Genomic DNA, 57,671 nt, shown 5'->3' with positions numbered 1-57,671 from the left:
CTTGATGTTTAGTTTCGACAACCATTACGCTGCTGAAATTTCGTTAGATCAAAAAATATACAAATAATTTACATTGAGTCTGTTTTATGGTTTTTGAAGGGTGTTTTTTGGCATTCTAACGCATGTACTTAATTGACAAGTCGGCAGCCGCATACCGTATTGCTGGGTTGAAACAGCACCACTGCAAAGTCTTTATTTTCATCGCGCTCTAAGACTTGAACGCTTAGATTATGCATGCCCTTCTTATTCAGGTTTAGGCTGCTGACATAAGACAGGTATTTAAAATGCTCTGGAGCCTGTTCCTGGTTCGAGTGTGTAAACTCTTGTTTGGTTTTGACTGAAATATCATAAAACATGTTATCAATATCAACCTGATTGACGTGCCCTTGCATGGACACTGAGCCCGCTGAATTGCCGTCTAGGTCGAAATAGCGATAGTTGATTTGTGCTTGTCCGTCTTTAGAAAACAGGTCGACTAATAGGTAATGCTGGCTGTCTTGATTCATTTTCTGTCGATTGAATAGCTCTGAGCTACAGCTAAGCATAAAGCTAGGCTGCTTTGCTGTTAGTTGATAGATCACCGCGACGCAGCTCAGTAAAGCTAGCAAAATGATGATATTTATCGCCCAGCGCCATGTTCGCGTCATACTCAATTCCTCGTTCTTATTCTTGATATTATTGATTAAGCGGCTAGTCACAAATCTCAACGTCTTGCAGCCATTGCTGATTGATAAACTGCTGGGGTTGGCGCAGATCACTAATCTTTAAATTGCGAATGATGGATTGGCCAAATTGATCACCCCGTAAGGTGATATTAAGGACTTGCTTGTCGTGGGATAGCGACAAGTACACGTTCTTCCAACTTGTGAGCGGGCATTGGCGCAGACTGCTTTTCATGATTTGGCCCAACTCGAGCAATAAACCATTGTTGGTTTTTGAATGGGAATACAAAATGACGTAGACAGCTTGTCCTGCGATGTTACTGACTTTGCTGGCTTGCAGTGGTGTGGGTTTACTTTTAGATAAACCGGGCGCAGCGTAAAAAATCCAGCCACAACTTAAGGCGAGGACTAAACAAAAAGTCAATATTGCTGTGAGTTTAAAAGGGAGCCTTTTGCGCGGTGATCCAGGTTGAGTTGCCTTTCTACTTCGATGGTGGCGTAACAGATACCCCTGGCCTTTGACCGTTTCTATTAGTGACTCATATTGCGGGCCCAAGAATGAGCGAAGTGTGAATACCGCTCGGGTCACCGAGGAGTCACTAAGAGGAGGCTGCTTGCCATCACCGGCTTTTAATAGTGGTTTAGCCACCACTTTGCCTTGATAGTCTATCAATAGGGTTAAAACTTGCAGTTCGGCTCTTGGTAGGTGCCAAGTATTGCCATTGTCTAAGTTCGTTAACTCTTCTTTTTCAATATCAAATCTGCAATGTCCCAATTGCATCTTCGCCGCCTCACTAGAACTATCAATGTATACAAGTCTATGAAGTAAAACTAATGAAGTCTGTGATCCTGGTACTTATGTTGTTTAAAGGTGGCAAAATTGAGTCCTGTGTATAGGTCAGTATGGCTAATTGGGAGCTTGGTCACATTGATTCATACAATTCATTAACCTAATCATGTGTATAAAATGCCGCAAATCAGCACAAATTAAGTGATTGCCATCACAAATTCGCAGTATTTGATATGTGCCGCGGTGCGTTGATTCGTTGATGCGGCGTCTAATTGTTGAGTTGTGTTGCTGCTAGCTTCATCAGTCATAAATCACATTTTTATTTTCCTCATTTCTTACAGTTACTCCATCGAGTCGTTATCCAAAATTTGAACTCGTTGACTAATCGACATAGGCCCAGAGGCTTATAGACAAAATAAAATAATGATGGATATAGGGTGATTATTATGAGTATTGATAGACGTCAGGCATTAACCAAAATTATCGGATTAAGCACTGCCGCTGCTGGTGCAGCATTAGTGGGGACTTCAGCTTTTGCCGCCACAGATGCAGACGGTAACTATCGATTAGAGATCGGTGAGCAGCTTAAGTATGTGCCGCTGGATGCAATGGCGACGGCAAAGCTAGCCTATGAAACAGGTGGCGGCTGTATGCACCAAGTATTCCACTCGATTATTACCATGTTGGCGCAATCAACTAGTGTTGATGCTGATAAGTTTGCCTCGATCCCAACCGCGCTTGCGGGCTACGGCTGGGCAGGGATTGTGGGTCAAGGCACCATCTGCGGTAACTTAAACGCGGCGGGTATGTTAATCAACATTCTAGATGACATTAACGGTCAAAATAGCGCGATTATCGGCGCATCATTCCGCTATTACGAAACTGAAGATTTACCTCTTTCATCTGATGCATTTATTACTGGTATTGGCTCTACAGCAGAAAAGAGTCTAGAGGTGGGGAAAACATCTATTGCTAATAGCCCACTTTGCCACTCTTCAATCAGTAATTGGTCAGCGGCTTCAGGCAAGGTGTTTAAAGAGAAAGGAGAGCGTTGTAAGCGCCTTTCAGCCAGCATGGCTTATCACATTGTAGAGCTACTTAACCGTGCTCATGGTGGTGAAGATATCTCGTTGCTGCCTGAGGCGAAACCTTCAGCGGAGGCGCAAGCTTGTCAGTCATGCCATGGCGTAACAGAGACGATGGGCTCAGCTGCCAGCGTGAAGACAGATATGGAATGCACGACTTGTCATACGGGTCATTTTAATTAAGGAGTCAATTATGAAGGTCAAATTATTGAGCGCCTTATTGGCAAGCTCTGTGCTCCTTATGGGGTGTGGCAGCGATGATGACAATAATGATGTTACCGAGCCACCAGTGGTTGTGCCACCGCCTGTTGCAGATGTTATTGATATTAGTGAAGCCACGAGTATCGAGATGAGTCTTAAGAGCTTTGATGGGGCAACTGGCGCAATCACGTTTAGCTTGAATGATGGAGATAATAGAGCCATTACTCAGGCCACAAATTACGACATTTATTATTTTGGTTACCCAGATCCTGCGTCACCATCGACTAAGCCAAAGGCTTGGAAACGCTGGCATGTGACTCAAGGCTATAAGTGTGACACTAGCACCAATGACGAATGTGGCGGAGTTTTGACTGAAACGGCGACCAAGGGGCAATACACCTTTGATGCCACTGACTTAGATTTAGATTCTAAAGCTGCAGCTGGGGCGGTTGAACTTTATAAGGTCGCGATTCAGATCCATGGCGCACAGGCAAGCAATGAGATCGAGCTGATTGCTGCTGAAGAATAATAGAGTTCAGTAAAGCACTCTTTTAATTTCAGGTACTGACTTAGATTAGTACGAGCACCCTGCCTAATGTCAATCTATGCAGAGGGGGAGTCTTCCCCTAGATTGAGTTAAGCCTTCAAAGCCGCAATGATTATATTGCGGCTCTTTTTCTTTTTACTATTCGCTAATGCGTCATTCTGGCTCATTGAGCGCGTGCTGTTTAAGCAGCTTGCGTTCGATAATGCTTGAGGCGATAAACATGGTTAAATAGCCACAACCTAGGGCTAAAATTACCGCGACAACGTTGTCGGTAAACAGCCTAAGTAGATAGAACATGATGAGTAGCGTTGCAACACCTAACAGACGGATCATTAAGCTCTGTAAAAACAAGCCATGTGCTTTGATATAGGCGACCTGAAAAGCGTTGAGCATCATAAAACCAAAAAACAGCGCAAAATGCAGCAAGATAGGTGCGGCGTTAGCGTAAGTATCGGGGAAGACAAAGCCGACGATTTCATCGCTAAACATCAATAATACAATTAATAAACCGACGCTAATTGTTAGGCTAAGTTTAAAGAACCAGCGGCGTATTTGTTGGATCTGTTGATGCTGTCCACTGCGAAGACATTGGGCTAGTTCAGGCAAAATATAGCGATAAACAGGGAAAACAAACAGCATAGTTAAATAAGCAATCAGAGGGCGGACAACGACCTGGAAGTCACCGAGTTCGTCAATAGTAAAGTAGCCAATGGTTAGCAATACCGTGATGTACACCATCAAGATACTGGCGCCAACTTCAAGTGAAGACATCATGCTTTTTTTGACGAAATTACGCATCTCTGAATCGAGTTGCACAGGGGCTAGTGGCGTAGTGGCAATCTGCTTTCTACGCTGAATAAACATATAGGCCGCAACGGCTAAGTTAGATAGCATTAAGCTGAAAAATAGCGAGGACACAGGAGATAAGGCCAATAGATAATAGCAAACTAAAAACAGCAATATCTGCACCAGCGGCTCTATCCAGATAGTCTTATTAGCAATGTCATAGAGGCGGTACATGCCGATTTGATTGGTAAAATACACCTTAAACCCCATACCCAGAATAATCCCCACCAATTGGATGTATTCAACATCGATATTCAGTTGATGCTTGATGTAAGGCAGCACTAGCCCCCAGGTAAATAGCACCATAAAAATAAGTGAATAACGGAAAATATTAGTGATATCTCTATCGTTCTTGGTTTGAGAGAAACTGACTACCATAGAGGTACGAAAGCCACTCAATAAGATAAGTGACATAGAGATGATATCAACGACCGTGTGATACAGAGCCAAGTCATCCTTCTCGACCCATTGAGCTAACCAAATCTTAAATGCTAAGCCGAGCGACATACTGGCAAGTGTCGCCCAGATAGCGCTAATGAAGACTTGCTTAACTCGAACGAATGAAGACTCTGTCATGCTGTTGTGTTACTCAGTGGATGCTTGTTAACGGGTGTCAAATATTAACCATTACCACTTGATGTGCTAGGACTGTTGCTAAAAGCTGTGAAGTGGCGATTGTAAATGATGCTAGCCAACGGTAGTGCAAAAGAAAAGTGCGGACTCAACCGCACCAATACCAATCAATATTATATTATTGAGAACGGAACCAGCCCGTTATAGATAAGCGCTTCGATGGGCAAAAAGGAGCCAAATAGGTGACTGCATGGACATGTTTAACATCAAATAAAGTCATGGAGTTAAATTGTGGTGCCCAAGCATCTCTCGGGGTGCCATCGTCTTGATAAAATTGCAGTAAACCTCCCCAGTCAGGGTGCCACTCTGGACTAAAACTTAATACAAAGGCGAGTATTCGACCCTCATGTTCAACCACATCTCTATGGCGAGTTAAAAAGTTGCCCGGGGTATATTGTGTTCCTTGAGCACTTGCGAGCTTGATATCAGCTCTACCAGATATGAACCTGATCTTTTCAAGCAGCTCCTCGGAATTTAAATAGCGTTTAACGGCATTTAAAGTAGTCGGACTAGATGGGGATATCATATGGCGACCATACCAAAATCCCACACCTTGAGCGGCATCTTGGTATAGATTGTGGAAGAGTGTCTTTTGACTATTGCTAGGCATAGCTCTTAATGCACTATTGCTCGATTCTATTGCTTTGCCAGCTTGAGTATAAGCATGAGAAAACTCCGTGTCATTCGCTAAACATTGCCTAATATCTTGCGCATCTTCAGTAAGCCATATGTTGTTTATTTTTATTCGGTTATCTTTGGAATATTCGTTTTTAATCAGATCCCAATTGAGATCTGGAGAGAATGATTTACTCAAAAAAGCCTCCGACGTTTAAACATCATTTACAGGTTCTGCTAGATTAAAAATACCTGTAGGTTCGGTTCCACAGCAACAATAATCAGAATATATCAGATGTTATGCTTTTGCTTCTATGCTGTTTTGGTATTGTTTCGACATTGTTTGGCTGTTTTTGTTATGATTTTTATTTTGTGGACCTAGGCAAAGATATTGGTTTTCAGTGGCTTTATGACTCAGGGACAAGTCATAGATGTTATCTTTTCAGATAGCGACAGGGTTCTTTATGGCGGTAAGAGTTAAGCGGGTTTTGCAAAGGAGTGATTATGCTTAAACAGAATGTGGAGCTGAGGCTTAAGCGGGTGAGTTACGCGTTAGCTTGGGTCTATTTGTTGCTGCCTCAGCTTAGCTATTCGGCCCCTGCTGCCAATGTAAAAACAACGATCGATAGGGTGGAAACCCCTGACAATGTCAAAGAAAAGTTGATTCTACCCTACCTATTTAGCACCGACTCTATGGGGTTGAACATCGGTGTGGGTGGAATGCTTAGTGGTTACTTTCAAGATCAAATGACTGTCGGTGGCACCGTGTTTGGCGGCGATGTGAGTCAAGGCGCTGGACTTGGAGTATGGAATGTAAAACTGCCTAAAACCGAGCGCTTCTTTTTAAGCGCCTATGGTTTTTTGGGCTATTACCCAGATCAAAGAGCCTATACGGGAGGATCGCGCGAGTTCATCCCGTCGGGTACGCCACTGCCTGGAAGCAATGGTTCCAGTAATCAGCAGTTTTTAGAGGCTGATGGCTCCTCTAATTGGTTCGACATTAAGCTTGAATATGCTCTACCTATAGGGGCGACCAAAGATAAGGGGCGAGTTGAATATAAGTTAGAAAACGGTTTACTCATTTCAGAGCCTAGTGGTGGTAAAGAGTGGAACCCTCTTGAAAGTGGTGCGACGGTAATAGTGCTGCGTCAGTTCAATCGTTATCAAAGTTTTGAGTTTGAAGATGAACCGCTTGACGGCAGTATTCATGCTGTTGAGCTTGGGATCTTATATGACAACACCGATTTCTCGGTCAATCCAAGTTATGGCAGTAGTCAGTACCTTTCTATATCACGAGATGTCTCTTGGCTAGATTCTGATAGTGAGTGGACCTTCATTAATCTCGATATGAGTAAATATTTCTCTTTTGGTGAGTCTGATTGGGCAAGCCAACGAATATTAGCGTTAAACTTTTGGAGCGGCTACTCCCCGTCTTGGGAGCTTGAATATGACGAGCAAGGTGGCCGTAGAATAACCAATGCTGCGCCTTATAATGAAGGGGCTACCTTAGGTGGCTTTTATCGTATGCGGGGTTTCGAGCAAAATCGATTTCATGACAAAGCTGCCATTTATACCAGTGCTGAATACCGGTACACCTTGAGGGCTAATCCAATAGAAGATGTGAATTGGTTAAGGTTCTTACGCTTAGATTGGTTTCAGCTGGTGGGTTTTGCTGAAGCGGGTCGAGTCGCGCCACAGTATAGTGCCAGCGAATTGTTGTCTGATGTAAAGTTTGATTATGGCGTGTCGCTGCGAGCCTTAACTGCTGGGATCGTTATTCGGTTTGATATTGCACACTCCGATGAAGCGACAAATGCTTGGGTGATGGTTGATCATCCCTTTTAACCAATGAAAACCACTAGACGGCTGTAAGTTACCTTCTATTTTTTCGAACGTTTGGTGTACCTTTTAGCGTTATTTATTCTGATTTGTGCTTGTTATGCTACAGTCATTAGAGATTAATGAGGCAAGAATGATGAAGCTGCTAGCACAATATCAAGCGCATAAAGCAATGGATGGTGATGGGGTTAATATCCGCCGAGTCGCTGATTTTAATCAGTTAGGTTTCGATCCTTTTTTGATGATAGATGAAATAAAATCTGATGATAAAAATGATTTTATCGGTGGATTCCCCGCGCATCCGCACCGCGGCATTGAAACCTTCACCTATATTTTAAAAGGTGGTTTTGAGCACAAAGACCAATTAGGTAACGTTAAAGCTATCCGTAGCGGTGATGTACAGTGGATGAGCACAGGCAGTGGCGTGATCCATTCAGAGATGCCATTAAAGGATGCTAATGATGGGCTGCATGGTTTTCAGATCTGGTTGAATATGCCTGCAAAGGACAAAATGCGCCCGGCACGCTATCAAGATACGGCCGATATTGAGTTACCTCAAGCGACTATAGAGGGGGTGTCTTTTAAAGCATTGGCTGGCCGTTGGCATGTTGGCGAGCATAGGTTAAGTTCGCCTTTACAGGGGCTTGCTGGCAGTGCTCAGATAGCGGATCTTATATTTGCACCTGAGGCAAAGAGCGAGCTTGATTTTAGTGTACTTGAGTTAAATGAAAATCGATTTGTGGGGATTTATATCTATGCGGGGTCGCTACAACAAGGTTTACCTGTAAACGGGGACGCTATTACTGAACAGCCAAAGCAGGCATACCAGGCGGGACACATGTTGGTATTAGACAGCCACACTATAGCGCAGTTACAAGCAGGTGATGATGGCGCTGGGATCCTATTACTGATAGGCCAGCCGATAAATGAGACCATTGTTCACATGGGCCCGTTTGTGATGAACACTCAAGCAGAGATCCGCCAAGCGGTTGAGGATTACCAAATGGGACGTTTTGGCCATATAGAATAGTGCTAGACGAACGTTAATCGAAATAAAAATGCGAGCGAGTAAGCTCGCATTTTTATTGTCTAAGCCTTACTATCCGCTTGATAAAAATTGCAAAATTTAGCGAGTTTTTTACAGCTAATTTAACTATGACACGACTTACTCATGACGCGGCTTAATTATGAGACGATTTAATTATGAGACAAGTAGTATGCAAGTCGTTTGATATGGCTTTAGGGAGAGTAAATGGCGCTATGTTTAAATATATTTTCATTACCGAATGAGCATATTCGATTTTTGAAGGCTCACCCGCAAACGTTGGACGCTTATTTACAGGGGCAAAAGCCTCAGGCTGATGTGTTTCAGGAGCGCGGCTCTTTGCTGAGCAAAATCGCCAAGTTGATGGCAGGCTCTGGTGCGCAGTCTTTGCCTAATGATTGGCCTGAACACGAGGCGATGATGATAGGGCCTGATGCAAATCATCGTAATGTGGACCTTTATCATTACATTCTCAATAATACTGAAGAGCGAGTAAAAGGCGCGGGCAGTTTGTTTCAAACCTGGCTGGATATAACGCACCACGATGCGATAAAGATGGATGCTGATAATGAATCATTTGCATTTGAAAGCCATCGCTTACCCGCCTTGGTGTCACTGCTATCAGTACTTGATGAGTGCAGGGTTAGAGACCGATTCGATGCTTGGCTTGCGATACATAATCCCGATTACATTGTGCAGGAGCCTGAGTATCAAGAGATGACTCAGGGGATGGAGCGCTTTAGACGCAAGGTGACTGAGGCTAATACGCAGGACTTTGGCTTAATGTGGGTGACTCAGTAATACTTGATTGGGAACCGTTGCGAGTTTAACGATATTGACAGCTTTGCATGGTGCCAACTATTTGCTTATGCACGCTGTAAGGCTCGATATGGTTACGAGCCGTAATTTTACAATGTAGAGTAATCTAATGAGTCTATTTAAGTTTGGTTTAGCGGCAGATAAATCCGCGACAATTCGCCGAGAGCTAGGTAAAGATGCAGCGGCTTATTTTAACGTCATGCAGGCCGCTGAAGCGTCATTTTTTCGCGAGATAACCACAAAAGAGAACAGATTAAAGCTTGATTGGTTGCAGGTGCGTACTCGTTTAATTACTCGAATTGATGACAGTGACTTATCTAGACTAACTGAATTCAATGTCGAACTTATTCAGAATGTGTCTGCAGAGCAAGATGGCCAATCACGACAGGTCTGTGTGGTTACGCTTGAGTCGCTGCAAGCGGCGATAGCCGATATTGAAGCGCAATCTTGGCTAGGTTTTGATACCGAAACGGCGGCCACCTTTGAAAAGGGGCGACGTAATACTAATCCTATCTCATTGATTCAAATCGCAACTGCCACTCATTGCTATCTGTTTCGCATGCAGTCTGAGAATATAGAACCCTTTAAGGCGGCACTGGCACTGGTATTAAGCAATGAACATCTGCTTAAAATTGGTATCGGCTTGAGACATGATATCAATGCAATGAAGCGAGATTTTGATATTAGTATCACCGCGATACTGGATCTAAATTGGCTGATGAATCAACTTGGTGCACCTAAACAGCTAGGCACACAGCAAGCAGCCGCAACGGTTTTGGCACTTAAGCTGCCTAAAAGCAAAAAGGTGACATTATCAAATTGGGGCAAGCCACTTGCAGAGCCGCTGAGTGAGCTACAACTGCAATATGCGGCGGCAGATACTTTTGTGGCATTGGACATTTTACATTCAATAACAGTGCAAATTGCCCCTTATCAAACACTATGGCCTAAATCGCTGATACAACGTTTAGCCGACTTAACAGGATCTTAAAAGAGAGAGACTTGATGATATATAAAGGTCAATTGGTACGATGGAATGATACGAAAGGATTTGGTTTTATTCGTATTGAGCAGGCTGATGACGTTAATGACTCCAATAATGAAGTGTTTATTCATGTGTCTGCGTTAGGCTTGATACCACGTAGACCCTTGGTGGGAGATAGCATCTCTTTTCAAATACTGACGCAAAAAGATGGTAAGCGCAGGGCGGTAGAAGCGCAGATCGAAGGGCTGACTCTAGCACCGACTAGAGAACGGCAGAAGCTTAATCTGGAGCATCTAAATCTGCAGAAGCTTCATCTGCAAAAGGGGACTTCGCAATCGCAGCACCGAAAGTCGATTAACGGCGTTTTATACCGTATTGGCATTATGCTGGTGGTACTGGCTATTGCGAGCTTTGCCTATAATCGCGTATTTACAAGCACTGGGAATTTACATGGTGCGACAACATCAGGCTTAGCTGCACCATTTTCTGGTGAGCAACAGAGTAGCGCAGGAGAATTGCAGCGCGCTTTTGAGCAGGGGCTGAGTAACCTTCAAGTGCAAAGCTCTGGCGTGGTCAGTAAGGTTCTAGCAGATGATGATAAAGGTAGTCGTCATCAACGATTTATTGTGACATTGCCACACGGGCAAACTGTTTTAGTCGCTCACAATATTGATTTAGCGCCGCGAATAGCGGATTTAAATGTTGGTGATTCAGTTGAGTTTTACGGTGAATATGAGTGGAATGATCGCGGTGGGGTAGTGCATTGGACTCATCATGATCCTAGGGGGCGCCATATTGGTGGTTGGCTTAAGCATAATGGCCAAACTTATCAATAGTTTATTATCTATACGCTCAGTGTCATAGCGGTATGGGAAACACTGGAGCTTGCCGTTAATGTAGTGCCAGATAGTCAAAAGGGGCAAAGCCCTTCAGCTTTTGCCCCTTTTGTTGTTTGCGGTTGTAAGACCCTTTACCTTTCTTTGGTTTTTCAGTGCGCGTTCTAAATAGCGAGCTAGTAACGATTGCCTTTAAAGCGTTATCTTTTATTACGCCGCGACCACTTTCGTGTTCGGTATGCGTTTGCTGGTGATGTTTTGCCATCATATTCTCCAATGGGTTAATTGAATCGATAAAAAAGCACCGTGCGGACAAATTTAAGCTATTGCTAAACTTGTCGTTACGGTGCGATTATACGCTGTTTTTTAATGACGGCGAACATTTATTGTTCACTTTTTAAACCGCACAGTCACTATGGCTCTGAGCTAATGAGCATTAAGCATTAAGCATTAAGCATTAAGCATTAAAAGATCAGCGTGTATAGGTAACCTGCCGCTATCGCCATACCCAAGATAACCGCTAAAAATGCTGCAATCATTTGGTTCTTGAAGATAGATTTAAGCAAGATCACCTCGGTTAAGCTTGCGCCTGCACTGCCAATAATCAATGCCATCACTGAACCTAATGCCATTCCTTTCGCGACTAAGGCTGAGCTTAGTGGGATCACCGCTTCTGCACGAATGTAGAGTGGGATACCAATTACAGCTGCGATTGGAATAGCATACCAAGTACCTTCTCCGGCGTATTTTGCGATTAGCTCTGTAGGAATAAAGCCATAGATAAGCGAACCAACTAAAATACCAATCATTAAGTAAGGCAGTACTTGCTTAAAGTCTTTCCAAGTTGAACGCCATACGCGCATCCAACGACTATCTTCTTTTACCGCTGGAGCTTCGCAGCAGCTACTTGCTTCTACCTGAGTAGAGCAACCACTGCTGACCGTTGCGAGAGCGGGCTCTGAACAGCAACTTGCTTGGGCAACTGGCTCCACTTTTTCAGGTGCTGAGCAGCAAGCGGCTTCAGTGTTAGCTTTTTGCTTTGCTGTATCGTCACAACTTGTACCACAGCTTGAAACCCCCGCAGCTTCATATGCTTCAGGCTTTACGTAACGCTCAAAGCCAAGTTTCTCAAGCACATAACCCGCTGTTACTGAAACCACCATGGCAACGACGAAATAAAATAACGCCACTTTAAAGCCAAAGGTCACGATAAATAGGCCAATAATAATGGGGTTCAATAATGGGCTTGAGAACAAGAAAACCATCATAGGACCAAAGCCCGCTTTTGCTCTTAATAGACCCTTTAAGAAAGGGATCGTCGAGCAGGAGCAAAATGGCGTTATCGCACCGAGTAGCGCTGCAATAACATAGCCTTTGCCTTTCTTTGAACTCAAAATCGACTGGATCTTTTCTGGAGGAATATACTCCTGTAGTAATCCGACGATATAGCTAATCGCGATAAATAGTACGGTTAACTCAGCTGCAAGGAATAGAAACATTCCGGCTGACTCTTTTGCCATTGCAATGATTTCAGGGCTCATGGTGTTTACCTCTAGATTCTTTGTTTGTTATTTCCGGAATAACCGAAATAATAAGTTGGGCAAATAATAATCCGATTTGAAAAAGTGTCAATCATTATTTCGGTAAATGTGGAAATGATTTTATGGCAGTCTAGTCGTCAGTGACGTGCTTGTCGCGGTAGTCGTTATTCTCTATGATTAAAAAATAATGCAATTTAGGACGTTAGCATGCTTGACGCGATATGTTTATTCGATGAGTCGAATCCTATCACTTACTCTATATTTAAGTTTCAAAAGCTCAGTGAGTTAGATATCGAGCAATATCGTCAGGCATTGATATGTCCTGCTTGCGCAGGTAAAGCCTATTACCGTAAAGCATCTAAAGATGGTAAGGCCGCCTGCTTTGGTTCGCGCTATCACCAGACTGGTTGCCGCGAATTCAAACCTTCTGCGGCTAAAGAGCGCGAAGAGCAGCATGCCGTTGAGGTGAATCAGATATTAGCTGATAGCGATGCGATGATGATTGATTTTAGTCGCCATCCGCGATCATTTAAGTCTATGACAGATGAGCGAGCATCGTTAAACACCAAGGCAGATGTTGCCTTATCTACGGGGAAGAAACCGCTTGATGAAGCGGATTTTCAGCCCAGCGTGGGATCTGAGCTGCAAACACAGACGCAAGCTGTGAGTCCGTCACCCAGTGACGTCGCTGCTCATTCTTCCACTGTTGAAAAGCGTATTGTCAGTGAAGGCCTAGAGAAGATATTGCACAGCTTAATGCGTGGCAGTGAGCTGGCCAGTTCAGAACTGTGGGTTTATACCGATCAGAAATACCGCTGGCGCGCCAAGAACCTATTCGTCAATTTTGCCGATGCCGAGCCAACAGAAAATGGCTCTCCTAGAATGTACTGGGGCACCATTTCCCATATGGATAAAGAGGGGCTTTGGTTTAACCCTGCTGATAGCAAAGACGTTGGGATCCCAATTGATAATATTGCTAAAGCATTACAGCAGCGCTTTGGGTTAACTGAAAGGCGAGATTTCGAGGGCGCAGGCATTATCTTATTCGGTAAATGTTTTTGGAATAAAGCTAAAAACCGAAAAATTATTCAATTGTGGGGTAAGGACTTAAATCGTATTTTTATTTCTAAATCGGAAGAGGGCGAATAGTCCAAATTGATGAAATGTAAAACCCGCTGGGATTAGGCAAAGATTTCGGTATTTTTAAGTCAAAATTGGCTGTAATTTGTCATTGGCGTCAATATTGTTAAAGTTAATATATTCAATGGCTTGCGATTTTTACGTCAGTGGTGCTTATAAAAATTCACTCAATGGGGATATTTATTATTGACTCAAAGGCCAATGGGGATTATTTTCTGCGCGATGTTTTTACTAGGGGCCCCAAAATAGCCCGTAAAATTCAAGGTATCGGCAGGTATCTCAACGGTAAAGCAGCAATTAAACTTCGCAAATAATTGCGTGAGTTTGGTGATTAATTGCCATTTTGGCACTTTATTATAAGGACGTTAGCGCATGTCTGAACCGACAGCCTTAAGTCTTATCCCACCTGTGGTGGTATTGGTGTTAGCGATTGTGCTACGCCGCCCAATTCTTTCTTTGATTATCGGTGCATTAGTTGGCTTGGCTATGTATGAGCCGCAGAATTTACTGACTAATTTTGCTGATACCTCTTTGTCTGTTATGACCGATGAAACCATCGGCTGGCTGATCCTTGTGTGTGGTGGCTTTGGTGCTCTGATTGCTCTGCTAGTGCGTACCGGTGGCTCGATGGCGTTTGGTCGTCATGCATTGAAGTTTGCCAAAGGGCAAAAGTCATCACTGTTTATGACCTTTATTCTTGGGGCGGTTATCTTTATTGATGACTACCTCAACGCACTAACGGTTGGCTCAACCATGAAGCGGGTCACCGATAAGTTTAAAGTGTCTCGTGAGATGCTGGCTTATGTTGTGGACTCAACCGCAGCACCGGTTTGCGTATTGGTACCGCTATCTACCTGGGCAGTATTTTTTGGTGGTTTGCTTGTCGATAACGGCATAGCGGCTGAAGGCCAGGGCATTGCTGTTTATATGCAGGCCATTCCTTATATGCTGTATGCATGGTTGGCTGTGGCTATGGTGCTATTGGTGATCTTAGGGATCGTGCCTGCATTTGGCCCAATGAAAAAGGCGCAAATTGCAGCGGCTAAAGGTGAGCCAGCGATTAAGCAGATGGACTTAGATGAAGTGCAAACTTCTGACGAGTACGCATTAAAAGCGATTGAAGATGAATTTAAGCATGCCGACGATGGCGGCAAGCTACATAACTTCTTTGTACCAATCATCTTGTTGGTCGGCTTTACCGTCTATTTTGACATCGATGTGCTTAAAGGTCTGATTGCTACACTTGCAGTTACCTTGCCGTATTATGGTCTACAAAAGCTGATGCCACTGTCAGAGATGATGGAGCAGATGATTGATGGCTTTAAAAATATGCTACCAGCAATTGGTACCGTAATTGCAGCATTCATCTTTAAAGATGTATGCGATAAATTGATGCTGCCACAATATGTCATTGAGAGCTTAAGCCCGTTTATGACGCCGCAACTATTGCCAGCCGTGGTGTTTTTAACCATGTCGGTTTTGGCCTTTGCGACAGGTTCTAGCTGGGGTATTTTTGCGGTATCAATTCCGATTGTGATGCCACTGGCTCAGTCAGTCGACGCCAATATTCCATTGGTGATTGGTGCACTTTTATCGGCATCATCATTTGGTAGTCAGGCGTGTTTCTACTCTGACTCCACGGTGCTCGCGGCGCAAGGCTCAGGTTGTAACTTAGTGAGTCATGCGGTGACTCAGTTGCCTTACGCATTACTCGCCGCAGGCATGACTTTTGTTGGCTTCTTATTGCTGGCATAAGCCTTTAATCGCGTAATACGTCATTTGGTTATTATTTTAAAGGGCTGCACTCAGGTGCAGCCCTTTTTGTTGTCTATTAGACTATGCAGCTTGAATTTTAACCACCTCGATAACTATTAATTAATTTCACGTATCGGAGTTTGGCTCAGCAATACTGCTGGTACATTTGTTGGCAAATTTAACTTTACACACATAAGGTTAACAAAAATAAGGCAAAGTGTTGACGTTGCTTAACAATGCTGTAGATTTGTTGCTTAGTTAAGGGTAGCTACCTTGGCTTAAAAATTAGAAGACTCAACAAAATTGAATGAATTGAGTTCGCAATTAACAAAGGGAATGTTGAATATGACGTCAATAAGCAGTTTATCTAAAGCTGTCAAAGTTGCATTACTCGCAACGACAAGTGCAGCGTTAATGACAAGTGCTGGAGCTTATGCTGAAGAGCAAGAAGGCGATAGTATTGAAAGAATCGAGGTGACAGGATCAAAAATCAAGCGAATTGGTCAACTGTCTCCAACTCCTGTAACTGTGATTACAGGTGCAGATATGATGGATATGGGTATCACAAACGTTGCTGATATCTTGAATAAACTTCCATCATCAACTGTTGGTATCTCTCCAGAGACTTCTAACAATACTATTTTTGCCAATGGTCTAAACCAAACCAATCTACGTGGCCTAGGGACAGATCGTACACTTGTATTGGTTAACGGTCGTCGTTTTGTTGCTGGTTCAAATGGTGACTCTGCAGTCGATTTGAACACCATTCCCACAGCAATGGTTTCTCGCATTGAAGTGATTACTGGCGGTGCATCTGCGGTATATGGTTCAGATGCGATTGCTGGTGTAATTAACATTATCACTCGAACAGATATTCAAGGTGTTGAGCTTGATGTCTCTTATACGCAACCTGAACAAAGTGGCGGCGAAGAGGGACAGTTCTCGTTAACTGCAGGTGGTAACTTCTTAGACGATAAATTGTCGACAGTATTTAACTTTACTTATGCGGAGCAAAAAGAGCTACGCCCAACTGACAGGGACTTTTTGGATAACCCTGTTACTAGTATCTATAACCCTGATGAATCTGAGGGGGCACCGGCACGTATTCCATATGTGGGGCGTAAGCCACTATCATGGATCAATGAGGCGGGTACTTTCTTTGGTGGTGATGGCGGTCAATATACTTTCGGCCCAGATGGTTCGATGAAAGTATTTGATTATGGTGAAGGTTTAATCCCAGGTCCAGGTACTAACGGCAACTATTGTGGCCCAAGTTGTGAAGGTTATGACCCAGTTGATTACGGTCTAATACGTACGCCGCTAGATCGTAAGGTATTTACGCTAAATACCGACTACGAAATTAATGATGAACACAAGATCTTCACTGAAATCACCTATGTTGATTATACCTCTAACGGTGAAAGTACCCCAGTATTCCATACGTGGAATCCTATCATGGCTGATAACGCTTTCTTACCACAAGCAACTCAGGAACTGATGGCTGACACCGATATGGATTATCTTAACTTGTATCGTATTGATAAAGAGTTTGGTAGCCGTACTTATAATCAAGACCGTGAAACAATGCGCTTCCTCGTCGGTATTGAAGGTGTGATTAGCGATGATTGGGATTATTCTTTTCATGCTCAACGTGGTCAGCTAAAAGAAACCACGCTATGGAAAGGTCAAATATGGGATGAGCGTTATGAGCAGGCTAAAGATGCTATCTTAGTTGATGGTGAAATAGTTTGTCGTGATGCCGATGCTCGTGCAGCGGGTTGTGTTCCTATGAACTTACTTGGTGAAAACCAAGCAAGTCAAGAGTCTATAGATTGGGTTGGCACAAGTGCAGGCCAGACTGCCAAGACAACACAGACTAGTGCTGGTCTCGTTGTTAGTGGTGCACTATTTGAGCTGCCTGCAGGTTATGTCAGTGCAGCATTCAGTGCTGATTACCGTAAAGAAGAGTCTGAAACTAATCCAGATCAAGCGTTAGTTGACGGTACAATTTTTGGTAATAGTGCCAACCCAATGCGTGGTGAGTATGATGTTACTGAATTTGCAGCTGAATTTAATATTCCTTTATTATCAGATATGTTCCTCGCACATGACTTAGCGCTTGATTTGGCTTATCGTTGGATGGATTACAGCACAGCAGGTCAAGATGATGCATGGAAAGTGGGTTTAAACTGGGCTCCAATTGAAGATCTGCGTCTACGAGCGACACGTTCTAAATCAGTTCGAGCACCAAATATTGGTGAGCTATTTAGCCCTGCAGGGCAGACATTTGAAAGCTTTACAGATGTTTGTGACAAGATTAACGTTGAGCTAGGCCCTAATGATAACCGTAAGGCAAACTGTCAGGCTGCAGGTTTGCCAGATGGGTGGAATCCATCAGATTCTTGGTACTTAAGTAACCATCCAGGAAGCAATGCTGGTAATCCAGATCTTAAGGCTGAAACGTCACACGATTACACAATTGGTGCTGTTTATACGCCTAATTATCTTGAAGGTTTCTCTATCACAGTAGATTACTGGGCATTTGAGATCTCAGATGCAATTGAATACATAGATGTCAGTACAGCAGTTCGTTATTGCTACGACTCAGAGTCACTAGATAACGTATATTGCAGCCGATTTACTCGTGATGCCGCGACTGGTGATATTGTCGATTTCGTTCAGAGCCCTGTTAACTCTGCGTCGTTTGATGTAAAAGGTGTCGACATTGAAAGCCAATATGACATTCCAACTGATAGCTTTGGTGACTTTAAAGTTCATGTTATTGCGACTTACCTAGAGCAGTGGCAAACAAACCCGACAGGTTTTGCTGATGATCTACAGGTCGATGTTGGTGAATACACAGATCCACGTTGGAAAGCGATGTTTAGCTTAGGCTGGAAGTACGATGCACTAAGTCTAGAAGCACGCTCTAACTATCGTCATTCTGCAGTTGCGAGTAATGACTGGAAGCCTGAGAACAACAACTATAACGATATTCCATCGAGTACTGTTTGGGACTTCACAGGTTCATATGCCTTTAATGATGCTCTATCTTTACGCTTCGGTATATTGAATGCCTTTGATCTAGCGCCACCACGTAACCCATATGTTTATGATGGTGACGGCTATTACGACACAACAGGTCGTGCATTCTTCCTAGGTGCAAACTATAAGCTTTAATATTATTAAATAATTAGTTAGTCATATCGTGCTGTAAAAAGCATTGATATTATTAAAAGCCAGTAGCGATTCGCTGCTGGCTTTTTCATTTCTGTCAGTAAGAGTTTGTCATCAATGATACTGCAGGCTCCCCACTGCTATGCAGCAGATATGGTCGTTACTGAGTCATGTTTGCTTCTCTTACAAAGTGTAAGAAAGTCGCAGGAAAAGTACTCGCTGTAGAGATTGAGCGACAGGCTATAGCTTCAGTGTAGTTAGCAATATTGTTCTCTTTGAATGTAAATCCTTTTATCTAAGTTAGTGCGAGCTTTCACATTGGAGGCTTCCATTAGATTTAGAATTGGTATTTTTAGCACTCACGCTAGGCTGCTAATTGAACTTAAAGGTATCCCTAAGCAGCTCGATCAATGCTCGGCTCTTCTCTGGTAAAAACTGCCTAGAAGCATAGATTAAGGTGAGTTTGATTTCTGGCAGCTTTTCTTTGGGTAACACTGCGAGCAACTCGCCTGATTTAAGCGCATCTTGGACTAAGATGGTTGGCAATAGGGCGACGCCTTTGTTACTGCTTGCCATGTGCTGAATTAAGCGTAAATCGTCAGAGCACAGCCTAATAGTGAGGTTGTCGGGGAGTGATGCAAAATTATAACGGCTCACCATGATAGGGTGCTTAAACAAGTCGTCAAAATCGACTATAGGCTCATGATTTTGCAAGTAATCAGCAGACGCGACTAAGCTACTCGGGAATCGCAATAGAGTTTGCTGTACATAATCCTCATTTATCACCTTAACCCCATCGGGTAAGATCTGGATATCGACGTTGTCTCGTTTAAGGTCGACACTTTCCTGACAATGCAACACTTCTAATAATACATCTGGAAACTGCTCAAGATAATTATCGATCAATAGGCTGAACATATTAGAGGTAATAAGCGCGGCGGGAACGGCGACTCTTAATACCCCTTGCAAAGACTTTTGCTGATTACTGAGTAACTTTGCCGCCTGCGCCACGCCACTTAATGGCTGATTAATTTGCTGGTACAACAAGCGACCATTTTCTGTGAGCTCTATTTGGCGTGTGGTGCGAATAAGTAATTGGCAACCCAAAGCCTTTTCCAGTTCTTGTAAGCGCCGGCTTACTTTCGAACGCTGTAACGAATGCTGTTTTGCTGCAGCGCTGATCCCTCCATGTTGAACAGTTAATACAAACAGGTGTAGATCATCCATGCTAATGTTCATTGTCCTACCTATAGGTTGTAAATGCGCTATTTGTCATTCTATTTAATCTAATTAGCAATATCTATAATACTTGCCCCTCAGATCGACCTTGGACTTATCCATGCAAACCGCAGAACATGCTTTTCGTCGTTGGATGCAAAGCCTCATTATTCTATTTATTATTTTTATTGGCTATATCGTTATTGCTGATCGCTATGCTCCACTCACCACTGAAAGCCGGGTGCAAGGCTATGTGGTTCAAGTCGCAGCAGAAGTAACAGGTACTGTGGTGGACGTTCAGGCTGAGAATAATCAAAAAATGCGTAAAGGTGACCCGCTTTTTAGCATTGATGACCGTAAATACCGATTGGCAGTGGAAAAGGCGCAGTTAGCGCTAGAGCAGGCGAGCGAACAAGAAGAGGCTATGTATGCCAAGGTTGCAGTGGCTGAAGCTAATGTTGCGACTAATCAGGCCGCTTTTAAAAATGCCAATAGCGAATTTAACCGAATAAATAAATTGGCAAAGCAAAAGTTAGTTTCGGCGTCGATGCTGGATAATTCGCTGGCTAACAATAATGCCTCGCTATCGAATCTGCATGCTGCTAAGCAGGAGTTGCTCGTGTTAAAAGTGCAGTTAGGTGGACTTCCAGGGCAAAGTAGTGGCGTTCGCGCCGCACAAAATACATTAAAGCAGGCGCAATTAGACCTTTCTCATACCCAAGTGTTTGCCCCTAGCGATGGTGTGGTGACCAACTTGCAGCTCAAAGTGGGCAGTACCGCCAATGCGAACATGCCGCTACTGACATTTATTCCCACTGATTCGCTTTGGGTTGCGGCGGATTATCGAGAAAAAGCGGTTGCGAATATTACCCCTAAAACAAGCGCACTGGTGGCATTTGACGCGTTTCCGGGGCGTGTCTTTAGCTTCAATGTGCAAAGCCGTGACTTTGGTGTCGCCGCCGCGCAGCAAAGCCCTAACGGCCAGCTGACTCATGTGGAAGTTAATAACCGCTGGGTACGTGATGCACAGCGAGTCAGAATTAACTTAACCAGCCACAACCCTTTACCACAACCGCTATTTGTTGGTTCTCGCGCTACAGTCGTATTGTATCCAGAAGACAATATTGTGTGGGGATTTCTGGCTAAGGCTCAAATTCATATTGTGAGCTTACTTCATTATATCTACTGATTTTAAGTCAACATTTACTGAGTTTAAGCCAAGGTTTACTGATTTTAAGCCGTGCAAGGGGGGCTGGTTGTGCAACGAAAAACATTAATAAAGACTCAACGGATCTGGTTTGGTTGTGTGTTTGGCTTGGCTGTTACCTTAGTGTTTGGCTGGTCAAACGGCATGTTTGCCGCGCTGTTACCCATGTTTGTCTTAACTCAAATTGATAGGTGGAACACAGGCATCATAGTGCAGCTTATTTTGGGGGTAACTTGGGTCTGTTTACAGGTCACTTTTATTGTTGGATTTTTCCAGCCTTACCCACTATTAATGACCCTAGCTGTAGCGATTATGATGATGTTTAAGTGTATCGCCATGACCCATAAAAGCAGCTACCTTTTTGGTTATATTGGGCTATTAATGGGCTCGATTTTGCTTAACTTTGGCAGTTATCAAGGCTTTGACTTAGAAGATTTTGTAATGGGGTTACTTGCTTCTGCCCTGCTAACTGGGCCCGTTGTCGCTCTTGCATTCTATCTATTTCCTGAGCCTGTCACTAAACAGGCTTTACCCAGCTTAGACAGCAATAATGGCGCTCGGGCGCATATCGATAATCAACGCAAAGATCATGTAGGCATGGTGAGGCAAGCCGCACTCGGCTGGATTATTGCCATGGCGGCATTTATCCTGTTTCAAGTGGCAGATCTCAATGATTCCTTATCGGCTCAAGCTTCTATTTTTATTGTACTGGCGCCGATGACTTTTATTGGCTCTATGGCGGTAGCTAAAATCCGTATCATCGGCACATTTTTAGGTTGTTTAGCAGGTTTAGTGCTGCAGTTAACTCTCTATAGCTTAGCGAACAACATGCTGCTATTTTTGCTGGGGTACGCCATTGCAGCCGCTATATTTTGCCGCTGGCTGGCAATCGGAGGTATCAAAGCGGGGATCGGTTTTTCGGCGATGTCGGCACTGACGGTGCCGCTAACAAGTGCTTTTATTCCTGAGCAGCAAGATGCATTTTTCTCTATCTGTTACCGGTTTAGTTCAATCGTCGTGGCCGTGATTTTGACCTCGGTAGTGATTTGGATTGTTCATCACTTTTTAGTACGGATAATAAAACCCAATTCTTTAGGGGTGAAGGCGAGTTAGGCGATAGAGCATTGCGGCGATAACAAGGGAGTTTTATGCTCCCTTGCTACTTGCGGATCTAAGGCTGGGCTGTGACTAATGCGTCATTGCCATTGTGATTAGGAGGCTGGATTAACTCATCTTTTGCCGCTAAAAATGCGAACACCCCCCAGAGTACTGCACAAATAGCGCAGATGATTAATGGCAACTGCCAACTTGCGGTTTGTTCGTGTAGCTCGCCAATTATCATAGGGCCTGTGGCTGCCAACAGATAACCTAAAAACTGCGCCATACCTGATAACGTCGCAGCCTGGTGTGCACTAGCGGTACGCAGGCTTATTAAGGCTAATGCTAGAATAAAGCCACCTCCAGCACCAAAGCCAAATAACATACCCCAAACCATGGCAAACTCAGGTTTCAGTAGCAGCCCCATAATGCCAATAAATGCCAAAAATGTTAGGCCAAAGCTGAGCAAGCGTTTGTCTTTAAGCTTACTCATAAACGGAATTAATACTAAAGCGGGTACCGCTGTGAACAGTTGCAACATGCCATGGATCACCCCCGCCTCATGATGGCTGTAACCGCAGTCGACTAAAATTGTCGGCAGCCAACTGATAAAGATATACATCAAGAAAGAATTTAAAGCCAAAAATAGCGTGATCTGCCAAGCGCTAACGTGACGCCATAAGTAACTATGGCTATCGAGCGCCTGCGTGTCTTTGCTTGGTGGTGTGTGGTTACGCATCTGTGGCAGCCATACCAAGATCGCGATAATCGGGAATATCACTAAACTACCCAATGAAAACGCCCAACTTGGAATAAAACTTATCGATAACTGTTCAGCCATATCGACTAACGGTATCGCTAAGCTCGCACTCATTGCTGAGCCCGCGCCCATCATCAATACGTACATCGAGGTCATGGTGGCAATTTTAGTTGGAAAGTCGCGCTTCATTAAGCTTGGTAGTAGCACGTTAGCAAAGGCGATACCGGCACCTATGATGACGGTTCCGAGAAAAAGAGTGCTTGATGAACCCAAAGACCTGACTGTTAAACCGATAAGAATAAACAATAGCGATAGCATGAGCGCTTGCTCAAGACCACGCTTGCGTGCAAGTTTGGAGGCAACGGGTGAGAAGAAAGCAAAAGCTAACAAAGGCAAGGTGGTCAACATTCCTGCCTGTGTTGCAGACAGGTGCAAGTCTGTTCTTATGGCGTCAAGTAAAGGGCCAACACCCGTAATAGGGCTGCGTAAGCTAATGGAGATTAATAACACACCAAGCAGTAAAAATGCGCTGCTGGCAACACGAGAAGGATGCGATAACGTCATAATAGGCACCTTTTGAGAATATGAAAGTGCGATAGCTTACGCTTCTAAATGCTTGCTGTATTGAGCTATAGTGACTCTATGTTGCTAAAAACGGTCATGCTATGAAGTTCGGTACGCCCTCACTACCGGAGTTTGACTCCGACAATTACCCTCAACCTGTGGTGGCACTGCGCTTAGTCGGGGAAGAAGAAGATGCTGAAACTCCGTTTCATCAGCATCGAAAGTGTCAATTGGTACTCGCACTGAGTGGCTTTGTAAAATGTAAAATTGATGACGCAATTTGGATTGTGCCACCCAATTGTGCTGTTTGGATCCCAAGCCAGGTGCCTCACTGCAATCAGATCTCGAAAAACGCTAATGTGTGTATGTTGTTTGTCGACCCTGATGTCGCTGGCATGCCTGATCGCAGTTGTACTTTATCTGTGACTCCTTTAATCAGAGAGCTCATTGCTCATTTGACGCTTGTTGAACAACATTATCCGCAAAATAGCTCAACCGACAAATTGGTGGGAGTGCTTATCGATCAGCTGCGGACTATGCCAACACAGCACTATGACTTTCCTATCCCGACTGAGCCGAGATTGAAATCCATTGCCAATGCCTTGATTACATCGCCAGAAGATAGGCGCACAGTAGCGCAATGGGCGGGACAATATGCGATGAGTGAGCGCACGCTTGCGCGTTTAGTTAAGAGTGAAATCGGTCTTAGTTTTGGTCGTTGGCGTGGACAGCTACATATTGTTTTAGCTTTACAAAAACTGGCGACAGGCGATTCGGTGCAGCGTATTGCTGAAGAGCTAGGTTATGAGTCTGTTAGTGCGTTCATTACTTTTTTCAAAAAGACGTTGGGCCAATCACCTAAGCAATATATGAAACTAAAAGATTAGTCGCTCGATAAGTGCAATTGCTTAGGGCGTTATCGGTTAAAGTTTAATGGTTTCTTTGTAGTTGCCGGTGCACGAAAGGCCGCACATTTCATCGTAAGCGGTTTGATATTCAAGCTCTGCTACTTGATAGTGATGACGTCGTAATAATTGCTTTGCTTGGGCAAGCGAAGTGACACATTGCACGCTGGTTTCCTCATCCAGTCGAATAAAGTTATCTTTGTCATCCATTGCACCAACAAGATAATGTGGCGCGTCGGCGACACCAATGATGCGAGGCTGGGTCGACGAAGTGTGTAATGTTTGGTTGAGTGACTGACGCATATCCATAATTATCTCCTATTAAGCAGCAGTGACTATCGCTACAGAGCATTACGCTCGAAATGCTAAAAGGGTTCAGCCTATTTCTGTAAATGAATGGGTTAACATTAGGCTGGCACCATACATCAGACGCCAGACATAAAAAAAAGCAAACCACATGGGTTTGCTTTTTAGCGAGTCTGTTATGAATACCGTTGAAAGTAGCCTATTTGAGCGTGACCTTCAGTGTGACATCCTCACTGCTTGGTGTGCTCTGCACTGAAATGTAGTACCAACCATAATCAGGTTGCTGAACAACAACTTGCTCCTGAGTCCCCACATTGGTTGACTTCCCCGTGTTGTTGTCGGCATCAGGCCAGCTTTCACCGACGTATAGTTCCAGCTCTCCACTTCCGTGACCAGTTTCGGCGGTTAAGCTTTGCGTGTCTCTTGGAATGTAGATGTAGAAAGATGAACGCCCGTTTTCAACACAGATAGGGACACCATTACTGATGCTGCCATAATCTTTAGCCGTGCAGGTGGCACACATGTTTTCTAATGCTGTTGGTACTTCCGGCTCCACTGGTTCAACAGGAGTTTCTGTCGAATTGTCAGTTAGGCTAACGGTCATTGATACACCGCTGTAGCTTGAGTTGGTATCGATGGCAATGTAGCGCCAGCCGCGATTAGCGACAACATGTAGTTGCTCATTATTACCACTCGCTTCAGACTTAGCTTGCGAGCTTGTTGCTGATGCCCAAGTGTCTGCACTGAAGTAAATGTTGGCATTGCCATCACCGCCTTGCGTGCTGATATAGAGATCGGTGTTGTCCTGCTCAACCCATACGTAGAAGCTTGATTTACCGCCGCTTACGCACTCTTGTTTTTCAAGGGTTAATTTACCAGAACTAATTGTCGCCGCGCCGCAATGTGCTACCACGCCATTATTTGGATCGCTTGGGAAGGCATCGCTGTTGTCGCCCACACCGTCTCCATCAGTATCGACCGTTTCAGTGGCATCGTTAGGGAAAGCATCGCCGTTATTGCCCACGCCGTCACCATCTGAGTCTACCGCTTCAGTCGCATCATTAGGGAAGGCGTCGCCGTTATTGCCTACGCCGTCACCGTCAGAGTCGACAGATTCAGTCGCATCGTTAGGGAAGGCATCGCCGTTGTTACCCACACCGTCTCCATCAGAGTCGACAGATTCAGTCGCATCATTCGGGAAGGCATCACCGTTGTTACCCACACCGTCTCCATCAGAGTCGACAGATTCAGTCGCATCATTCGGGAAGGCATCGCCGTTGTTACCCACACCGTCACCATCGCTATCAGTAGTTTCAGATGGATCATTTGGGAATGCATCTTGGCTATCAATCACGCCATCGCCGTCAGTATCAACTGGTACGGTAACATTACCATCGAGCAATTCGTCAGTAATTAGGTACTCATTGATCTCTTCCTCTTGGTCCATCACAGCTACGCCTAAACACTGATTGTTTTCATCAGTAATGGCTGCGCGGCGGTTACCAAACCACTTCCAAGTGGTGGCACTGTCGTAGGTCTCACCGTTAGCTATGGTAGTAAAGCCAAAGCTCTCACTGAGCTCTCCGGTTTCATTGTCTACGCGGTGAATACGTACAGGTGTATTAGTGGTATTTGTAAATGAGAAGTCAGCTTCAAATGGACCCACTAAGTGCTTAGCTTGAAGATCACAGCTACCAATGGTATTCGCTGCTGGAATGACTTCTGGTTCTGCCGCGTTAGCGATAGTGGTTTCATCAATGGTAAAGTCAGCTGTTGGATTATTGAGTACGCCGACACTTAAACAATTAAGACGCGCATCGGTTACCACAAAGCGACGGTCACCATACCAAATATCCGATGTATAACTTTCGCCTTGGTTGAGTGTGCCATAGCCAAAGTCAAAGCCCGTGGCGGCGCTTTCATACTTAAGTTTGCCAGTGAGGTTATCAACACGGAACAAGCGTACAGGGTAATCAGTGGTGTTAGTAATCGTGAATTCGTGTGATTCGCCTTTAATTAAGTGTGGTCTTACAAGATCACAGCTTCCAAGAAGATCTTGTGCTGGGATCTGTTCAGGAATTACATCTTTTACCAATTCTTGCTCAATCGTGAAGTCGTTGCTGGCATGGGTCATTACGCTCACACCTAAACAGTTCATTGCGTTGTCGCTCAGCATCATGCGATCGCCTTGACGCCAATTTTCAGAACTGTAGCTTTCACCAAGATTCAGCGTTTTATAATTGTTAGCAAAGTTGGCTGTGCCTTTATTATTGTCTACCCAGAACAGCGATACTGGTGTGTCAGTGCTGTTAGTAATAGTAAAGTCAATTTTCTCGGCATCGATATGACGCGCATATTGCTGAGTTAGTGCACACTCACCTATTACATTGTTTGCGGGTATTGTGGCAGCTGGTGGGGCAACAACATCGGCATTCGCTAAGACAAACGCTTCAAAACCAGATTCAGTGCGCTCGGCCACGCCTTTGAGTACTTCTGTATAGGCATCTTTGTCACCGGCTTGCAGTGCTTGGGTTACCTTCACAATTTCGTCAGGGTGCTCTTCAGACAAATAACGCATTGCGTAATAACTCCAAGGATAGAGCTCATCGTATCCATAAGCCATAAACAGTAGGTTGTAGAGCGGTGGAATGGTCTTGCCTTCTAGCGTGTTATTGGTTCTTGGGTGATCATGACCGTTGGCTAAATACTCTGCCATACCTTCTGACCAAGACACGTTGTAGTCGAACGAACCGTAAGAGCCTTTTTTGATATAACGGCCATCTAGGTAATGCACAAATTCATGGCGCAGGTTATAGATTTGATCTTCATATTGGCAAGAGTTGCCAACCCATGAATCCGGGCACTGCATGGCAATAAAGCGTGCCTGATTGCCTACAACCTCAGGTGAACCTTCAAGGTACATACCGCCATTATCAGTACTAATACCAAAGAACTCTGGGGCATATTTTTCATAATCTTCAGGTGAAGCGAAGGCTACGACCTCAAGTACTTCATTTTGATCGCCTGCTACCGGAATGCCATTAGTATTAAAGAAGGCGTGAAACTCAGCTTCTTGCTCGGCCAAGTCGGCACAAGATTGAGTTAGCGTTGCTTGTGAGATACTGCTTTGAGCGCGAATGATTAACTTGTCAGTACACTCATGACGCACGCTTAAAATATCTTCCTCTTTTGGCGGCACGATACACTTACCAAACAAGGCATCACCGGCTTCACATTGGCGCTCGGCAGATTCTAAGTAATTCTTAGTCACCATAGTTTCGGTCGCCTCAAGAGAGATGATCGCCGAAATTTTGTCATGAACTTCTAGCACTGTACTGTCAAAGCGTGCTTTTGCTTCATCAGTCGCAATGGTTGATATTTTTCCTAGCGCGATAAGAGTATGTGGCACAATCCACTTTCTATCGTCTTCTGCAGGCCAACGCATATCAAGTGAAGTTTCGCCTAGATAAGCAAAAGAGCGCATAACAGACAATACGTCGAGCATATTGTCGTTATAAGCAGCTTTTGTTGCAGAGTCACCATAATAGGCCGCAGAATTAATGGCCTTTAGCAGCTCCATTGCCGCATCACCCGCGTTGTTACCTGCAAATGGGTTAGATTGCTCTGAGTAATATTGAATACTGGCAAGGAGATGAGGCAGTAGATCTTTAAAGTATACCGCTCCTGCACCACGCTCGAAATTCTTCAATGCACCAGCAAAGCCTTCTTGGATAACGCCGCCAGCATCGCCGATAAAGTTAGTCATTTTGGCTACAGCCTGCAGCGCAATGCTCAATTGCTGCGCTTCAGCATCTGTCATTGCCTCTGCGTAATATTTATATGATGCGAGAAAATATAGAAGTTGGTTTAGATCTGGATCGGCTAAGTCATCAGCGCTTGCTAAGTAATGTAGCGCTTCAGCAACGTCAGTAATGGGATCTTGGCTTGCTCCTGCAATGGTTTCAAAGTCGCTATAGCTGGCGGCCAGAATGGTTGCAATCGTAGCACCATATTGGCTCTTAGAGGTGATAGCAGGAGCTGGCAGAGCAACGTCAATATTGGTATTAAACACAATGTAGTCACCCATAGGCGGTGGTACATCTCCCCCCGTAATAGTCACTTCTAATGTGGTTTCTTGAATGTTGCCATTAATTTTAAAATATCGTTCACCAGCACGAGAAACAAAAGAAAGCTGCTCGTCATTAGTGCCTGGAGTATTACTAATAAGTTCTTGGTTGCCGCTCCAGTCGCTGCCATCGTAGAGTATTAACTCGGCATCACTACCGGTATAGGTGCCACCTGATGTACTGATAGTGACATTACTGTTTTCGTAAGGAACATTAATATACAGGTAATGACCATAATCGGTGATGCAGTGAGTTTGATTCGCCGGTACTTCACCTTGCCGGTCTAAGGTTTTGTCGCCGCACATTTCTGCAGCTTGTACAGCTCCGACGTTGATTGATGCAAGGATCGCACTGGTTAAGATGGATTTGCGCGAAAGAATATTGGGGAAGTTGGTTGTTATCTTTTTTATCATAGTTATATAACCTCAGTAGGTTAGAGGGTGTTGAGGTTAGGTGCTATAACCTTAACCGGATCCCTAAATTAGTCGTATCAACTTCCTTTTGACTGTAAATACTTAACCATCCGAGTTAAGCTGCTTGTTATTTTATTGTTAAATTTAACCGAACCTTAACAATATAATGTATACAAAGTCAAAGTTTGATGAAATTTAAATGAGATTTAGGTTCATAAAAAAGAGGAAAAAACTGAAAAGGTGGAGCAAAAAGTGAGTTCTATCTCTTGCTGTTATGGATCCTGCCTGCAGGAAGTTTTTGTGAAGATTAATTAAGTTTAAAAGTCGCTATTTAATTAACTAGGTATACTAGCGGTAGTGGCTAATTAGCCTTTGATTTTTGGAGTATATAAATGCAGTTAAAGACGGTTATAGTTCCGGCTGTTTTGGCGTTTAGCCTAAGTGGTTGTGGTTATTTTGGTGGTGATGAAAAGCAGCAATTAGAACAAGCTTGGTTAGCCAAAAATGAGCAGTTACAGCAAGTAATTGAACAGATCCGTACTCAAGGCATTGAAGCGGTAGCAAATGGCGCCGACGCAGGTAGTGTTGCTGCTTGTGTTGCCAGTAAACTGGAGATGGATCCAGTTGGTGAGCTTGTTAATGTTGAGGGCGCTTTAGTCGAGTCGGCAAAGATTGCAGAGCTGCTTAGTGAACTAGAAGGCTTGATGGAGCAGGATTTTAGCCTAGAGAATATGTCTAGCCTGCTGCAAAAAGGCGCCGATGCGGCGGCTTACGCTAAACAGATCATTGCCGAACAAGGTGTTGAGCAAGGGTTACAACAGTTGCAGCAGATGGCAACGGCAAGTGAAGAGTTTGCTAGCCAAGATTTAGGCGCGCATTTTCAGCAGCTATTGCTCGAATGTCAGCAACAAGCCAATTAACTTCCAATAAGCATTGGCTCAATGAATCATGGCTCAATGAATCATGGCTCAATGATCATAGCTCAATGAAAAATGACCACTATTAAGTGGTCATTTTTGTATTAGGATTGGTGTTTATCGCAGACATATTTAGGCTATAGCTACTCGAGATCAATCGTCACTACGTTAGTTACTCCAGGGGTGACATTGATCATTCCGGTGGTGTAGAACTTGCCTTGGTCTGATTTTGCTTTCAGGTAATATTGGCCGCTATTAAGCATCGTCGTGCGAGTATCGTACGCAGCTATGCTTTTATCTGCCATCCAGCCATTGTCATCAACGGCATATAGGTATTGATCGCTTTCCATTGCTGCCCCACTATCTTGATGGAAGGCAACGAAACGCACCATGGTCATGCCTTTAGGGTTTTTTTCAGATTCAATTGAGCGAATAACGCCAAAATCTCTGCTCGTTTTCCCCGTCAGTGCGGCATAAACATCTTCAGATTGATTTGAATATTGTGGTTTGTCGTGGCTGTAACCTGGATTAGAAGAGCCGCTAGTGGATGAGCCTATGCTAGCGATATCTGAAACGGAATCTGCAATGTTTTTGATGTCGTTACTTTTGCAGGCGCAAAGGCTTAGCACGAATGTGCAAAGAAGAATCTTTTTCATAATTTACTCCATGTAAGTCAAACACATCCTTTAAAATGACCATAAATATCCCGAGTAACCACTCACGGTGGTGCTTGACATAAATACAGTCACTTTACTTTATCGGCTAAAGTAGCAACCGCTAAATAAGTCGTCAATAGTACAGACGTCTACTTCTGGAGGTATTACTTTTTACGGCCGTAAACTTTAACACCTGCTTTAGAACCATCAGAGTTACCGAAGACTTCCAGCTTTTTTACACAGCGACGGTAAGCGAAACCACGCCAGTCAGTGTGTTGGTTTTTCTTTAGATCACGATAGAAGCGAATTGTCTTAGTCTGGCCGTTATTAAAGGTGACTTTGATTTTTTCTAAATGCAGATCGCGCTCAGCCTTTACACGAATCGCGTCAGTTTTACGGCAAATCAATAGCGGAATTTTTGCGCCGTGATCGCCGCCGCTCAATAAGATCGTACGACCTAAAGTAATTTGCTCATCAGCCATAGCAATATTGCTTACTGCTAGCATGCTTGCAGCCATCATTAAGCCAGCCACAAAGGATTTGATATTCATATTTTCGGTTAGTGAATGAAAAGGGCGGCTAAATTAGTCTTTTGTTTGCTTTCGCGCTAGCAAATATTGAATGAAGTTAGACATCACTAGCAATAATTTGAATAAGCGCAGAGCGACAAGTTCGCTTGCTGCTCAATGTAAGCTTGTAAGCTCTAGTGGTAATAAATAGGTGATATTTACTTAAGTGTTAAAGATGCTGTCATTGGTGATTTTATCCACCCTGTTGTGTTGTGACTTTTTTGCTGGCTAGTTAAAAGTGCTGAAAAATGTCAAATTTTTGGATTTTATCAACGTGACTTAGGTCATGTTTTGCGTCAACATAGCAGTATTAAGTAAGTGATAGTTAATTTAGAGTCTGGCTCGATTGCCGCCTTGTAAAGGGCGCAATATTTGGCCTATAGAGGAATGAAGTGATGAGATCGGCAAACCCAAAAATTGTGATTGTAGGTGGTGGCGCTGGTGGTTTAGAGCTAGCAACGCAATTGGGGCATAAACTGGGTAGAAAAAACCTAGCCCAAATTATCTTAGTCGATAAGAATCGTACTCATATTTGGAAGCCATTATTGCATGAAGTGGCGACGGGCTCACTGGACTCTGCGCTTGATGGCGTTGTGTATTCTGCTCACGCAGCTAAACATGGTTATCAGTTTCAGCTAGGCACATTTTGTGGTTTAGATGAGAAAAGTCAGTCACTGTCTGTGGCGCCCATTATTGATGAGGCGGGTAAGGTGATGTTGCCTGAACGTCAAATTCAATATGACAAATTAGTCATCGCAATTGGTAGCGTCAGTAATGACTTTAATACTCCAGGTGTTAAAGAGAATTGCTTCTTCCTAGACTCACATCAGCAAGCGAATCGTTTTCATAATGCGTTGCTAGACAGCTTTACGCGAGTGCATCAGTCAGAAACGATTAATGAGCTTAATATTGCCATCGTGGGCGGCGGCGCAACAGGTGTTGAATTATCGGCTGAACTGTACCATGTAACCGATATGCTTAAAGTTTACGGCTTAAGCAAGATGACGGCTGAAAAACTTAATATTCACTTGATTGAGGCGGGTGAGCGTATTTTACCAGCCTTGCCTGAACGTATTGCCACCTCGGCAAGAACTGAGCTAAGTAAATTGGGGGTTAATGTGATGGAAAACACCCGTATTAGCGAAGCGACGGCTGAAGGTTTTGTGACCTCTGAAGGTCAGTTAATTGAAGCTAACATTATGCTTTGGGCTGCAGGCGTTAAGGCGGCAGACTTTATTAAAGATATCGGCTTTTTTGAGCTTAACCGTGCTAACCAAATTATGGTTAAGCCTAATCTACTCAGTACCGTAAGCGATGATATTTACGTGATTGGTGATTGCTGTGCTTGTCAGCAAGCCGATGGCAGCTTTGTGCCACCAAGAGCACAATCTGCGCATCAGATGGCAGAGTGTGTCGAGAAGAACATTCTTAATGAGCTGAAAGGTGAGCCGCTACATGATTATGTGTATGTCGATCATGGCTCACTGGTTAATCTTTCGCGTTATAGCACAGTCGGTAGCTTGATGGGCAACCTAACTAAAAACAGCATGTTTGTTGAAGGTAAGATTGCACGCCTGGTTTATATTTCGCTATATCGTATGCATCAGCAAGCCATTCATGGCACCTTAAAGACCATCGCGTTATGGTGTGCCGAAAAGCTGATGCGAGTGGTGAGACCGAGAATGAAGCTGCACTAGTTCGCCTATATGAGTCAGGCTTGAGTCGCAAAATGAGAACTCAGGCCTGTATTTAGGCTGAAACGGGTAAAGATAGTAATGGGTAGACCACTTGGTCTCGACCATTTCCTTTGGCCTGATAAAGGCATAGATCGGCCTCTCGTAGCAGGTGAGATAAATCCATTCCTTGGCGATAATGACTGATACCGATACTGACTGTGATCCCCACCTCTATATCTATACTCTTATCTTGTACTACAAAAATAGCACTCGCTATCTGAGCTCTGATTGACTCAGCTAAAGCAATCGCTTCTTTGTTGCCAGCAGATTCAACAAGCACGCAAAATTCTTCTCCACCAATACGAAAAATATTGTTATCGCCCGCTATACTGCTTAACAAATTGGCACAGCGCTGAAGGATATGGTCACCAGCCTCATGGCCATAGTTGTCATTAATATGCTTAAAGTGGTCAATATCTAAGATCAGCATATGCATGTTTTTATCGTTTTTGTTCATTGATTGCGTGTCAGCCAGCGCAAATTTTCTAGTGAGCGCAAGTCGATTAAAGCTTTGGGTGAGTGGATCTTTGAGGGCTAGCTTTTGTAGCTTAGCTTCCGAGTGGGCTCTATTTTTTTCGTAGGTATGAGAAACAATCCAAATTATCAGATAACTGCAGATAAAGTTGACTAAGACAGGGCTTAAGGCAAGGCCATACTTATTGATGAGATCAATGGTAACCATAATAAACATGATAAAGATGGGAATGCTTGCATATTTTTTACCAAGAATAAGGTAATACACTGTAGGGAGAACTAATGCCCAACAAAAAATAAAGCTATTGATTGCAGAGATATAAACGGCATAGATGACTAGGGCCGTTAGACTGGAAACATAGAGGTGAGTTTGCCAAACTTTATGTTTATTGTTGTACACCCGCCACAATAAATAGAATGAGAATAGACTGTAAAGGAACTGTAAATAGGCTAAAACTGGCCACTTCCCACTAATAAATAGGTTGATGATACCGAGAAAACAGCCTATTGCACCTAATAATCCACACACACCTGCTAATACAGAGCATCTTAGCCGATGAGTGTTATCTAGCTCTATAGCATCCATGTTACTTCCATTCCTACCTTGTTGCCTACATGTTATTGTACTTTGGGTTTATTTCAAGCAACCATTTAAAAATAATAGCAATTAAAGGAACTAATATGTGCTTAAGAGTGTTAAATAACCTCAATCCGAACTTTCCTGTAACGGGCAGAAATATGAACTGGTTTAGGCCTATAGAGGCGAGTTTATTTCATTTCCCAAAAGGGTTGGCTAAGAAGGGGCTAAGTGTAGCGAAAGCCAATGAACTTGATATCGGCCCTGATGCGATATTTTGCTGGCACTCTACGTATGCCAGTGTGGCCTCTGTGATGGGGGACAATATCCAAGGTTATGCGACAGTTGATGGCATGAATGTAAAGGGTCTAGTGGTAAATGCGTTGTACGATACCCCAGCGACCTATGGTGAGCCTAATCCACAATTGAAAAATGGCAACATTAGCGTACTACGTTGGCCACAGTATATTTTAGATTGCTTTTCGAGTGTTAAGTCTGTGGTCGAATATGCACGCAATAATCATTTACAGTTAATTCAAGATAATGTGCCAGAAGGGGGCAATGCGACAGCATTAGTGCCGAGTAATATTCATCTTGCGATATCAGATAAAGATGGGCAATCAGCGATTATCGAAGTGAAAGAAGGCCAATTGAGTGTCTATTCTGGGGAAGCAGATCAAATCGTAACCAATGAGCCTGATTATCCGACCCAATTAAATATTTTAAAATATTGGCAATATCAATGGGGGCAAACGGAGCCTGCAATCACGACGCCAATGTTTACCGTTCCAGGTGGCACATCACCTACGCAAAGTTTTGAGCGAGCCGCTTTTTATTTGACCTTATCTGATGCCGCACAAGATCCTGCTGCTGTGTTGGCGCAGACACGTGCGCTGATGCAAAACGGTGCCGTGCCATTTCTCTTTAACCCAGATAAAAAGGCTGAGGCAACGTGTACGCGTTGGACGAACTTAAGTGACCATAAAGCGGGTCAATATTACTTTATTAACCCACTGAATATGATGCCAGTTTGGCTTGCTACGAACGCTGAAATTGATCATTGCGCCAAAGTTCAGCTTATTTCGGTCAACAATGACAAGCAAACAGCTAATAATCACCCTGAACTTCAAGGTGATATGGTTAGTCATTTGCAGCGCTGTGAAGATCCCTACGCGAATTTGCTTTAGTGCCAATATCGCTCTAAGTCACTATCGCTGTTGTAGCCACCATTTTTTTAGAGTGGGATAAGCCAGGCTGACAAAGCCACCAATCAGGCAAGCCCACATAAGACAAATCAGTGCCGCAACACCGTATAACGCGACTTCATTGTCAGCGTAAGCAATATAGAGATGATGCGTACCTTGAAGTAGCCCGGCAAAAGCGGCAAAGCAAACGATACTGATTAAAATAGCTTTTAACATATTGTACTTCCTTACTTTTGTTGGTTTTAAACAATTTAGGCGAAGTTGGTACTATAAAAAAGTACCAACTTCGTTAGTTGAGAGCTTGGTGCTATTTATTTTAATGCTGCTTCTACACGATCGCGTATTTGTCGTGACTTTTCTTTGGTAAAAAGGCTCATTAGCTCGGCGCAATCTGCTTGTTCAGCCAATATGTCGACTAGATCTACCTTGGTTTGAATATGTAAAAACGGCATTAAGGATTTGATTTCATTTCGGCGTGCCATGGCGGCAATATAATCGGCCATGCATGGATGGTAGTTTTTGATCATATATAGCAGCAGGTATTCAGGTTTCACATCATGACTAAATAACCAATCAAGCATTGCTTGATACGCAGCCTGTTCATAATCATCTTCATCGCACTCTAAGCGAGTGGCTAAATCCATTTTGCCTTGTAGGGCAAGCTGGTCCATATAGCCGGTAACAAGCTGCTCGAAAATAATCTTGTAGCTACGATAACTATGATTAGCCAGTAAGTGCAGCAAACGGCCGCAGCGTTCATCATCAAGTAGCCACAAGTATTGGCCTAAACTATGACTTTGGCGCTCTTTTAGGCCAGTAACCGTTTCGTATTCTATACATTCACTAAACTGAGTTGCAAAGGCATCATAGGCTAAATTCCCCTGCAGGTACGCCCATAGATTTTGCTTAAGTAACAGTTCACGCTCTTCACTACTAGGCAGTTGGGCAACGGCGTTAATCACGCTTTGTGCATCGACGCTGTCATTAATGATAAGCAACTGACCTGCGATATAAAGCTTGCCGTCACGGGGGAAATTCTTGTCGGCGACTAAGATTTGTAATTCGTCACCGACATGCTGGGCGATAGTGGCATTAATCCAGCTCATCTTGTCACAGTGACGAGTTTGGTTAAGATCGGCATTGGGGTGCAGGGTAACTGGCAATCTCAGTTTTTTGGGTAGGTCGCTTTCGTCTGATAAAAAGTCAAAATACACTGTAGCATCTTTAAACTTACGCTCAATCACCTGTTCCCACGAGTTATTATTGAGTTTGATAAAGTCCTCAAGGCATTGCTGTAGCTCATTATCGAGTGCCAACGGGCGGCTAGGGAAGCGCATTGCCACATGCTTATGAAAGCTAAGCTTAATCGGTTGATAACTATAATCTAGGCCGCACAGTAACGCCTTGGCATCTTGGCGTCTTGCTGCAGCTATCATGCCCGGCTCTGTAACATCAGAGTCTTCATCAACGAGCTCACCCATTAATTCCACTAAATTAAGGTAATCATCCGTGCGTGATGATCTATCGATATACTGCTCAACTTGATAGGTCTGAGTGAAGGCTTTATCGATGCCATGGCTGTTGAGCATATCGAAAAAGTTTATTTCATCTTGCGGTGTGTCAAACATGCATCTGCGGGTATGTTCGCTAAAGGCTTTACACATCAGCCCGATAATTCTAATCGGCGCCATAGCGACTAATAATTGCCAAATACGCTTGGCGATTAACGCTTCTGGGCTATTGAGCTGTTTAAGCCAAAAACAAGCTAGCACCACCCGTTGATAATCTTCATCATAATCATTTAAAAACAGATAGCTCTTCTGCATTGGGCTGATTTTAGGGAAATGGAGTACCGTTTGGCGGCAGATATCTTGGCCATAAAGGTGCTGGTTTAACAGTGCGATTATCTGTTTTTGATGTAGCTCTGGCGTTGGTCCAGTAAAATAGCCTTTTACCTGTGCAAGCTCGCTGTCGTTTAAGCCTTTTTCAGTAAAGGGACCTTCGCCTAGAATATCGGCGTTTTCTAGCATCAAGTTAACGGCACGCTCAAACACGCCACTCAGCTTGGTTTGCAACGCCTGAGTGTAGTCATCATTAATATTGTGCTGTTTATCTTGCAAAAGTAAGTATGCGCAAAGAGCGTCGATGCCGAGCTCATCTTCAGGCCAATCTTGGCTATTTAAGCAGGCTCGATTAGCAAATAGCTCATCACTTTGCTCAAGCATATCGGCAGTGACGACACTGTCCATATCGCTAAAATCATCGAGCAGGCTCTCAAGGGATTTTCGCTCTTTTACGCTTATTTCTGAGTCAAGTTTTGCTGTGGCGTCGATTGGCATAAAGCGAGCGTAGAAGCCTTCAACACTGATAATCGCTTGGTATACAGACTCTCCGCTCAGGATATCGCACAGTTCATCATCGAAGGGCTGCTGGCCGAATAAGCGATAGAAAATATCGATAAAACGCAGCATGGTTTGCGCGCTGCGCACTTGGCTTTGTGGTTGGGTGTTAGCTGCTGTCATTGCTTCAATATCAGCGCCATTATTAGAGCTGTTATTGGCGCTGTTGTTAGAGTGAACATCTGAGCGAATGCTGACTCGGCGAATGAAGCCGTTCACCGTTTCCTCATCCATGTCATCATCTATATCTTGCATTAGATCTTTTGCTAGGTAATGCAAAGGTTCATGGAAGTTCTCTCGCACAGAATTAAAGTTATTCATCTCCCAGCAGGTTTCGTCGATAGTTTCGAAAAGCGACAATGCATGCTGTTTACAGTGCTTAATAAAATTAAAGGATTGAATGTCATCAAGTACTTGAGGATTTTCACCTGTAGAGATGTATGCGAGTAGGTCGTGGCTATTCTCTAGGCTAGCAATAAATTCGCTGAACATGTGCAGACCGCCGAGATACTTATCACGGTCCTTTTCGCGCTTGTCGCGTTGGCATCGGAGCGCTTGCTTATGAGCAACGCTACCGGCATAACAACACAGCGGTTTGTTAAGTTCTAGTTTGAGTTGGTTTTGTAGATCCATCGCCTCATTTTCGAGGCTGTCATTAATAAAATGCCCGGCTAGCTCCTGATTTCTATCTTCATCATGTTGGCCGCAGCACTCTGCAAGTAGTGTGGTATAGATATCCAACACGGGATTTTGCTTATAAAGAGGCTCATTTTCGCTATAAACTAAGACCGGTAAGCCATTAAAGCGCTGCTTTACTAACTCAATAAAGCGTGGGTATTGCGCTGGATTAGCTTTTAAGTAATCCCCAAGAGGCTGATATCTAGGGGTTGGCTGCTCCCAATCACTGCCGTAGAAAGCGAATCTAAACTGTGGATTGTCACACCAGATAAAGGCGTTAATCATTGCCTCACACCAGCCATGTTGCTCAAGTAAGCTTAACAACATATCTTCATAGCCGGTTGCATGTTCATCATCCCAGTATGGGATAAAAAACTGCGCTAAATAGACTGCATCGTTAGCATCTTTGGCCGCCATCATATAAAGCGGTTCTGCGCCAAATACCCGAGTATCATCGAGCCACATTTTACTGGTGTCGTTTTCAAAACGGGCGTAATTGACCATGGCTTGGGCGGTATTACGCAGTTGCGGTATTAGCGATTCATGTTCAAGCGCGAGGGCAAATAGCAGGGTTTCAGACAGATAAAGCTCGCGGTCGCTGCTAACGATATAATTGCTTCGATAGCCGCCGTCTGGATTCAGGCTCAGCGCCTTCATTGCTAGCTGTTTATCTTGTAGGTTATCAAGCTGCAGATGCTCACGCGCGCCGCTGCTGTTATCCATAAATACCAAGTTTAATCGACCGCTTTTATCAAAGGCTTGATGAGCTTCTAGTTTGGCTTGATAGATTTGTAAGGCTTGCTCGATGCTAGTGGCTTGGTGGCGGTTAAACTCGATAACTTGCAGGTGGCTGAATGCGTCCATACTTCTGTCCTATTAACATTGAATCCATTCCAAATATGCTGGAATGCCGACGATATTTACATGGGAGATTAACTGATTTATTGTTTGATAGTAGAGGTTTAGCTAATAAAGTTACTTTATAACTGGAAATGTGTGATGACAGTGGCACAACGTGCTTGTTGCTGGCGAAAATTCATTCGATGCAATGCGATAGCTTGATGAATGCGTGGTCTTCTGTATATGAATGGTACCGATTGAACTATCAGCTACCCCGAGTCATATCTAGATTAAACTGAACTAAAATAGTGACCTTATTTTAGTTCTTTTATTTTAGCTATCTTAACTTAGTTATCTTATGGGGCTTGAAACTGTGGCTTTTGATTGTTTACTATGCGTGCTAATACGATATTTATCGTCATCATAAAAAGGAACTATACATGGATTGGTATCTTCTTGCTTTTAAAAAATATTTTGATTTTTCAGGCCGCTCAAGACGTAAAGAATATTGGATGTTTGCCTTATTCAATATCATCTTCAGTATTGTTCTATCAGTGCTTGATACCCTGTTTGGTACCATGAGTTTAGAAACCGGATTGGGACTGTTTAGTGGCTTATATGCGCTAGCGGTATTTATTCCTAGCCTTGCGCTATCCGTTCGTCGTCTGCATGACATCAACAAGAGTGGTTGGTGGTTGCTGATCTTATTGATCCCATTTATTGGTGCGATAATCCTGTTGATTTTCTTTGTGCTTGATAGCAAGACTGAAGACAATAAGTGGGGCTGCAACCCTAAACTGGCTTAATACTGTTGTAGAGTTAGCGCGTAAATAAAAATGCCTGTCAGAATGTGTGACAGGCATTTTTGTGAGTGCTTTGCACCCATGGCTGGCTAGGGCTTATTTACAGCCTGCAGCGCCTTTATCTACCCATACACTGGCAACGCCAGGCTCATCGCCTTTTGTCCACCACTTTGCTTGCCATTGACGGCCGTTGTGCATAGTAATGTCGTTGCCGTTATAGGCTACGCCTTTGTTCCAGCCAAGTTGTACATTGCTGACTAATAACCACTGATCAGCAGTACGCGATGGCGTATTACCTTGAGTCCAATATTTAGCTTGCCAAACTAGGTTGTCGTGACTCACTACGTCGCCGCCTGTGTAAACGCTAGCTGATTGCCACGCAGGGTGGTTAGCGGCATCTGGATCGGTTGCGCCGCAGCCGTTATCACCGCCATCATCTTTAACGTTCACTTTTACCAAGCTTGAGGCGCTGGCATCTAAGCTGCCGTCAGACACAGTTACAGAAACGCTAAACTCAGTTGCCTCTGTTACCCTTGGCGCAGTCATCGTAATGCTATGGCTGCCTTGACCTGTAAAGGCGATATCCGCTGGTACGGTCCAAGCATAAGTTAGCGCGTCACCATCTGCGTCAGCCGCTTTTGCATTTAGGCTTACTTTCTTAGCAGATTCCACTGCAACACTCGTCACTAAGCTTACGCTTGGTGCTTGGTTAGCTGCAGGGGCTTTATTGGTCACAGTAACAGTATCTGTTGCTGACAAGCCTTCGATATCGGTCACTGTCAGGCTAAATTCATATTCAGTATCAAGCTCAACGAGTTCTAACTCGATATTGGCAATGGCGCTATCGTTGTTGCTGATGGTTAGCGCAGGGCCAGAGACTTGAGTCCACAGATAAGTTAATGCGCTGTTTTCAGGATCTCGAGAGTTGCCACCGTTTAGCTCGGCATCTGCCGGGCCCGTCACTGTGATATCAGCACCGGCGTTAGCAATCGGCGCTTTGTTTACAGGTGGCGTCGTGCCTTCACCGTGACCTAAGCCTTCGTGCATAGCATTAAGTAAATCACCGTTATCGGCATCGATTTCCCAAGAGAAAATACCGGCAAGTTGATTGTCTAATACATATTGGCCTTTGGCTTTAACCGAACGCTCATCATCATAAGTGATTAAATCACCGCTTGAGGCTTTAAATAGGTAAGGCGCTTCAGCTGCAGTGTCGTAACCATATTCCCACTCTGGGCTCATGTGGTTATTAACGATGTCGCGGTAATCAATAACGCCATCTTCCCAAGTACCTTTGATAGGACCTGTGGCAGTACCAGTAAATGGATTGCCATTGCTGTAATCGCTGACGCCCGTCCAGCCGCGGCCATACTTAGCCACGCCTAGAACCAGTTTAGCCGGTTCAACGCCTTGCTCTAGCAAGATACGCGTGCCTTTATCAGCGGTGTATTTAGTGTTTTCTTGCCAGTGACCATCGTAAAGGGCAGTCTGATGGCCTAAATCTGTGTTCTGCCATGCGCCATTGAAGTCATAGCCCATCATAAAGATGTAGTCCATGTACTGCTGAGCATCGGCGTAGTTAACGGCGCTAAGTTTGTCGTAACCGACGTTGATAGCTGAAGTTAGCTGATAAGTGCGGCCAGTTTCAGCGCTTAACTCGTCAAGCATTGCGCGCAGTTCACGCATCAAGGTTACGTAGGTTTCGCCGTCTTTGCTGCTACCTAGGTTAGGGTTAGCGCCGCCGCCACCTGGGAATTCCCAGTCGATATCTAGACCGTCGAAGAACTTCCACGTTAATAGGAATTCACGAGCTGACTCAATGAACGTGGCGCGCTTAGCTTTGTCATCAAAGAAGAAGAACGGATCTGACAAGGTCCAGCCGCCGATTGATGGCAAGATCACTAACTCAGGTTGCGCTTGCTTAAGTGCCATTAACGCGCCGAAGTTACCTTTGTAAGGCTCGTTCCAGCCTGAAAGACCTGATTGTGACATTTGAATCGCCGCCCATGGATCATGGATTGCGACTTTAAAATCTTCGCGACCTTCACAGGCGCGTTGCAACGCTTGGAAACTGCCTTCGATAGTTTTTAAGCTGTCGTTGATACCGTCACCACCACAGATTGGCGTAAAGCCATACAATACGTGAGTTAAGTTTTGCGCGGGCATTTTTTCAACCGGGAACTTACGGTCGTATACGCCCCATTCAACGTAATAAGTACCGACGACTTTACCTGTCTTATTTTGGTATGGACGGTTGTTTTCAAGCATCGGGGCATTGAGCGGTTTTAGGTGGCTACCGTCGGTATCTGCAACCACAATTTCTTTGCTGGTACTCATTGAGCAGCCATCAGCATTACATAGGCCAACCTGCATTTGATAGCGGCCACCTTTGCTCACTTTAAATGTGGCTTCACCTGACGCGGCGGCGGGGCCTTGCCAAACTTCATTATCGTCTAAAAATACCTTAGCAAGGTCACCGAAGTCACCGTTCCAAAGGTTCCAGTTAACCGACACATCAGCAGCGTCTTTGACTTTTATTAGTTTATTGTAAGCCGTTGCAGATTGGTCGACTTCGATGATTGAGAATTGTGATTCACCCCAGCCTAAGCTTGGTGTGCCTGGCAGCGCAGCATAGCTGTTAGCCGCGAGCAGTGAAGAAACCACTAATGTGGATATTGAAAGTTTAGCTTGCAAGAGAGTGTTCCTTATTGAGTTTTCAATAAGGCAAACAAAGCATGAGCACAGTTAAACTAGCGCCAAGAGTATTGGTGCTAACTTATGGTTGGCGTCCCCGCTATCTTAGGAAATTCCCTTAGACCGGAAGCTTTGCGTCCCAGCATTTCTACTGGTTTGCCTTTGTCTATTTAGTCAGTCTAGTGTGCTGACTGGCATGTAGCATAATGCTAAAAATAATAAACGCAATAAGTTGTTGAAAATATAGGGTTTACCGTGCTTTGCGTGCCAATAGGTTGACATGTTTAGCCTGGAGGGGAGGCAATGAGTATGCGCTTGTAATTGATGTTTGATATTGATTTTATTGAGATTATTTCAATTAAAGTCGCTTCACTAAATTAGTGATGGCTTTAATAAACGGCAAGCGCCAAAAACTGGTCACTAAAAATATTCTTTTAACCAAAGCCTTAACAGCATGAGAATATCCTTACTCTGGGCGATATGATGATGTAAGCCTGATGAAAATCATTTTCCTTCAATGTATTTGTGACCGATTTGGGTTAATAAAAAGGCTGCCATTTGGCAGCCCTTAGTTACTTCAAGCGCAGATTAACGTCCGCCAGGCTCGGCAAAGCGGGTCATCCAGTCTTCTACTTGGTTGTACCAATAGATAGAGTTATTTGGCTTCATGATCCAGTGATTCTCATCAGGAAAATAGATCATTTTAGATTCGACGCCACGGGTTTGTAAGGTGCGGAACAGCTCAAAACCTTGTCCTACAGGTACGCGGTAATCAAGCTGACCGTGGATCACCAAAGTTGGGGTGTTAAAATTCTCGGCAAAGTAGTGCGGCGAGATCGATTTGTAGATCTCAGGCTTTTCCCAGTAGTTACCAAAGCGAGTACTATGGACCGAGAAATCTGCTGCCATTTGCGAGTACATGTTGTACACCGCTGCGTGGATCATCAAGGCATTAAACGGATGCTCTTGGCCCAAGATTATCGAGGTTAAGTAACCGCCGTAACTTGCGCCCCCTGCCACTAAACGCTCGCTGTCGATCCACTCTTGCTGTTTAAACCAATCCGTAGCTTTAAATACATCTTCAAGTGATTTGTTCTTCCAGTCAGGGTTGATGCTATCGGCAAACTCTTGGCCAAAACCACTTGAACCATGAAAATTTGGCCATGCAGTGACATAACCCCAAGAAGCAAAGGTTTGCGCGTTCCAGCGGTAGTGGAAACCATCGGTAATCGCGCTGTGTGGGCCGCCGTGAATCAGCATCATTAGCGGGTATTTTTTACTGCGATCGAACCCCGGTGGGTAGTGTACCCACATCTGTATATCTTGGTCGTTATAGCCTTTGTAGGTTACCGACTCGTAAGTGCCCATATCGACATCAGCAAGAATGTCATCGTTGAAACTATCTAAACGGGTGGTTTTACCGTTGCGTGGATTAATAGTGACTAGACGTGCTGGATATAAAAAGCTGTCGTTAGTCGCAACGATAGTGCCGTCTTTTGCCATCACAGGTTTACCAAAGTTAGTGTCTTTGGTAATGGCTTTTACTTTGCCGTTGTTAGCATTGATATGATAAATACGGCTGGTGGCTGCATCATCAATTGCGGCGTAAAAGCCTTTGCTGTCTTGAGTCCAGCCAAAGCGTGATACTGAGCGATCCCAAGTGTCGTTAATCACTTTGGGTTGACGCTTTTTCATATCCATCAAGACGAGACGTGATGTATCAGCATAGAAACCGTGAATAAGTTGCTGAGTAAAGGCTAAGGTTTTGCCGTTAGGGCTAAACTGCGGATTGCTGTTTGGCGCTTCATTATCTGGTGTTAGGTTTTGGGCGTTACCGCTGCCGATTTTAGCTAAGAAGATATCAATCTTTGGGTCGACTTCACGGGTTTTAAGTGAGGCATCCCAGCCGTTAGCGGTAAAGGCAATCCACTGCTCATTTGGCGCGATATCGTAGCTTGAGGCGCTTTGTGATGAACGCGGTAGCTGCTGTTTTAATGGCTGAGTAATAGCTTCGATTTCACCGCCTACAGCAGGGATACGAAACACGTGCGCTTCACGGTCTTCATCAATCCAGTGGTCAAAGCTTGAATAGGGCAGAGCGTTCCATTGGTGAGCCGATACCTTATTGTCTTTGTCTGCTTTTAGCTGAGCAATCATTTCATCCCAGTTTTTTCCTGGGAAAATACGGCTAATAAAGTAGATGTGTTTGCCAACCCACCTCATACCATATACGCCGCCTGGCACATCAGTAAGCTTTTGTGCTTCGCCTGGGCCGTTCATTGGCAGCAGGTATATTTGACCTGCTTCATCGTCGTCACGCTTGCTGATAAAAGCCAGTGTTTTACCGTCAGGGGAAAAAGTGGCTTCGCTTGCGCGCATGCCTTTAGCGGTTAATGCTTGTTGGCTATCGCCGTCTTTGTTAAATAACCAAAGCTGGGTAGAGCCTTTATCTTCCGGTACATCATATTGGGTAACAGGCGCGATAATTTTGTCGCCCTGCGGTGAAATAATTGGACTGCCTATACGGTTAAGTTGCCACAGCACATCAACCGAAAGCGGTTTGGTTTGTTCTGCAAATGCGCTTGCCATTGGCATAAGCATACACAGCAACAGGATCCCGGCTTTCTTCACGAGTGGTTCTCCTTGGGAGCAATTTGTTGAGTTTTTTATTAGTGTTTTAGCCAGTTTGTTACTGGCGAAGCTAGTATAGCCGCGAATATTGCGAAAAGGATATCAATATCAAAAGGCTGTTACAGATGGTTACGCAACTGATTTAAGCCAAGATTAATTACAGGGAATAGAAACAGAATTGAGAAGAGAGTGAGACTCAAATAGAAATGGCGGCTGAACCTTGAGTTCAGCCGCCATTATCTTTTGCGCTTTTAGCTATGATGCTAGCTGTGATTAAGCGAGATTAAAAATCTTCGTCATCGCCACCAAAATCACCGAAACCGCCGTCATCAAAGCCGCCAAAGCTTTCATCACCACCAAAACCGGTGTTAGCAAAGGTGTCTTCACTCGCATACTCAGAAGCGAAACCTGAGTTGTCATCTAAGAAGCTAGAACCAGCTTCTTCTGGCGCAGCGGTATCAGCAGCTGCAGTTTCTGTTGGCGCTTCAGTTTCTGCAGCAGCTTCAGGAGCAACTTCTGGCGTTGCTTCTGCAGTTGCAGTATCTTCACCACCAAATAGTGCATTGCTAATAAGGTTACCGGCAACCATACCCGCTGCAACACCGGCTGCAGTTTGCATAAAGCTACCAAAAGCACTTGGCTGACGTACAGGTTGAGGCTGCACTGGCGCTGGGTTAGTACCGCCCATCATACGGCTTAATGTGCCGCGCTCTGATTCTTTTCTGAAGTGCTCAACTTGTGATTCTAAGAAGTCATTTTTTGACTTCATATCTTTAAGCGCCATCTCTTGCACGATGACCGCTTGAGTTAGCTTGTAAACGATATCTTCTTGAGATGCGATCTCTTGGCCGATTAGGCTTTCAGCTTCTGCATCTTTTGGCTTGTTTGGGCTAGCCTTTAATTTATTGGCTACGTTTTGGATTAGTTCTTGTTCTTGCGGAGTCATGTTTCAATTCCTAATGTAAGGATACGTCTTTACGTATTTGACGCGCATCCTAGCCTAAGGTTCACATCCTGCGTATCACTAATAATTGATTAGCTAATCAATAGCTTAAATAACTATCAGTTAACAACATTTAACAAACAAGCAGCTTTAAATACTTACAAAGATTAAGAGAATTTTATCTAAAAAACAGCAGGGGATTGAGGTAAGTAGAGGTAGATTTGCTGAAGAGAAGAGTATGGCAACCGCAATCGCTCCGGTTGCCATCTGTTATTTCATTCAATCTTGAGTGTTGAGATTGAATGAAAAGGTGATTTTAAAAAGACATAAACAGACCCACAACGGTTGCTGATAATAGGTTTGCCAGCGTCGCTGCTAGTAGCACTTTCATACCGACAGACGCAATGTAGCTAGACTTATTTGGGATCATAGTGCTGAGCGCTGCAACCACCATAGACACAGAGCCGATGTTAGCGAAACCACATAGAGCCACGGTAATAATCGCCACCGATTTCGGTGACATCACTTCACCTGTTGCGGCAACCACAGTTTCACCAGATATATAAGGCGCAAAACCTGCGTAGGCCACAAACTCGTTTAGTACGAGTTTTTGCGCAATAAAGTTACCGGCAACATTGGCTTCAGCCCAAGGTACACCAATTAACCAAGCGATGGGTGAAAATGCGTAACCCATCAATAGTTCAAGTGTTACGTCTTTAAAGCCAAATAGTCCGCCAGCCCAGCCAATCATGCTGTTTAGCATGGCCATTAAGCCGATACAGGCAATCAAAATTGCGCCCACTACCGCGGCAATTTGCATACCGGCAATGGCGCCTTTAGCAATCGCATCGATAAAATTAGATGGCTTTTCATTATCAGGCAGAGCTGGGACATCATTCACTGGCTGCTCTGTTTCAGGGATCATCAACTTTGCAAATAACAGACCCGCTGGCGCACTCATAAAGCACGCCATAACTAAGTAGCGAACTTCGACGCCCATGCCTGCAAGACCTGCTAATACAGAGCCTGCAATGGAGGCTAAACCACCGACCATGATGGCAAAAATTTCTGATTTGGTTAGGTGAGGGTGCCAAGGTTTAACAAATAGAGGCGCTTCAGTTTGGCCGCATACTGTGTTGGCGATAGCGTTCATTGATTCAGCCTTGGAAGAGCCAATAGCCTTTTGCAGTCCGCCGCCGAGTACCTTAACAACAAAGGTCATGATGCCCATGTAGTGCAGCAAGCTGACTAATGATGCGGTGAAGATAATGGCTGGCAATACCTGGAAAGCAAAGATAAAGCCTAAGTTTTCAACCTGGAAGGTGACTAAGTTGCCGAATACGAAACTAATGCCTTTAGCTGCAAAGCCAAGCACGTTGGCGACGCCATTTGAAACGGCTAATAATACGTTAGCGCCAAAGCTGGTGGCTAATACAAAGCCTGCAATGGCGAGCTGAATAATGAGTGCGCCACCGACTGTACGCCAGTTGACTTGTTTTTTAGCATTACAAAAAAGATAACCCACAACTAACAGGGCTGTGATGCCTAATAGAGATTGCAACATTATAAGAGGACCTATTTATGATTAATTCAGTTGGTTGATTACGTTGATTAAGCGCTCAACATGTTGTTGAGCCAATTGCATAACGGTATTTTGATCGCCACCCTCATCAGATGTTGAATTCATTTCAAAGGTGATAACCGTATCGACAATCTCCATTTGTGCAGCTTTGATAGGGTGCACAGCGGCTTGTAAATACTGCTCTAGAGGCAAGAAGTTAAACTCTCCTGGCTGATAGGAGCTCGCGGTTGCGCCACAGGTGATAGATAGAATCACTTTCTTGTGTTTTAGCTTGTCTCCTTCAGGGCCGAAGGCGAAGTTGTAGGTAAATACTTCATCAAACCAAAGCTTCATTAAAGCGGGGTAGGTGGACCAGTAAAGGGGAAACTGGAACACGATAATATCGGCTTGGCTCAGTAATGCTTGTTCAGCTTGGATGTTAATCTGATAGCTGGGGCAGGCCTCATCGAGTTTATGGATCGTAAACAGGCTTGTTGTATCGAGCCGTTTAAGAATTTCGGTGTTAGCAACGGAGCGACTGAGATCGGGATGGCCCGAAATAAGCAGTATGTTACTCGTCATGTCTTTCATGTTTTCTACACTTAAAATTAGTCAAAAAGTAATGTTAAAGTGCGCGCAGTCTCCTCAGTTTTTTAGGTATGAGGCCGCCTATCGCTTTATAAAACAAAGTGATAAACCCTATTAAAAATCAGGTTTATACATTGGGTTATAAGCGTTTTATTTTTTAGGTCTAGATCTACGGCGCGCTAATATTGCATAGCGGCCAAGTAAAGTAGATTGGCTTAATGAGTTATTGGTATTGGAGTCACATTTAGGCGCCAAGTTGAGTGTGATGCATGCATGTTTTGCAGGTAAATCGACAGGTTTTGGCTCGTGCAATTATATAAAAGTCTTATTTATTAGTTTGTTAATTAGCTGATAATTAATTATGGCTAATAGATGTCTTGAGCGAGTTAGTTGTGATTTTATCGCTGATCAAGGTATGGGTTTGAGACTAATTGAGCGTGTTTCTTAATGAGATATCGCCACTGATGATGTTAGCTTGCTCTCCCGTCAGGCTGACCAGTTTAGCTTCGATGTGCATCGACATTGGAAATTGGCTATCGGGTTGTTTGATGATCACTTCAGCATAGGTCCGAACGCGATTCGACAAAAAGTAATAAGTGCCATTCCATAAACAATCAAAGTAAAAATTAGACTCACTTAGATTGATATTCTCTAAGCGATTTTTAGCGTGTCTAAGGTAATTATCTGTAGTGATAATACTGCAGGTATTGTTAGCGCTGCCATTACCAAATTTAAAGATAAGAGCCGATTTTTCTTTGAGTTTTCCCTGGGAACCACCAAGATACTTATTTAAGTTAATCGTGATGGCAGGCTTATCGATAGCTGTAGTCGTTTTGGTAGTTGCTTGAGTATTTACCGATAAAAACAGCAAGCCAATAGTTACTAATACTGGGCTAATCCAGAGCTGAAGATGCATGGTGCACTCCTTGTCGCATATTCTTTATTGCCAAAGTGTTCTCACTACACTTGAGCAAATCATGCACTTGAATATGTGTTTCAGCAAGTTTTGGAGTGTAATTAAGTTATTGAAAATTAAGCATTCAATTGAATAGCGAACAACAAGGATGACTCTGTGTTGTATATGGGAATGAAAGAAGAGGCTAGCGCTTGTAGTACAAGGACTTAGCTGTAGCGCTATTGTTTTAGGCGGTGATGCTTTACCTAGTAAAAGGGGATAAACCTCAGTTTATCCCCTCTGTATCGCGACGAAAGTCTGTATTTAGCTTGTTACAGAGTGCTGATTTTTGCGTGTTATTACTTCTGCGCGCTTAGCTCAATCGTTGACTCAACTGCAGCGGAAATATCGCTTTCATTAAACAAGAAAGGACGGAATTGCTTACTGTTTGAGTAAAGCTCACTTTGGTCATTAAACTGCGGGCTCATAATATTGCTCGATTGCGAGTAAGTTAAGATGCCTTTAGCCACAGGGCCTTGATCGGTAAAGCTCACCGCCATCATCCAGCTTGACCCATAACGAATTGCATAGCCTTGCTCAGATAGACCCGATGCGAGTGGTTTGCCGGTAACGGCGTCCATCACCGCGGCATACTCATGCTGAGGTACTAACGTATCGTCACCCGATAAACGGGTTGAGAATACATTAAATCCACCTTCTGCATTATGGGTACCGGGCCAAGGTAGCTTGGTGCCTGATGGTGTGCCATCGGGTAATGACTTTTCAACAAATTGCACAGTGCCCATTGCGGCATCAACATCAAAACCTGCAGCTTCTACGTTTAACGCTGCTTTGGCTAGCGCCACTAATGCACTGCCATCTGTGGCTAAGCTATTTGGCGTAGTGGCGGCATTATTGGCATCAAATGGGACAGTCAACATACTTGCTTGATCAAACTGGTGGGCAAACTCACGTACAAGTGCACCAGCAATGCTGTCGTTATCTTGCTTACCGTTCCATTGCTTTAACGCTGCGCAGGCAGCACTGATATCTTTAGATTGAGTCGGGCTGACCACCACTGGATCGCTACCTTGAGCTTCACACTGAGCAATTAAGTCAGTAAATATCAAGCTATCAAGATAGATGTTATTAGCCAGTGCAGCAGCTTCTAGCTCGTCGATATTAAATTTACCGTCTTCACCAGCAGCCTCGTTCATAAGCTTAAGCGCCATACGGGTACGTAGAGACTGTTGCCCACGCTCAGGGCCGTACATTGCAGAGTAACCTTCAAGCGGCGCTTCCAGGTTGGTTGACCAAAATGAGTTGTTGGAGTTTTGCACAAAGTCACTACGCTCAAGCTTAGGGGCGTGCTCGTAGGCCATTGGCTTGTCAAAGGCAAACATAGAGGCATTGCCCGGTAAAATCGTAAACCCAGCTTGCTGTCGTGCGGCAATAATATCGGGGTTTGATTTTAATAGGCTAATGGCGATCCCAGATAAGCCCGGAACGGTCGAGTCATCAATATAGAAAGTGTTACCGTCTTTATCGGCATACATGGTGTTATTAAAAATCACGCCATCGTAATCTTTAAAGGCCTGCTGGAACTCATCTTTGTTGGTTGCGCGGTTCATGGCTAACCAATGATCGATTGGATCTTTGTTAGCCATGTTGGCATCTTGCAGCATAAAGGCTTGGCCATCATCCCAACCAAATGGCGCTTGGTTAGCCGGAGCTTCTGCAATAGGGCCTTTTGGTGTGGTGTAGATATCTTTTTCTGCCACCAACATGCCCGCAGGGCCGCCATTGACTAAGATCTGTACTGTTTCTTTAGTGATGGGCATTGCCTCACCATCAAACAGGTATTGCATGCGATCGCCGCTAACGAGCTCAAGATTGTACAATACAAAGTGTTCAGCGGTTGAGAAGGTATGCGTCCACGCCACATCTTTGTTAAAGCCAATGTTAATGGCTGCTGGCATACCGACTAAAGAGCCTCCCATGACATCAATATGACCAGGAATGGTTAAGTGTGATTGCCAAAAACGCAAGTTACCTGTATGGGGGAAGTGCGGATTACCCAGCACCATGCCTTTGCCGTTTTCAGTCTTATCTTTACCTAAGCCCCAACCATTTGAACCGAGATCTCTAGGGTTAGTTTCTGGTGTCTTAATAGCGTTTTGATAAGCAATAAACTTGCTATTCACGTCCTGAATAAAAGCTGTTTGCGCTTGAGTTGGCGCTGGGCCGACGATGCGCGGAAGGTACTCTTGACCATCACCGGGGTTGGCGTAAAAAATCAGGTCAAGGAAGTTAGCCGCACCCGGTAGCAAGGCGATAGAAAATAGGTAGTTGGCCACATCTACGCCATCAATAGGTTTAACCCAAGGCTGGCCTGAACAAAATGGCTCGCCAGTTTGGGTCCCTGCTTCTACGTCGGCTAGAAATTGGTTATAACCAGCACTGAAACCTTCCATTAATGCGCGTGAGTTGTAGCTAAAGCTTGGGTATTGCGCTTCAGCTTTTTCACGGATCTTCAGTGCCTTGTAGGCAAAGTCTGAAATTAAGTTGCCGTTGTCTTCAGCCGTTGGCAAACCCGTGGTGAAATCGATAGAAGCATGAGGGCCAAAGTACATCGAGCGTTCAGAGTTAGCCTTGATAAACCCATCAGCGAGCACACATAAGTTGTCTTGAGCCTGAGCATAACCGCTGCCAAAACCTAAGCTTTCAAGATTGTCGGCTTGGATATGGGGGACGCCATAAGCGGTGCGGCGAATTTGGGCTTTAAGCTGCCCTTCGGGAGCAAAAGCTTGCAGCGGAGGGATCACTTCAGGTGTGGGTTCTGGTACAAAGAGTGAGTCACTTTTGTCAGTTTCTTCATAGCCGCAACCGGTTAAAACAACCGTCGAAGCCATCCCCAAAGCGAGCACTAACTTATTTAAGCGCATTAAAAGATCCTTTTTATTGTGTTGTTCCATCAATCATTGTTGATGGATACTTTTATTATTTCGGATGTCTTAATTTTGATAGTAAAACATATACTTACTGAACTAGTGAACGAATAAGTACCCAAAATATTTTTATCAAATACGACAAAGACATGTTGGTTAGTTAACCAGTCATTTAAACGTTTGTCTACATCTTGTTAACTTTTTGGCGTGGGGGATCATAGCGGCGAGAAGGGGGCGATTATTCAGACTTCAATTGATTAATAGCGTTAGCGATTAAAAATTAAGTAGGTTTAAAAGCTTTGCTGGAAAAGCAGTGGTTTAAAGGTGTTGGTTTTTAGCCAGAGTGCAGCGCCGAAGTTTATCGGCGCATGCGCAGGCTTAATGAATACTTTGGTGGCTGAAACTTAAGTGCTTAGCGTCTTTTATGAGCTCGATAAAGTTTTGTCTACTCAAATGCACTAAGGTGTTGTGATCGCCGGCCTCGAAATAGATCTCCTTAGCTTCGACCAGTAGATCGTCGTAAACCGCCTCTAGGTTGTAAGCATCACCTAAAGAGGGAATGGCACCTTTGTGACAATCGCTAAACATGTCATAGACCTCTTTCTCCTCAATCAAGCGAAGATCTCGGTTTAGCTTGTCGCCTAATGTTCGTAAACTGACCTTGTGATTGGCTGGCAATACAGCCATGACTCTTCGGCCTTCATGATCCTCTAAAGTGACGGCTTTGGCTAACTGTGACGGGGATATATTGGCGGCAATAGCACTGCTCAGCGAGCTAGAACTATGGGGATGGGGAACAAGATCAAATTTGATCTTGTTGTCATCTAGGTAGTCATTCAATCGAGCTGAAATAGACACGGTGTTACCTCATAAAGGCTAAATAATGCTACCTATTATTATAGTTCAGAGAGGGATAACTGGCTTATAAACGCATTAACTACAGCAGGAAATATCTTGGTTTTTCTGGGGAGATAGAGAGTAATGGTTGAGCCTAGATTGGCAAGCGAGTGTGGCGATATTCATTTCAATATCATAGGCAATAGGCTTTGGATTAGCTGCTTATGACCTGGTGTTAATTGGCTATTCTTTCAAGGCTTAAGTAGAGGGGGGGTAAATAATAGACAGTTAAGGCATAACAGGTTACCGTAGCTTGAATGTTTTTTAGTCACACATTTGTAACAATTAAACGTCTGCTTTGCTTGGGGTTTATACAATCCCTTAAGGGAGCCTGTTAACGAATAGCTATTGCCTATAGCAAGTAACTAATAAGCAAATTTAATGGGTCATTGATGGCCATTTAACGGGTTTAGACGCAACAAGACTAAATAAGTGACTATTTGGTTTATTTATACATATTCAGGAAGAAGATATGACAATAAGAAAATGGACGCTAACAGCATTATCTGCATTGGTTTTAACCGCATGTGGCGGAGGTGGTGATGATTCATCAGGCTCTGCTGGCAATGGTGGCTCATCTGGCGGTAATGTGCCGAAAATTACATTAAATACAGTTGTGGACAATCAATGTGGAATAGAACAGCCTAAGTCTGGCGTCAAAGTATTTGTGCACAATAATACGGGTGACATTATTGCTGAGTACGTAACAGATGCCGATGGTGCGCTCACTGCAGACTGGCCGAGTAACGCTAAACATATCACGTTAACCGCGGACAACCAGTACTATTACAAAGACCTGCCAACACTCAAGGTTATTTCTAATGTTAATGTTGAAGCTGGCGATTTAGGCATTACCTATTTTCGTGATGACAACAATGAAGAAGGTTGTAACTGTAAACAAGTCGAGTTTCCGGTGCAGTCGCTTATCGAGGACGCGCCAGACAGTTTGCTGTATTTGGGAGGCAGCAGCTATGAGTTAACGCCATTTACTAGTTCCCCCTTAATTGAGTGGTGCGATGGTGTTGGGCCAATAGATGTGCAGTTAATTGCTGCCGATGGCCAAAGTAGCCTAGGTGGCAGTATTGATTTGACCGATAAAACTCAATATACATTGAATATGAGTGACTTTACCCAGCAGGGCGTAGTGGTTGACTATGTTAATCCTTATGATGCACGGATCTTATATGCCCGCTCATTTGAAGGTTGGACCAATTATAGTCAAAACGATCCGGTATTTGTTTACCCAACATTAACTAATAGTAGCTATGTTTGGCCAGCGAGAATGGGTCAAGAATACATTGGTAATGTTACCGCCAATAGTTATAGCTCTGCACGACATCTAGTCACATCAGAGGGCAAGACTTCTCCGATAATGCTTTGGGATCCGGCTAACGGCTTTTCTGATGCGGTCTACTCATTATTCAGTGAGATCTCAACTGGCCAGGCGCCATACCAATATGATTTTAGCAACGTAAGTACTGATATCGCGTTGACTCACATGAGTTTGTCTGGAGATATTGATAATGGGGATGCTGAATGGATTATTTGGGGGGGCGTATCAGGCAGCATGCCAGATATCAAATTGCCAGCGGATTTAGATGCAAAATTTGATTCGCTAAATTATCCAAGACTACAGATTGGTGTTAGAGGCTACGGCTCAGAAAAGCCACTAAGTGAGTGGCGTAAACTGTTGGCTGAACGAAGCCGCATGGCAGATGGTCAATTGAGCGTACTTGATTATGAAACGAATTATATGCGACTGAGTTTCGATCTTAATCAGTAATTTGAGTTAACAATGAGTTTAATTACCGATAATTAAACTAAAAAGACAGCGAAAGCTGTCTTTTTTATATCGGGGTTTATGCAAACGACGAGCCTTTGTGAGGCTCTTTGGTTATAGCGTTGCTTAACGTTAGTGCTAAACGAGTCTATAAATAGTTGGGTTGATTGAGCTTATCTCAATACTTTACTTAAAAACGCCTGAGTTCTGGCTTCTTTAGGATTGCTGAACAGGGCTTCTGGTTCATTCTGCTCAACGATAAAGCCGCCATCCATAAAGATAACTCTGTCTGAGACATCGCGGGCAAAGCCCATCTCGTGGGTGACAATCACCATGGTCATGCCTTTCTGGGCGAGCGACTTCATCACATCGAGTACATCACCGACCATTTCAGGATCGAGCGCCGAGGTGGGTTCATCAAACAGCATCAATTCAGGTTTCATTGCGAGTGCACGGGCAATTGCTACCCGCTGTTTTTGTCCACCCGATAGGCTCGATGGATACGCATCGGCCTTATCTTTTAGGCCAACCTGCTCAAGTAGAGACTCGGCTTCAATGTCGGCTTGTGCTTGTGTCATCAGCTTTAGTTTTACAGGTGCAAGGGTGATGTTTTGCTTAACCGTCTTATGGGGAAACAGATTAAAGTTTTGAAACACCATACCCACTTTTTGTCTTAGCTTATCGATACAAGCGCCCGCAGCGGTAATCGATTGACCATCGATAAAAATTTCGCCTTGAGTTGGCAGCTCTAGTAAGTTGATGCAGCGTAAGAAGGTACTCTTACCGCCACCTGACGGGCCGATCACACTGACAACCTCGCCATGGTTAATCTGCTCATCTATCCCTTTTAGCACTTGGTTATCGCCAAAGCTCTTATGTAAATCATTAATTTTAATCACTTTGCTTTAACCTCGTTTCAAATCTAGATAGCATAAAGGTAAAAATATACGTCAGTAACAGGTAGATAAGTGCGCAGGTAAATAGCGGCACACTGTCTTCAAAGGTACGGCTACGGATAATTTCACCTGCACGCATTAAGTCCACGCCACCAATAAAGCCAATTACCGCAGTTTCTTTAAGTAACACAATAAACTCGTTACCTAGTGAGGGCAGAATGTTTTTAATCGCCTGAGGCAGGATCACCTCTTTCATGGTCGCTGCTTGCGATAAGCCTAATGAACGTGCCGCTTCCATTTGCCCTTTATCGACGGCTTGAATACCGGCTCTAATGATCTCAGAGATATAGGCGCCGCTATTAAGACCGAAGGCGATAACGGCTGCAGTGATCTTATCCACGTCCAGTGCCGCTAGCACAATAAAGTAAAGGATCACTAACTGCACAACCACTGGCGTACCACGGATCACGCTGACATAAAAACTGGCTGGCCAACGTAGATACCATTTCGATGACATCTTCATCAAGGTGGTTGCCACACCGAGAATTGAACCGATTATCATTGCGAAGAAGGTCACAATCAAAGTGACTTTAAGGCCATTCAGAATAAGATAAATTCCGATTAAGCCATCTTCGCCTATTGGGGTAAACAGTGAAGTATTAATTGCATCAATCATGCTCTACTCACTTCATGTGCTTGTTAACGAGGGCGTCATAGCCACCGTTTTGCTTCATGATGCTTAAGCTGCTGTTAATGCTGTTTAGCAGCTCAGCTTTGTCTTTAGCCACTGCAAAGCCGTAAAACTCGGGTGAAAAATCCAGCTCAACCATTTTTAGCTGTGGATTCTTCTCTAAAAAGCTGATGGCAGGTTCGCTGTCAAACAACACCAGGTCAACCTTGGCATTTTTTAGCTCCATCACGGCTTCGAAGCCTGAGTTGAAGGCGGTCACTTGTTGGCTGTAACTCTTAGCCATAATGTCGCCAGTAGAGCCTAGCTGCACCGCGATATGTTTACCCTTAAGATCATCTAGGCTGTTGATGCTGTTATTGTCTTTATTGACGAGCACCATCTGGGTGGCTTCATAGTAAGGCTCTGAGAAATCGACGCTTGCCTGACGCTCTGGCGTAATAGTCATGCCCGAGGCGATAAAGTCGACCTTACCCGCATTGAGCGCTACGATAAGCGAGTCAAAATTCATGTTTTCAACTTTTAGGGTTTTGCCTGCATCCTTCGCGATCTGCTGAGCTAAATCGATATCGAAGCCCATAATCTCATCGCCACTAACGCCACCCACATATTCAAAAGGTGGGAATGACGCATTGGTGCCCACTACAAGTACATCATCACTCTTACCGCAGCCAGATAACATTAATGTGCCTGTTAAACCTAAGCTTGCTACAACCAATACTGACTTCTTCATTTTCCACTCTCTTAATCAAAATACTCAACTGGGATTGACTATAAGCTCATATAAAGTTAAATCAATACTTATGCGTTAAATGTGACTAAAAATTCAATTGAAATTGGTTTGACTGATTAGTTATTAATCTGCTGGAAGGTTTTTTAACGTATTTTTAACAGGTTTTTCTTTGTGTTATAAGGTTGCTTCACATTATTTAGTTTTTAATTTAGTAGCTATTGATGAATAAGTATGTGTTAGGGAGGTGTTTTGTTGTATGGCGAGATAACCTTGATCGCGTATCTTTAGCGAGATTACCGCAGAAGGCTAATGGCTCCTCAAGTGACTCAGTATTTTGTCTATATCATTTTTGATTTTTATCGAAAACAGTCGCCTTAAGTAAGGCTTGCCACTGTTTACGTTGCCGGCCTGATTTTATATGAAAATTAATAAAAACAAACATCACATCA

At 44.0% G+C, this 57,671-nt stretch carries 44 protein-coding genes and 1 riboswitch; of the genes, 18 read left to right on the top strand and 26 right to left on the bottom strand.

The window, feature by feature from the left end:
• Positions 1-128 precede the first annotated feature (128 nt).
• Together ACVBIK_RS02845 and ACVBIK_RS02840 are read right to left on the bottom strand one after the other, a co-directional pair.
• The gene (locus ACVBIK_RS02845) at positions 129-647 is read right to left on the bottom strand and encodes a hypothetical protein (protein ID WP_447159450.1); all 519 of its coding nucleotides are present in this window, start codon (positions 645-647) and stop codon (positions 129-131) included.
• A 43-nt stretch (positions 648-690) separates the two neighbouring features.
• A complete protein-coding gene (locus ACVBIK_RS02840) occupies positions 691-1,443 on the bottom strand; it encodes a winged helix-turn-helix domain-containing protein (protein ID WP_447169055.1) in 753 nt (250 codons plus the stop codon).
• A gap of 455 nt (positions 1,444-1,898) precedes the next feature.
• Here ACVBIK_RS02840 and ACVBIK_RS02835 point away from each other — a divergent pair, with 455 nt between their 5' ends.
• Both ACVBIK_RS02835 and ACVBIK_RS02830 read left to right on the top strand, forming a co-directional pair.
• Positions 1,899-2,720 (top strand): cytochrome C, encoded by an 822-nt coding sequence (locus tag ACVBIK_RS02835; protein ID WP_447159452.1) that lies wholly within the window; start codon positions 1,899-1,901, stop codon positions 2,718-2,720.
• Positions 2,721-2,730: 10 nt separating this feature from the next.
• The gene (locus ACVBIK_RS02830; protein WP_447169054.1) at positions 2,731-3,267 is read left to right on the top strand and encodes a hypothetical protein; all 537 of its coding nucleotides are present in this window, start codon (positions 2,731-2,733) and stop codon (positions 3,265-3,267) included.
• A 171-nt stretch (positions 3,268-3,438) separates the two neighbouring features.
• Here ACVBIK_RS02830 and ACVBIK_RS02825 read toward each other — a convergent pair whose 3' ends face one another.
• Together ACVBIK_RS02825 and ACVBIK_RS02820 are read right to left on the bottom strand one after the other, a co-directional pair.
• Positions 3,439-4,707 (bottom strand): lipopolysaccharide biosynthesis protein, encoded by a 1,269-nt coding sequence (locus ACVBIK_RS02825; protein WP_447169053.1) that lies wholly within the window; start codon positions 4,705-4,707, stop codon positions 3,439-3,441.
• 175 nt (positions 4,708-4,882) lie between these two features.
• Entirely contained in the window at positions 4,883-5,578 is a 696-nt protein-coding gene (locus ACVBIK_RS02820; protein WP_447159455.1) for a 2OG-Fe(II) oxygenase, read from the bottom strand.
• 305 nt (positions 5,579-5,883) lie between these two features.
• On the opposite strand from ACVBIK_RS02820, the gene ACVBIK_RS02815 reads away from it, so the two are divergent.
• The 5 genes from ACVBIK_RS02815 (at position 5,884) to ACVBIK_RS02795 (ending at position 10,903) form a co-directional block, all read left to right on the top strand.
• Positions 5,884-7,224 carry a BamA/TamA family outer membrane protein gene (locus ACVBIK_RS02815; RefSeq protein WP_447159456.1) on the top strand — a complete coding sequence of 447 codons (1,341 nt, stop codon included), beginning with the start codon at positions 5,884-5,886 and terminating at the stop codon, positions 7,222-7,224.
• A 130-nt stretch (positions 7,225-7,354) separates the two neighbouring features.
• Complete coding sequence (locus ACVBIK_RS02810) at positions 7,355-8,248, top strand: pirin family protein (RefSeq protein WP_447169070.1); 894 nt, start codon at positions 7,355-7,357, stop codon at positions 8,246-8,248.
• A 222-nt stretch (positions 8,249-8,470) separates the two neighbouring features.
• On the top strand, positions 8,471-9,064 hold the full coding sequence (locus tag ACVBIK_RS02805; protein ID WP_447169052.1) for a hypothetical protein: 594 nt from the start codon (positions 8,471-8,473) through the stop codon (positions 9,062-9,064).
• A 127-nt stretch (positions 9,065-9,191) separates the two neighbouring features.
• Positions 9,192-10,073 (top strand): 3'-5' exonuclease, encoded by an 882-nt coding sequence (locus ACVBIK_RS02800; protein ID WP_447169051.1) that lies wholly within the window; start codon positions 9,192-9,194, stop codon positions 10,071-10,073.
• A 14-nt stretch (positions 10,074-10,087) separates the two neighbouring features.
• Positions 10,088-10,903 (top strand): DUF3465 domain-containing protein, encoded by an 816-nt coding sequence (locus tag ACVBIK_RS02795; RefSeq protein ID WP_447159579.1) that lies wholly within the window; start codon positions 10,088-10,090, stop codon positions 10,901-10,903.
• 55 nt (positions 10,904-10,958) lie between these two features.
• Here the strand turns inward: ACVBIK_RS02795 and ACVBIK_RS02790 are convergent, their stop codons facing one another.
• Entirely contained in the window at positions 10,959-11,168 is a 210-nt protein-coding gene (locus ACVBIK_RS02790; RefSeq protein WP_447159459.1) for a ribosome alternative rescue factor ArfA, read from the bottom strand.
• 199 nt (positions 11,169-11,367) lie between these two features.
• Complete coding sequence (locus ACVBIK_RS02785) at positions 11,368-12,444, bottom strand: permease (RefSeq protein ID WP_447169050.1); 1,077 nt, start codon at positions 12,442-12,444, stop codon at positions 11,368-11,370.
• Positions 12,445-12,651: 207 nt separating this feature from the next.
• Here ACVBIK_RS02785 and ACVBIK_RS02780 point away from each other — a divergent pair, with 207 nt between their 5' ends.
• From ACVBIK_RS02780 to ACVBIK_RS02770, 3 genes are all read left to right on the top strand, one after another.
• Positions 12,652-13,593: a hypothetical protein gene (locus ACVBIK_RS02780; protein WP_447169049.1), complete on the top strand. Its 942-nt coding sequence runs from the start codon at positions 12,652-12,654 to the stop codon at positions 13,591-13,593.
• A 363-nt stretch (positions 13,594-13,956) separates the two neighbouring features.
• Positions 13,957-15,339 carry a Na+/H+ antiporter NhaC family protein gene (locus ACVBIK_RS02775; RefSeq protein ID WP_447159462.1) on the top strand — a complete coding sequence of 461 codons (1,383 nt, stop codon included), beginning with the start codon at positions 13,957-13,959 and terminating at the stop codon, positions 15,337-15,339.
• Positions 15,340-15,684: 345 nt separating this feature from the next.
• Complete coding sequence (locus tag ACVBIK_RS02770) at positions 15,685-18,519, top strand: TonB-dependent receptor domain-containing protein (protein ID WP_447169048.1); 2,835 nt, start codon at positions 15,685-15,687, stop codon at positions 18,517-18,519.
• A gap of 369 nt (positions 18,520-18,888) precedes the next feature.
• On the opposite strand, the gene ACVBIK_RS02765 is transcribed toward ACVBIK_RS02770, so the two are convergent.
• Entirely contained in the window at positions 18,889-19,755 is an 867-nt protein-coding gene (locus tag ACVBIK_RS02765; protein ID WP_447162973.1) for a LysR family transcriptional regulator, read from the bottom strand.
• A gap of 100 nt (positions 19,756-19,855) precedes the next feature.
• Here ACVBIK_RS02765 and ACVBIK_RS02760 point away from each other — a divergent pair, with 100 nt between their 5' ends.
• Positions 19,856-20,923 (top strand): HlyD family secretion protein, encoded by a 1,068-nt coding sequence (locus ACVBIK_RS02760; RefSeq protein ID WP_447159465.1) that lies wholly within the window; start codon positions 19,856-19,858, stop codon positions 20,921-20,923.
• A 69-nt stretch (positions 20,924-20,992) separates the two neighbouring features.
• Positions 20,993-22,054 (top strand): DUF2955 domain-containing protein, encoded by a 1,062-nt coding sequence (locus ACVBIK_RS02755; RefSeq protein ID WP_447162972.1) that lies wholly within the window; start codon positions 20,993-20,995, stop codon positions 22,052-22,054.
• Between the two features lie 58 nt (positions 22,055-22,112).
• On the opposite strand, the gene ACVBIK_RS02750 is transcribed toward ACVBIK_RS02755, so the two are convergent.
• Positions 22,113-23,363 carry an MFS transporter gene (locus ACVBIK_RS02750; RefSeq protein ID WP_447169047.1) on the bottom strand — a complete coding sequence of 417 codons (1,251 nt, stop codon included), beginning with the start codon at positions 23,361-23,363 and terminating at the stop codon, positions 22,113-22,115.
• Between the two features lie 101 nt (positions 23,364-23,464).
• Between ACVBIK_RS02750 and ACVBIK_RS02745 the strand changes: the two genes are divergently transcribed.
• Positions 23,465-24,250, top strand: coding sequence for an AraC family transcriptional regulator (locus ACVBIK_RS02745; RefSeq protein WP_447159468.1), 786 nt, complete (start codon positions 23,465-23,467; stop codon positions 24,248-24,250).
• Between the two features lie 36 nt (positions 24,251-24,286).
• Here ACVBIK_RS02745 and ACVBIK_RS02740 read toward each other — a convergent pair whose 3' ends face one another.
• Positions 24,287-24,577 (bottom strand): DUF6482 family protein, encoded by a 291-nt coding sequence (locus ACVBIK_RS02740; protein WP_447169046.1) that lies wholly within the window; start codon positions 24,575-24,577, stop codon positions 24,287-24,289.
• A gap of 196 nt (positions 24,578-24,773) precedes the next feature.
• The gene (locus ACVBIK_RS02735) at positions 24,774-29,114 is read right to left on the bottom strand and encodes a collagenase (RefSeq protein ID WP_447169045.1); all 4,341 of its coding nucleotides are present in this window, start codon (positions 29,112-29,114) and stop codon (positions 24,774-24,776) included.
• A 392-nt stretch (positions 29,115-29,506) separates the two neighbouring features.
• Between ACVBIK_RS02735 and ACVBIK_RS02730 the strand changes: the two genes are divergently transcribed.
• On the top strand, positions 29,507-30,034 hold the full coding sequence (locus tag ACVBIK_RS02730) for a hypothetical protein (RefSeq protein WP_447159471.1): 528 nt from the start codon (positions 29,507-29,509) through the stop codon (positions 30,032-30,034).
• A gap of 140 nt (positions 30,035-30,174) precedes the next feature.
• Here ACVBIK_RS02730 and ACVBIK_RS02725 read toward each other — a convergent pair whose 3' ends face one another.
• Both ACVBIK_RS02725 and ACVBIK_RS02720 read right to left on the bottom strand, forming a co-directional pair.
• Positions 30,175-30,687 carry a hypothetical protein gene (locus tag ACVBIK_RS02725; RefSeq protein ID WP_447159472.1) on the bottom strand — a complete coding sequence of 171 codons (513 nt, stop codon included), beginning with the start codon at positions 30,685-30,687 and terminating at the stop codon, positions 30,175-30,177.
• 164 nt (positions 30,688-30,851) lie between these two features.
• The gene (locus ACVBIK_RS02720) at positions 30,852-31,238 is read right to left on the bottom strand and encodes a DUF2541 family protein (protein WP_447159473.1); all 387 of its coding nucleotides are present in this window, start codon (positions 31,236-31,238) and stop codon (positions 30,852-30,854) included.
• A 413-nt stretch (positions 31,239-31,651) separates the two neighbouring features.
• Here ACVBIK_RS02720 and ACVBIK_RS02715 point away from each other — a divergent pair, with 413 nt between their 5' ends.
• Positions 31,652-32,953 (top strand): NAD(P)/FAD-dependent oxidoreductase, encoded by a 1,302-nt coding sequence (locus tag ACVBIK_RS02715; protein WP_447159474.1) that lies wholly within the window; start codon positions 31,652-31,654, stop codon positions 32,951-32,953.
• Positions 32,954-33,005: 52 nt separating this feature from the next.
• Here ACVBIK_RS02715 and ACVBIK_RS02710 read toward each other — a convergent pair whose 3' ends face one another.
• Entirely contained in the window at positions 33,006-34,052 is a 1,047-nt protein-coding gene (locus tag ACVBIK_RS02710) for a GGDEF domain-containing protein (RefSeq protein WP_447169044.1), read from the bottom strand.
• Positions 34,053-34,147: 95 nt separating this feature from the next.
• On the opposite strand from ACVBIK_RS02710, the gene ACVBIK_RS02705 reads away from it, so the two are divergent.
• The gene (locus ACVBIK_RS02705; protein WP_447159476.1) at positions 34,148-35,230 is read left to right on the top strand and encodes a linear amide C-N hydrolase; all 1,083 of its coding nucleotides are present in this window, start codon (positions 34,148-34,150) and stop codon (positions 35,228-35,230) included.
• A 21-nt stretch (positions 35,231-35,251) separates the two neighbouring features.
• Here ACVBIK_RS02705 and ACVBIK_RS02700 read toward each other — a convergent pair whose 3' ends face one another.
• Both ACVBIK_RS02700 and ACVBIK_RS02695 read right to left on the bottom strand, forming a co-directional pair.
• Positions 35,252-35,464, bottom strand: coding sequence for a hypothetical protein (locus ACVBIK_RS02700; RefSeq protein ID WP_447159477.1), 213 nt, complete (start codon positions 35,462-35,464; stop codon positions 35,252-35,254).
• Positions 35,465-35,559: 95 nt separating this feature from the next.
• Complete coding sequence (locus ACVBIK_RS02695) at positions 35,560-39,189, bottom strand: hypothetical protein (RefSeq protein WP_447169043.1); 3,630 nt, start codon at positions 39,187-39,189, stop codon at positions 35,560-35,562.
• 416 nt (positions 39,190-39,605) lie between these two features.
• Between ACVBIK_RS02695 and ACVBIK_RS02690 the strand changes: the two genes are divergently transcribed.
• A complete protein-coding gene (locus ACVBIK_RS02690) occupies positions 39,606-39,971 on the top strand; it encodes a DUF805 domain-containing protein (protein ID WP_447159479.1) in 366 nt (121 codons plus the stop codon).
• Positions 39,972-40,064: 93 nt separating this feature from the next.
• Here ACVBIK_RS02690 and ACVBIK_RS02685 read toward each other — a convergent pair whose 3' ends face one another.
• The 8 genes from ACVBIK_RS02685 to ACVBIK_RS02650 form a co-directional block, all read right to left on the bottom strand.
• Positions 40,065-42,662 carry a glycosyl hydrolase family 18 protein gene (locus ACVBIK_RS02685; protein WP_447169042.1) on the bottom strand — a complete coding sequence of 866 codons (2,598 nt, stop codon included), beginning with the start codon at positions 42,660-42,662 and terminating at the stop codon, positions 40,065-40,067.
• Between the two features lie 87 nt (positions 42,663-42,749).
• Positions 42,750-42,833, bottom strand: a riboswitch (cyclic di-GMP riboswitch).
• A gap of 417 nt (positions 42,834-43,250) precedes the next feature.
• On the bottom strand, positions 43,251-45,293 hold the full coding sequence (locus tag ACVBIK_RS02680) for a prolyl oligopeptidase family serine peptidase (RefSeq protein WP_447169041.1): 2,043 nt from the start codon (positions 45,291-45,293) through the stop codon (positions 43,251-43,253).
• Positions 45,294-45,576: 283 nt separating this feature from the next.
• On the bottom strand, positions 45,577-46,239 hold the full coding sequence (locus tag ACVBIK_RS02675; RefSeq protein WP_447159482.1) for a DUF2076 domain-containing protein: 663 nt from the start codon (positions 46,237-46,239) through the stop codon (positions 45,577-45,579).
• Between the two features lie 313 nt (positions 46,240-46,552).
• Positions 46,553-47,800, bottom strand: coding sequence for a NupC/NupG family nucleoside CNT transporter (locus ACVBIK_RS02670; protein WP_447159483.1), 1,248 nt, complete (start codon positions 47,798-47,800; stop codon positions 46,553-46,555).
• A gap of 21 nt (positions 47,801-47,821) precedes the next feature.
• Positions 47,822-48,388: an NAD(P)H-dependent oxidoreductase gene (locus ACVBIK_RS02665; RefSeq protein WP_447159484.1), complete on the bottom strand. Its 567-nt coding sequence runs from the start codon at positions 48,386-48,388 to the stop codon at positions 47,822-47,824.
• Positions 48,389-48,812: 424 nt separating this feature from the next.
• Positions 48,813-49,301 carry a hypothetical protein gene (locus tag ACVBIK_RS02660; RefSeq protein WP_447169040.1) on the bottom strand — a complete coding sequence of 163 codons (489 nt, stop codon included), beginning with the start codon at positions 49,299-49,301 and terminating at the stop codon, positions 48,813-48,815.
• Positions 49,302-49,639: 338 nt separating this feature from the next.
• Entirely contained in the window at positions 49,640-52,225 is a 2,586-nt protein-coding gene (locus ACVBIK_RS02655; protein WP_447169039.1) for an acylase, read from the bottom strand.
• A 381-nt stretch (positions 52,226-52,606) separates the two neighbouring features.
• On the bottom strand, positions 52,607-53,086 hold the full coding sequence (locus tag ACVBIK_RS02650) for an aminoacyl-tRNA deacylase (RefSeq protein WP_447169038.1): 480 nt from the start codon (positions 53,084-53,086) through the stop codon (positions 52,607-52,609).
• A gap of 511 nt (positions 53,087-53,597) precedes the next feature.
• Between ACVBIK_RS02650 and ACVBIK_RS02645 the strand changes: the two genes are divergently transcribed.
• A complete protein-coding gene (locus ACVBIK_RS02645) occupies positions 53,598-54,908 on the top strand; it encodes a hypothetical protein (protein ID WP_447169037.1) in 1,311 nt (436 codons plus the stop codon).
• A 170-nt stretch (positions 54,909-55,078) separates the two neighbouring features.
• On the opposite strand, the gene ACVBIK_RS02640 is transcribed toward ACVBIK_RS02645, so the two are convergent.
• Genes ACVBIK_RS02640 through ACVBIK_RS02630 form a run of 3 tightly spaced genes read right to left on the bottom strand, consistent with a single transcriptional unit; the run spans position 55,079 to position 57,222 of the window.
• The gene (locus ACVBIK_RS02640) at positions 55,079-55,804 is read right to left on the bottom strand and encodes an amino acid ABC transporter ATP-binding protein (RefSeq protein ID WP_447169036.1); all 726 of its coding nucleotides are present in this window, start codon (positions 55,802-55,804) and stop codon (positions 55,079-55,081) included.
• Positions 55,797-56,477 carry an amino acid ABC transporter permease gene (locus ACVBIK_RS02635; protein WP_447159490.1) on the bottom strand — a complete coding sequence of 227 codons (681 nt, stop codon included), beginning with the start codon at positions 56,475-56,477 and terminating at the stop codon, positions 55,797-55,799. The genes ACVBIK_RS02640 and ACVBIK_RS02635 overlap by 8 nt, the downstream gene beginning before the upstream one ends.
• A 7-nt stretch (positions 56,478-56,484) precedes the next feature.
• On the bottom strand, positions 56,485-57,222 hold the full coding sequence (locus tag ACVBIK_RS02630) for a basic amino acid ABC transporter substrate-binding protein (protein WP_447169035.1): 738 nt from the start codon (positions 57,220-57,222) through the stop codon (positions 56,485-56,487).
• Positions 57,223-57,671: the final 449 nt, after the last annotated feature.

The sequence above is a fragment of the Shewanella sp. 125m-1 genome, from assembly GCF_052977065.1.
The sequence above is the reverse complement of the archived record's forward strand: the minus strand, read 5'-3'. Positions and strand labels throughout refer to the sequence as shown.

Excerpts from the sequence above, each read along its gene's own strand:
- ACVBIK_RS02665 (WP_447159484.1), bottom strand. The coding sequence starts at position 48,388 with ATGAAAGACATGACGAGTAACATACTGCTTATTTCGGGCCATCCCGAT.
- ACVBIK_RS02780 (WP_447169049.1), top strand. The coding sequence starts at position 12,652 with ATGCTTGACGCGATATGTTTATTCGATGAGTCGAATCCTATCACTTAC.
- ACVBIK_RS02635 (WP_447159490.1), bottom strand. The coding sequence starts at position 56,477 with ATGATTGATGCAATTAATACTTCACTGTTTACCCCAATAGGCGAAGAT.
- ACVBIK_RS02700 (WP_447159477.1), bottom strand. The coding sequence starts at position 35,464 with ATGTTAAAAGCTATTTTAATCAGTATCGTTTGCTTTGCCGCTTTTGCC.
- ACVBIK_RS02845 (WP_447159450.1), bottom strand. The coding sequence starts at position 647 with ATGACGCGAACATGGCGCTGGGCGATAAATATCATCATTTTGCTAGCT.
- ACVBIK_RS02750 (WP_447169047.1), bottom strand. The coding sequence starts at position 23,363 with ATGACGTTATCGCATCCTTCTCGTGTTGCCAGCAGCGCATTTTTACTG.
- ACVBIK_RS02840 (WP_447169055.1), bottom strand. The coding sequence starts at position 1,443 with ATGCAATTGGGACATTGCAGATTTGATATTGAAAAAGAAGAGTTAACG.
- ACVBIK_RS02630 (WP_447169035.1), bottom strand. The coding sequence starts at position 57,222 with ATGAAGAAGTCAGTATTGGTTGTAGCAAGCTTAGGTTTAACAGGCACA.
- ACVBIK_RS02720 (WP_447159473.1), bottom strand. The coding sequence starts at position 31,238 with ATGAATATCAAATCCTTTGTGGCTGGCTTAATGATGGCTGCAAGCATG.
- ACVBIK_RS02645 (WP_447169037.1), top strand. The coding sequence starts at position 53,598 with ATGACAATAAGAAAATGGACGCTAACAGCATTATCTGCATTGGTTTTA.
- ACVBIK_RS02655 (WP_447169039.1), bottom strand. The coding sequence starts at position 52,225 with ATGCGCTTAAATAAGTTAGTGCTCGCTTTGGGGATGGCTTCGACGGTT.
- ACVBIK_RS02815 (WP_447159456.1), top strand. The coding sequence starts at position 5,884 with ATGCTTAAACAGAATGTGGAGCTGAGGCTTAAGCGGGTGAGTTACGCG.
- ACVBIK_RS02790 (WP_447159459.1), bottom strand. The coding sequence starts at position 11,168 with ATGGCAAAACATCACCAGCAAACGCATACCGAACACGAAAGTGGTCGC.
- ACVBIK_RS02785 (WP_447169050.1), bottom strand. The coding sequence starts at position 12,444 with ATGAGCCCTGAAATCATTGCAATGGCAAAAGAGTCAGCCGGAATGTTT.
- ACVBIK_RS02825 (WP_447169053.1), bottom strand. The coding sequence starts at position 4,707 with ATGACAGAGTCTTCATTCGTTCGAGTTAAGCAAGTCTTCATTAGCGCT.
- ACVBIK_RS02760 (WP_447159465.1), top strand. The coding sequence starts at position 19,856 with ATGCAAACCGCAGAACATGCTTTTCGTCGTTGGATGCAAAGCCTCATT.
- ACVBIK_RS02705 (WP_447159476.1), top strand. The coding sequence starts at position 34,148 with ATGTGCTTAAGAGTGTTAAATAACCTCAATCCGAACTTTCCTGTAACG.
- ACVBIK_RS02660 (WP_447169040.1), bottom strand. The coding sequence starts at position 49,301 with ATGCATCTTCAGCTCTGGATTAGCCCAGTATTAGTAACTATTGGCTTG.
- ACVBIK_RS02765 (WP_447162973.1), bottom strand. The coding sequence starts at position 19,755 with ATGAACATTAGCATGGATGATCTACACCTGTTTGTATTAACTGTTCAA.
- ACVBIK_RS02675 (WP_447159482.1), bottom strand. The coding sequence starts at position 46,239 with ATGACTCCGCAAGAACAAGAACTAATCCAAAACGTAGCCAATAAATTA.
- ACVBIK_RS02775 (WP_447159462.1), top strand. The coding sequence starts at position 13,957 with ATGTCTGAACCGACAGCCTTAAGTCTTATCCCACCTGTGGTGGTATTG.
- ACVBIK_RS02835 (WP_447159452.1), top strand. The coding sequence starts at position 1,899 with ATGAGTATTGATAGACGTCAGGCATTAACCAAAATTATCGGATTAAGC.
- ACVBIK_RS02695 (WP_447169043.1), bottom strand. The coding sequence starts at position 39,189 with ATGGACGCATTCAGCCACCTGCAAGTTATCGAGTTTAACCGCCACCAA.
- ACVBIK_RS02830 (WP_447169054.1), top strand. The coding sequence starts at position 2,731 with ATGAAGGTCAAATTATTGAGCGCCTTATTGGCAAGCTCTGTGCTCCTT.
- ACVBIK_RS02770 (WP_447169048.1), top strand. The coding sequence starts at position 15,685 with ATGACGTCAATAAGCAGTTTATCTAAAGCTGTCAAAGTTGCATTACTC.
- ACVBIK_RS02725 (WP_447159472.1), bottom strand. The coding sequence starts at position 30,687 with ATGAAAAAGATTCTTCTTTGCACATTCGTGCTAAGCCTTTGCGCCTGC.
- ACVBIK_RS02810 (WP_447169070.1), top strand. The coding sequence starts at position 7,355 with ATGAAGCTGCTAGCACAATATCAAGCGCATAAAGCAATGGATGGTGAT.
- ACVBIK_RS02730 (WP_447159471.1), top strand. The coding sequence starts at position 29,507 with ATGCAGTTAAAGACGGTTATAGTTCCGGCTGTTTTGGCGTTTAGCCTA.
- ACVBIK_RS02710 (WP_447169044.1), bottom strand. The coding sequence starts at position 34,052 with ATGGATGCTATAGAGCTAGATAACACTCATCGGCTAAGATGCTCTGTA.
- ACVBIK_RS02735 (WP_447169045.1), bottom strand. The coding sequence starts at position 29,114 with ATGATAAAAAAGATAACAACCAACTTCCCCAATATTCTTTCGCGCAAA.
- ACVBIK_RS02800 (WP_447169051.1), top strand. The coding sequence starts at position 9,192 with ATGAGTCTATTTAAGTTTGGTTTAGCGGCAGATAAATCCGCGACAATT.
- ACVBIK_RS02795 (WP_447159579.1), top strand. The coding sequence starts at position 10,088 with ATGATATATAAAGGTCAATTGGTACGATGGAATGATACGAAAGGATTT.
- ACVBIK_RS02670 (WP_447159483.1), bottom strand. The coding sequence starts at position 47,800 with ATGTTGCAATCTCTATTAGGCATCACAGCCCTGTTAGTTGTGGGTTAT.
- ACVBIK_RS02805 (WP_447169052.1), top strand. The coding sequence starts at position 8,471 with ATGGCGCTATGTTTAAATATATTTTCATTACCGAATGAGCATATTCGA.
- ACVBIK_RS02740 (WP_447169046.1), bottom strand. The coding sequence starts at position 24,577 with ATGGATATGCGTCAGTCACTCAACCAAACATTACACACTTCGTCGACC.
- ACVBIK_RS02715 (WP_447159474.1), top strand. The coding sequence starts at position 31,652 with ATGAGATCGGCAAACCCAAAAATTGTGATTGTAGGTGGTGGCGCTGGT.
- ACVBIK_RS02690 (WP_447159479.1), top strand. The coding sequence starts at position 39,606 with ATGGATTGGTATCTTCTTGCTTTTAAAAAATATTTTGATTTTTCAGGC.
- ACVBIK_RS02745 (WP_447159468.1), top strand. The coding sequence starts at position 23,465 with ATGAAGTTCGGTACGCCCTCACTACCGGAGTTTGACTCCGACAATTAC.